Annotated in this window: 52 protein-coding genes (1 of these 52 running past the window's edge); 27 read left to right on the forward strand and 25 right to left on the reverse strand. The window is 42.5% G+C overall.

Annotated elements, in window-relative coordinates:
* Nucleotides 1-149 precede the first annotated feature (149 nt).
* The 3 genes from LZG71_RS23320 to LZG71_RS23330 form a co-directional block, all read right to left on the reverse strand.
* Nucleotides 150-707, reverse strand: a complete 558-nt coding sequence (locus LZG71_RS23320; protein WP_233824494.1) for a DUF2911 domain-containing protein — start codon at nt 705-707, stop codon at nt 150-152.
* A gap of 134 nt (nt 708-841) precedes the next feature.
* The gene (locus LZG71_RS23325) at nt 842-985 is read right to left on the reverse strand and encodes a hypothetical protein (protein WP_233824496.1); all 144 of its coding nucleotides are present in this window, start codon (nt 983-985) and stop codon (nt 842-844) included.
* A 230-nt stretch (nt 986-1,215) separates the two neighbouring features.
* Nucleotides 1,216-2,790: a serine hydrolase gene (locus tag LZG71_RS23330; protein WP_233824498.1), complete on the reverse strand. Its 1,575-nt coding sequence runs from the start codon at nt 2,788-2,790 to the stop codon at nt 1,216-1,218.
* 52 nt (nt 2,791-2,842) lie between these two features.
* On the opposite strand from LZG71_RS23330, the gene LZG71_RS23335 reads away from it, so the two are divergent.
* The 7 genes from LZG71_RS23335 to LZG71_RS23365 all read left to right on the forward strand — a co-directional run bounded on the left by LZG71_RS23335 (nt 2,843) and on the right by LZG71_RS23365 (nt 13,868).
* Entirely contained in the window at nt 2,843-3,985 is a 1,143-nt protein-coding gene (locus LZG71_RS23335; protein WP_233824500.1) for a DEAD/DEAH box helicase, read from the forward strand.
* Nucleotides 3,986-4,213: 228 nt separating this feature from the next.
* Complete coding sequence (locus tag LZG71_RS23340; RefSeq protein ID WP_233824502.1) at nt 4,214-7,357, forward strand: TonB-dependent receptor; 3,144 nt, start codon at nt 4,214-4,216, stop codon at nt 7,355-7,357.
* A 59-nt stretch (nt 7,358-7,416) separates the two neighbouring features.
* Entirely contained in the window at nt 7,417-8,898 is a 1,482-nt protein-coding gene (locus tag LZG71_RS23345; protein WP_233824504.1) for a RagB/SusD family nutrient uptake outer membrane protein, read from the forward strand.
* A 166-nt stretch (nt 8,899-9,064) separates the two neighbouring features.
* Nucleotides 9,065-9,379, forward strand: a complete 315-nt coding sequence (rhaM, locus tag LZG71_RS23350; protein WP_233824506.1) for an L-rhamnose mutarotase — start codon at nt 9,065-9,067, stop codon at nt 9,377-9,379.
* A gap of 341 nt (nt 9,380-9,720) precedes the next feature.
* Nucleotides 9,721-11,580 (forward strand): rhamnogalacturonan lyase, encoded by a 1,860-nt coding sequence (locus tag LZG71_RS23355; RefSeq protein WP_233824508.1) that lies wholly within the window; start codon nt 9,721-9,723, stop codon nt 11,578-11,580.
* A 214-nt stretch (nt 11,581-11,794) separates the two neighbouring features.
* On the forward strand, nt 11,795-12,583 hold the full coding sequence (locus LZG71_RS23360; protein ID WP_233824510.1) for a rhamnogalacturonan acetylesterase: 789 nt from the start codon (nt 11,795-11,797) through the stop codon (nt 12,581-12,583).
* Nucleotides 12,584-12,719: 136 nt separating this feature from the next.
* The gene (locus tag LZG71_RS23365) at nt 12,720-13,868 is read left to right on the forward strand and encodes a glycoside hydrolase family 88 protein (protein WP_233824512.1); all 1,149 of its coding nucleotides are present in this window, start codon (nt 12,720-12,722) and stop codon (nt 13,866-13,868) included.
* Nucleotides 13,869-13,875: 7 nt separating this feature from the next.
* Here the strand turns inward: LZG71_RS23365 and LZG71_RS23370 are convergent, their stop codons facing one another.
* The 4 genes from LZG71_RS23370 to LZG71_RS23385 form a co-directional block, all read right to left on the reverse strand.
* Nucleotides 13,876-14,973 (reverse strand): GntR family transcriptional regulator, encoded by a 1,098-nt coding sequence (locus LZG71_RS23370; RefSeq protein WP_310587779.1) that lies wholly within the window; start codon nt 14,971-14,973, stop codon nt 13,876-13,878.
* Nucleotides 14,974-15,235: 262 nt separating this feature from the next.
* Nucleotides 15,236-16,345, reverse strand: a complete 1,110-nt coding sequence (locus LZG71_RS23375) for an exo-alpha-sialidase (RefSeq protein WP_233824514.1) — start codon at nt 16,343-16,345, stop codon at nt 15,236-15,238.
* A gap of 58 nt (nt 16,346-16,403) precedes the next feature.
* The gene (locus LZG71_RS23380) at nt 16,404-17,411 is read right to left on the reverse strand and encodes an NAD(P)H-dependent glycerol-3-phosphate dehydrogenase (RefSeq protein ID WP_233824516.1); all 1,008 of its coding nucleotides are present in this window, start codon (nt 17,409-17,411) and stop codon (nt 16,404-16,406) included.
* Nucleotides 17,412-17,484: 73 nt separating this feature from the next.
* Entirely contained in the window at nt 17,485-18,081 is a 597-nt protein-coding gene (locus LZG71_RS23385; RefSeq protein WP_233824517.1) for a Crp/Fnr family transcriptional regulator, read from the reverse strand.
* 186 nt (nt 18,082-18,267) lie between these two features.
* Here LZG71_RS23385 and LZG71_RS23390 point away from each other — a divergent pair, with 186 nt between their 5' ends.
* The 5 genes from LZG71_RS23390 to LZG71_RS23410 all read left to right on the forward strand — a co-directional run bounded on the left by LZG71_RS23390 (nt 18,268) and on the right by LZG71_RS23410 (nt 23,049).
* Complete coding sequence (locus tag LZG71_RS23390; RefSeq protein WP_233824519.1) at nt 18,268-19,239, forward strand: hypothetical protein; 972 nt, start codon at nt 18,268-18,270, stop codon at nt 19,237-19,239.
* A gap of 366 nt (nt 19,240-19,605) precedes the next feature.
* The gene (locus LZG71_RS23395; protein ID WP_233824521.1) at nt 19,606-20,364 is read left to right on the forward strand and encodes a hypothetical protein; all 759 of its coding nucleotides are present in this window, start codon (nt 19,606-19,608) and stop codon (nt 20,362-20,364) included.
* A gap of 165 nt (nt 20,365-20,529) precedes the next feature.
* Nucleotides 20,530-21,828 carry a PQQ-binding-like beta-propeller repeat protein gene (locus LZG71_RS23400; RefSeq protein ID WP_233824523.1) on the forward strand — a complete coding sequence of 433 codons (1,299 nt, stop codon included), beginning with the start codon at nt 20,530-20,532 and terminating at the stop codon, nt 21,826-21,828.
* 26 nt (nt 21,829-21,854) lie between these two features.
* Nucleotides 21,855-22,430 (forward strand): hypothetical protein, encoded by a 576-nt coding sequence (locus tag LZG71_RS23405; RefSeq protein ID WP_233824525.1) that lies wholly within the window; start codon nt 21,855-21,857, stop codon nt 22,428-22,430.
* Between the two features lie 40 nt (nt 22,431-22,470).
* Nucleotides 22,471-23,049 carry an outer membrane beta-barrel protein gene (locus LZG71_RS23410; RefSeq protein WP_233824527.1) on the forward strand — a complete coding sequence of 193 codons (579 nt, stop codon included), beginning with the start codon at nt 22,471-22,473 and terminating at the stop codon, nt 23,047-23,049.
* Nucleotides 23,050-23,145: 96 nt separating this feature from the next.
* Here the strand turns inward: LZG71_RS23410 and LZG71_RS23415 are convergent, their stop codons facing one another.
* From LZG71_RS23415 to LZG71_RS23425, 3 genes are all read right to left on the reverse strand, one after another.
* Nucleotides 23,146-24,546 (reverse strand): efflux RND transporter periplasmic adaptor subunit, encoded by a 1,401-nt coding sequence (locus LZG71_RS23415; RefSeq protein WP_233824528.1) that lies wholly within the window; start codon nt 24,544-24,546, stop codon nt 23,146-23,148.
* Nucleotides 24,547-24,606: 60 nt separating this feature from the next.
* Nucleotides 24,607-26,100, reverse strand: coding sequence for a TolC family protein (locus LZG71_RS23420; protein WP_233824530.1), 1,494 nt, complete (start codon nt 26,098-26,100; stop codon nt 24,607-24,609).
* A gap of 106 nt (nt 26,101-26,206) precedes the next feature.
* The gene (locus tag LZG71_RS23425; protein ID WP_233824532.1) at nt 26,207-27,445 is read right to left on the reverse strand and encodes a nucleoside recognition domain-containing protein; all 1,239 of its coding nucleotides are present in this window, start codon (nt 27,443-27,445) and stop codon (nt 26,207-26,209) included.
* A 203-nt stretch (nt 27,446-27,648) separates the two neighbouring features.
* Here LZG71_RS23425 and LZG71_RS23430 point away from each other — a divergent pair, with 203 nt between their 5' ends.
* Nucleotides 27,649-28,119: a hypothetical protein gene (locus LZG71_RS23430; RefSeq protein ID WP_233824534.1), complete on the forward strand. Its 471-nt coding sequence runs from the start codon at nt 27,649-27,651 to the stop codon at nt 28,117-28,119.
* 64 nt (nt 28,120-28,183) lie between these two features.
* Here the strand turns inward: LZG71_RS23430 and LZG71_RS23435 are convergent, their stop codons facing one another.
* From LZG71_RS23435 to LZG71_RS23445, 3 genes are all read right to left on the reverse strand, one after another.
* Nucleotides 28,184-29,131: a TIM barrel protein gene (locus LZG71_RS23435; RefSeq protein WP_233824536.1), complete on the reverse strand. Its 948-nt coding sequence runs from the start codon at nt 29,129-29,131 to the stop codon at nt 28,184-28,186.
* 159 nt (nt 29,132-29,290) lie between these two features.
* Nucleotides 29,291-30,550 (reverse strand): Gfo/Idh/MocA family protein, encoded by a 1,260-nt coding sequence (locus tag LZG71_RS23440; RefSeq protein WP_409013666.1) that lies wholly within the window; start codon nt 30,548-30,550, stop codon nt 29,291-29,293.
* Nucleotides 30,551-30,897: 347 nt separating this feature from the next.
* Nucleotides 30,898-32,424, reverse strand: coding sequence for a S8 family serine peptidase (locus tag LZG71_RS23445; protein WP_233824540.1), 1,527 nt, complete (start codon nt 32,422-32,424; stop codon nt 30,898-30,900).
* 164 nt (nt 32,425-32,588) lie between these two features.
* Here LZG71_RS23445 and LZG71_RS23450 point away from each other — a divergent pair, with 164 nt between their 5' ends.
* A complete protein-coding gene (locus tag LZG71_RS23450; RefSeq protein WP_233824542.1) occupies nt 32,589-33,878 on the forward strand; it encodes an aminopeptidase P family protein in 1,290 nt (429 codons plus the stop codon).
* A 53-nt stretch (nt 33,879-33,931) separates the two neighbouring features.
* A complete protein-coding gene (locus LZG71_RS23455; RefSeq protein ID WP_233824544.1) occupies nt 33,932-34,309 on the forward strand; it encodes a DUF5618 family protein in 378 nt (125 codons plus the stop codon).
* 67 nt (nt 34,310-34,376) lie between these two features.
* Here LZG71_RS23455 and LZG71_RS23460 read toward each other — a convergent pair whose 3' ends face one another.
* Together LZG71_RS23460 and LZG71_RS30730 are read right to left on the reverse strand one after the other, a co-directional pair.
* Complete coding sequence (locus LZG71_RS23460) at nt 34,377-34,772, reverse strand: type II toxin-antitoxin system HicB family antitoxin (RefSeq protein WP_233824546.1); 396 nt, start codon at nt 34,770-34,772, stop codon at nt 34,377-34,379.
* A 39-nt stretch (nt 34,773-34,811) separates the two neighbouring features.
* Complete coding sequence (locus LZG71_RS30730; protein ID WP_409013663.1) at nt 34,812-34,991, reverse strand: type II toxin-antitoxin system HicA family toxin; 180 nt, start codon at nt 34,989-34,991, stop codon at nt 34,812-34,814.
* Between the two features lie 197 nt (nt 34,992-35,188).
* Between LZG71_RS30730 and LZG71_RS23465 the strand changes: the two genes are divergently transcribed.
* The 7 genes from LZG71_RS23465 to LZG71_RS23495 all read left to right on the forward strand — a co-directional run bounded on the left by LZG71_RS23465 (nt 35,189) and on the right by LZG71_RS23495 (nt 42,731).
* A complete protein-coding gene (locus LZG71_RS23465; RefSeq protein ID WP_233824548.1) occupies nt 35,189-35,818 on the forward strand; it encodes an MgtC/SapB family protein in 630 nt (209 codons plus the stop codon).
* 218 nt (nt 35,819-36,036) lie between these two features.
* Nucleotides 36,037-36,915, forward strand: coding sequence for an EboA domain-containing protein (locus LZG71_RS23470; RefSeq protein WP_233824550.1), 879 nt, complete (start codon nt 36,037-36,039; stop codon nt 36,913-36,915).
* On the forward strand, nt 36,899-37,924 hold the full coding sequence (locus LZG71_RS23475; protein ID WP_233824552.1) for a TatD family hydrolase: 1,026 nt from the start codon (nt 36,899-36,901) through the stop codon (nt 37,922-37,924). The genes LZG71_RS23470 and LZG71_RS23475 overlap by 17 nt, the downstream gene beginning before the upstream one ends.
* 1 nt (nt 37,925) lies before the next feature.
* Entirely contained in the window at nt 37,926-38,795 is an 870-nt protein-coding gene (gene eboC / locus LZG71_RS23480) for a UbiA-like protein EboC (protein ID WP_233824554.1), read from the forward strand.
* Between the two features lie 131 nt (nt 38,796-38,926).
* Nucleotides 38,927-40,099 (forward strand): 3-dehydroquinate synthase, encoded by a 1,173-nt coding sequence (locus LZG71_RS23485; RefSeq protein WP_233824556.1) that lies wholly within the window; start codon nt 38,927-38,929, stop codon nt 40,097-40,099.
* Nucleotides 40,100-40,144: 45 nt separating this feature from the next.
* Nucleotides 40,145-41,350: a metabolite traffic protein EboE gene (gene eboE / locus LZG71_RS23490; RefSeq protein WP_233824558.1), complete on the forward strand. Its 1,206-nt coding sequence runs from the start codon at nt 40,145-40,147 to the stop codon at nt 41,348-41,350.
* 16 nt (nt 41,351-41,366) lie between these two features.
* On the forward strand, nt 41,367-42,731 hold the full coding sequence (locus LZG71_RS23495) for an alkaline phosphatase family protein (RefSeq protein WP_233824560.1): 1,365 nt from the start codon (nt 41,367-41,369) through the stop codon (nt 42,729-42,731).
* Nucleotides 42,732-42,927: 196 nt separating this feature from the next.
* Here the strand turns inward: LZG71_RS23495 and LZG71_RS23500 are convergent, their stop codons facing one another.
* The gene (locus LZG71_RS23500) at nt 42,928-43,404 is read right to left on the reverse strand and encodes a DUF456 domain-containing protein (protein ID WP_233824562.1); all 477 of its coding nucleotides are present in this window, start codon (nt 43,402-43,404) and stop codon (nt 42,928-42,930) included.
* A gap of 112 nt (nt 43,405-43,516) precedes the next feature.
* Between LZG71_RS23500 and LZG71_RS23505 the strand changes: the two genes are divergently transcribed.
* Nucleotides 43,517-44,749, forward strand: coding sequence for a saccharopine dehydrogenase family protein (locus LZG71_RS23505; RefSeq protein ID WP_310587782.1), 1,233 nt, complete (start codon nt 43,517-43,519; stop codon nt 44,747-44,749).
* A gap of 61 nt (nt 44,750-44,810) precedes the next feature.
* Here LZG71_RS23505 and miaA read toward each other — a convergent pair whose 3' ends face one another.
* A complete protein-coding gene (gene miaA, locus LZG71_RS23510; protein ID WP_233824566.1) occupies nt 44,811-45,725 on the reverse strand; it encodes a tRNA (adenosine(37)-N6)-dimethylallyltransferase MiaA in 915 nt (304 codons plus the stop codon).
* A 46-nt stretch (nt 45,726-45,771) separates the two neighbouring features.
* Between miaA and LZG71_RS23515 the strand changes: the two genes are divergently transcribed.
* Together LZG71_RS23515 and LZG71_RS23520 are read left to right on the forward strand one after the other, a co-directional pair.
* Nucleotides 45,772-46,440 carry a DUF4230 domain-containing protein gene (locus LZG71_RS23515; RefSeq protein WP_233824567.1) on the forward strand — a complete coding sequence of 223 codons (669 nt, stop codon included), beginning with the start codon at nt 45,772-45,774 and terminating at the stop codon, nt 46,438-46,440.
* Nucleotides 46,441-46,553: 113 nt separating this feature from the next.
* Entirely contained in the window at nt 46,554-47,159 is a 606-nt protein-coding gene (locus LZG71_RS23520) for a hypothetical protein (RefSeq protein ID WP_233824569.1), read from the forward strand.
* 309 nt (nt 47,160-47,468) lie between these two features.
* Here the strand turns inward: LZG71_RS23520 and gldN are convergent, their stop codons facing one another.
* From gldN to sucD, 8 genes are all read right to left on the reverse strand, one after another.
* Nucleotides 47,469-48,518: a gliding motility protein GldN gene (gene gldN, locus LZG71_RS23525; RefSeq protein ID WP_233824571.1), complete on the reverse strand. Its 1,050-nt coding sequence runs from the start codon at nt 48,516-48,518 to the stop codon at nt 47,469-47,471.
* 60 nt (nt 48,519-48,578) lie between these two features.
* A complete protein-coding gene (gene gldM, locus LZG71_RS23530) occupies nt 48,579-50,168 on the reverse strand; it encodes a gliding motility protein GldM (protein WP_233824573.1) in 1,590 nt (529 codons plus the stop codon).
* Nucleotides 50,169-50,252: 84 nt separating this feature from the next.
* Complete coding sequence (gene gldL, locus LZG71_RS23535; protein WP_233824575.1) at nt 50,253-51,068, reverse strand: gliding motility protein GldL; 816 nt, start codon at nt 51,066-51,068, stop codon at nt 50,253-50,255.
* A gap of 117 nt (nt 51,069-51,185) precedes the next feature.
* Nucleotides 51,186-52,256 carry an SUMF1/EgtB/PvdO family nonheme iron enzyme gene (locus LZG71_RS23540; RefSeq protein WP_233824577.1) on the reverse strand — a complete coding sequence of 357 codons (1,071 nt, stop codon included), beginning with the start codon at nt 52,254-52,256 and terminating at the stop codon, nt 51,186-51,188.
* A gap of 337 nt (nt 52,257-52,593) precedes the next feature.
* Nucleotides 52,594-53,574, reverse strand: coding sequence for a type IX secretion system membrane protein PorP/SprF (locus LZG71_RS23545; RefSeq protein WP_233824579.1), 981 nt, complete (start codon nt 53,572-53,574; stop codon nt 52,594-52,596).
* A gap of 132 nt (nt 53,575-53,706) precedes the next feature.
* Complete coding sequence (locus LZG71_RS23550) at nt 53,707-54,489, reverse strand: uroporphyrinogen-III synthase (RefSeq protein WP_233824581.1); 783 nt, start codon at nt 54,487-54,489, stop codon at nt 53,707-53,709.
* A gap of 40 nt (nt 54,490-54,529) precedes the next feature.
* Nucleotides 54,530-55,714, reverse strand: coding sequence for a DUF4271 domain-containing protein (locus LZG71_RS23555; protein WP_233824583.1), 1,185 nt, complete (start codon nt 55,712-55,714; stop codon nt 54,530-54,532).
* Nucleotides 55,715-55,774: 60 nt separating this feature from the next.
* Complete coding sequence (sucD, locus tag LZG71_RS23560) at nt 55,775-56,653, reverse strand: succinate--CoA ligase subunit alpha (protein ID WP_233824585.1); 879 nt, start codon at nt 56,651-56,653, stop codon at nt 55,775-55,777.
* A 265-nt stretch (nt 56,654-56,918) separates the two neighbouring features.
* Between sucD and LZG71_RS23565 the strand changes: the two genes are divergently transcribed.
* Nucleotides 56,919-57,359: a hypothetical protein gene (locus LZG71_RS23565; RefSeq protein WP_233824586.1), complete on the forward strand. Its 441-nt coding sequence runs from the start codon at nt 56,919-56,921 to the stop codon at nt 57,357-57,359.
* Nucleotides 57,360-57,462: 103 nt separating this feature from the next.
* A protein-coding gene (gene azu, locus LZG71_RS23570; RefSeq protein ID WP_233824588.1) for an azurin crosses the window boundary here: on the forward strand, nt 57,463-57,671 show its beginning. The gene runs 277 nt beyond the window's last position; 209 of the gene's 486 nt are visible here — the first part of the coding sequence; the start codon lies at nt 57,463-57,465; the stop codon falls past the right edge of the window.

Genomic DNA, 57,671 nt, shown 5'->3' on the forward strand with positions numbered 1-57,671 from the left:
ATACGCACCTATAAAAGAGAAAACCGTTACAAGAATAACCTTGCAACGGCTTAATTGTAATAACTTAACGAATCTTAAATCCGTATCGCTATTTTAGGACTAGTCAAATGATGCCAACCAGGTAAAGCTGTTACTTGCTTTTCTGATGCTTAGAACGATATTGGCACTTCTACCACTGTATTTTCCCAGCCCAATGCCATTACCGCTTTCGAAGGTGAATCACCCGTAAAAACAATTGAGAAATTTTCGATTAGCGCTGCTGGTTTAGCAGAAACCGGTACGGTTACACGAGCGACGTCATTCGCTTCTTTGTACTTGTAAGCTCCCCAATAATCCACATCTGAATTTAGTATCAAAGTCCATTCTTTTTCCCCGGGAATCGCGAACAGTGAGTAAGTGCCGGCTTTTACTTTTTTGCCACCAAATGTAGCATCAGTAAAAAATTTGATTTCGGTAGACTCATCCGCCCCCAGTCTCCACACTTTACCGTACGCTTCCTGTTTGCCGAAAATCTCTCTTCCTTTCACACCGGGACGGCTGTATGAAACTTTCACCAAAGCCTTTTCTCCATCTTTACGATTATGGGCAAAACCATCCGGATAATAGGCAATGTCACGCGGGCTTTTGTCAAGACCTTTGAATTTTTGCGCCTGTGCACCAAATGCAAGTACAGTCAGCAGCAGAGAAAGGAAAATTGTCTTTTTCATTGTAAAATTATCGTTTAAACGTTTAGGGGTAAAAATAAGCAAAAGTGCCGGTAATTGACCTTGTAGTTACTATTTTGGAGAGAAAGTTTTATACACATCACCTCTCGGCCTGATCGTCATGACATATAAAATTTTTACAATTCCAGATTCCATCCCATTTCTATTTTCAAATCGTCATACGACATGTAATTGCTTTCCTTCTCCAGAGTCCGCATAATTTGTCCCAGTTCATGATCTTCCTTCTCTTCGTTTTCAATCACAGCCAATATTCTTTCCACTTCAATTTTAGCCCAACAACCTCTGTGCTTTTTTATATAAAATAGCACAGCAGGCATTCCTATTTTTTTTGCTATAAACCCAGTTTTATAACTCGACTTATCAATCAAGACATTCACTTGGTTTTTAGAATCTAAAAACCAAGTGAATTATTCATGGTTATTTCACTTTACATTTCACAGAAACTAGTAATACCACTATAATGTATCAAACTTAGAAATTGGTGGGTAAATCACCCCACTCGCTTGCCGATCAATTCAGGTCTTGTATCTTCAACATTGTTAATAATTGCCAGACTTCTCTCAAATCTCACATTGATATTATCTCCATCAAACTTGCATACCACAGTATCGTAGTGAGCTGTCTCCGTAAATCGCCAGATCATCTCAAAAGTGTTGTCATCAACCCAGGTTCCTGCGGCCGCTATCCGCGTTTCCTTCTCTCCCGGAACAGGAGTAGAAACAAGTTTAAGCGGTAAGATTGACAAATCCGTTTTTCCTGTTTTCCATTTTCCGATACCATTGGTGATGGTGTGTTCTCCCCCGCCGTCAGAAAGTTTGAACACACAGCCTTCACTTCCAAAATTAAACGATACCGAATTGATTTTTAGATCATTATTATCAAAAATGTATTTTTGGTTGTTGATTTTCGAAACACCGGCAGCGCTATTCTTTGCGACTGGTACAGGCAGCGCAAGTGAGGAGAGTTTCTGTTTCAACTGAGCTTGTGCACCTTTTTCGCTCAAAGAACTTTCCTGAACGGCCGGCAATACATGTTTCCAAAGCTCATTCATGATGGCGCCCATATCGCCACTTTCGCTGGTTATCGCCACCACCATATCTTTCTCCGGCATTACAATACAGTATTGCCCAAAGGCACCATCACCGCGATAGGCGTTGTGCCGGCATCTCCAAAACTGATATCCGTAACCCTGCTCCCAGTCGCTTTCAGTTCCTTTTGTGGGAACATGTGCAGAAGTTGCCTCATCAATCCACTTTTCAGGAAGCAGTCTCTTACCATCCCAAACCCCTTTCCGGAGATAAAGCTGACCAAACTTCGCGATATCTTCCGTTTTGACACGCAACCCCCAACCGCCCGTATTGACGCCATTCGGATCCACCTCCCAGTCTGCACCTTCTATTCCAAGGGGGACAAACAACCGGGGGGTGAGGTATTCCAGCAGCGTTTGCCCTGTCAGCTTCTGTATAATAGCCGACAGCATGTATGTAGCACCGCTATTGTACACAAAGAAAGTGCCGGGTTCGTGTTCCACAGGGTAAGCCAGGAATGATTTCACCCAGTTTGGATCTGTTCCTTCTCTTAACGCAGGCGTGGAATCCTTTGCATGTCCGGTACGCATGGTTAGCAGATCCTGCACTTTCATATTACCCAAATTTGCACTGATCTCAGCAGGAACCTGATCCGGAAAGAAAGAAATTACTTTATCATTTACCGATAATTTCCCCTCATTTACAGCAAATCCAATCGCACTCGACGTAAAACTTTTGCTTAATGAATAGAGGGTATGTTTAAGGTCGGCCTGGTATGGAGCCCACCATCCTTCCGCCAATATCTTTCCGTGCCGGAGGATCATCAAACTGTGCAGGTTAAGTTTTTTTGTCTCTACTGCAGCAATAAAATCTATAATTCCCGAAGATTTCACTCCCTGCAACTCGGGTAAACTTCGCGGTAACTGACCGGTTTTCAGAACACCAGCAACCGTAGAATTTGCAAAATAACTGACCAATCCAAGCTGCAAGGCACCAAGGCCTGCTTTTTGTAAAAATTCTCTTCTGTTAACGGTCATATTAATAGTGGTATCTTTGTAAAAAATATATCAGCAAGTATCTTTAAAATCTATGTCTTTTCAAGCGCTCGGCCTGTCCGAATCCCTACTTAAAACGATCACCGAACAGAATTATACTCAACCATATCCTATACAGCAAGAGGCAATTCCTGCTATAATGAAGGGTAGCGACATTCTGGGTATAGCAAAAACCGGCTCGGGCAAAACTGCCAGTTTTGTATTACCGATTCTGGAATGGTTTCAAAGTAAGGGCGCACCTAAAAACAGATCGATCCGGGTGCTTGTGCTCGCTCCAACCCGTGAACTTGCATTACAGATCGCGGTGGTTTTTCAGACGTTCGGAGAGAAGTTACCCCGAAAAGTAAAAACAATGGCGGTGTACGGCGGAGTATCCATCAATCCGCAGATGATCGGGCTGCAAAATGTAGAGATACTTGTTGCAACACCGGGGCGGTTACTCGACCTGCTCTCCCATAAAGCGCTGACCATCTCAGACACAGAAATACTGGTATTGGATGAGGCCGACAAAATGCTGAATATGGGTTTTGCCGATGAAATGAAGGATATCTTTTTTCTTTTGCCCAAAAAGAGACAAAATATCCTTTTTTCTGCCACACTGGGTGATGATGTAGAAGCGATCCATAAAAGCATTTTACGGAATCCGCTTAAAATAGAAATTGCCGAAGAGGAGCAAAACCTTGACCTGATCAAGCAAACGGCTTATTTCGTAGATCCTGAAAGAAAGGGACCTTTACTTAGATACATTATTAAAACAGAGGAAATGAAACAGGTTCTGGTATTTGTCTCAGCCACCAGAACGGCAGATAACCTCGTGGAAAAACTCAAAAAAAATGGCATTGAAGCGGCAGCCATGCACAGCGGAAAAAGCCAGGGAGCAAGAACGGAAGCATTGAACAAATTTAAATCGGGGAAGCTTACAGTACTGGTAGCTACTGACCTGGTATCACGTGGAATTGACATTCAGTTTCTTCCCTATGTAATCAACTTTGAACTACCGCGCTCGCCGAAAGATTATGTTCACCGAATTGGCAGAACCGGACGTGCTGAAACTCCGGGCGAGGCCATCTCTCTGATATGTCCCGAAGATGCGCATCATTTTAAGATCATCCAGAAAAAAATGGGAAAACGGGTGGAGATGAAAGAAAGTTTTGAGCTGGATTTGCATGGATATTGATGCTGAAAACAAAGTATTTAGGTTTGAATTTCAATTTACTTCGATAGTTTTTACCATTTAAAACGTATCAACCAATCTTTAAAAAGTGCTTTTCTGGTAAAGAAAGGCACTTTTTTGTTTGCATTAATTGCAAAATCCTTATAATATCTTGGCTTATACAGGAGTCTACATGAAGGTGTGCCCGACGGTTATGTGGAAATTTGGAGTAAATCTAATCGCATACAAACCATGCATATTTACTACTCATCCTCAAACATGTTGAAAAAGGCGTATCGACACCTCGCCTTCCTCATGATTTGCATCTTGCTAACTGTCACGTCCAACGTCGTAATGGCGCAGACAACCATTACCGGAAAGGTTACTGGAGCTCAGGGAAAAGAACCCTTGCCGGGAGTTAACATTGTTATAAAAGGGACAACAACGGGGACATCCACCAATGTGGAGGGAACGTACTCCATCAACGTGCCCAAAGATGCCGTTCTTCAATTTTCTTTCATTGGCTATGAGCCTCAGGAAGTATTGGTAAACGGACGTTCGAAGATCGATATCGCCCTTTCCGACGACTCAAAGGCATTATCAGAAGTGGTTGTAATCGGTTACGGTACTTCAAAAAGAGCTAACCTAACGGGAGCTGCGGCAAGTATCTCTTCAAAAGATATTGAGGAAAGACCTGTTTCAAGACTGGAAAACGCACTTGCGGGCCAACTTCCGGGTGTGGACGTGCAAACTACAACGGGTGAGCCTGGCGCTCCTTTGCAGATACGCGTACGCGGTACAGGTTCTTTGAATGCTTCCAATGACCCACTTTACGTGGTAGATGGTGTCCCGGTTGAGTCGCTGAACGGTATAAACCCTGCTGACGTACAAACGATTGACGTACTTAAAGATGCTTCGTCTGCTGCCATTTATGGTTCACGCGGATCTAACGGGGTTGTGATCATTACCACCAAAAGAGGTGTGAAAGGCAAGCCACGTATTCAGTTTAACATGACACAAGGTGTTTCCAAAGTAGAAGGACGTTTGGATATGATGACACCAGAACAATGGATTCAGCAACGCAAAGAAGGTATTGATGCTTCGTGGGTGAGTCGTGGAGTTAGCCAGGGTAAACCTTACACTGCTAACGACCCGATGTCATTCCGTGCATCTGAACTGGGCATTTCAGAAAATAACCCGAATACTGGCTTGATGTATGATCCAAAGTGGGCTTATGGAAGAGACAGTCTTGATTACGTTGACTGGCAGGACGCGTTTTTTGGAAACACTGGTACGTTATCCAATTACCAGCTGAGTGTAAATGGTGGAAGCGATAACATTACTTTCAACATCAACGGTAGCTACATGGATCAGAAAGGTGTGATTATCAACACCAACTACAAGCGTGCTACGGTAAGAGCTAACATAGATGCAAAAGTTAACAAGTTCATAAAAGTCGGTTTGACGCTATCGCCATCTGTTGAATGGATTAACGGAGGAGGACAGGTTGATGGAAAAGACCGCCAGGGAATGAATGCTGTGCAAATGCCTCCGGTGGCTCCGCTAGGAACAGGACTTTATGTTGGAGCGCAACCAAACGGTACTTATTTATGGTCAGGAAGATATGTGAGCCCTGTTGCTGTATTGGAAAGAACTCAGGCGGACCAGACACGTAACAGACTGAATACCAATCTATACTTGCACGCTACCATCGCAAAAGGACTTCAATTGCAATTGACTGGTGGTATGGATAACACTTCATCGGTATCCAACTCATTTGTACCAACCAATGCAACCCGCGACTGGGCATCAGCGCCAAACGAAGGTTATGCTTCATCTTCGGACAGACAGAATTCAAATTCGTACAGATATTTGTTCCAAAGCACATTGAACTACAACCGTTCTTTCGGCAAACACAATGTCACCGGATTATTGGGTTATTCTGTTGAAACAACAAATGGCTACGGAAACCGTCAGAACCATACACGTTTGCCAAATGACTGGACAAACCTTTTCAACCAGGGATCATCCACCGTTTCAACTTCCAATATCAGTCAGGATAAGACGGCTTTGTTATCATACTTCGCACGTGCCCAGTACGATTTCAACGAGAAGTATCTTTTCTCAGCGAGCATCAGACGTGACGGTTCTTCCAAGTTTGGTTCTGAAAACCGTTGGGGAACATTCCCGGCAGTTTCAGCAGCATGGCGCGTATCCAGCGAAAATTTCATGGCTGGGGTAGATGATATCACAGACCTTAAACTTCGTGCAAGTTTTGGTATCACAGGAAACAACCGCATTCCTAACAACGCACAATTCTCACTACTTGGCAACAGCGACTACGCACTTGGTGGAGTACAGCAAACAGGTTATGCTCCATCTGGTTTCGAAAACACCATGCTTGGTTGGGAACAAACCAGCAGCTACAACTTCGGGGTAGATTTTGGTATACTTAAAAACCGCATCGTTGTTGCGGCAGATTATTACAACAGAAAGACATCCGAACTTCTTTTGCAAGCACCAGTTTCAGCCACAACTGGTTTTGCCCGCAGCTGGCAGAACATTGGTGACATAGAAAACAAGGGATTTGAACTCTCATTGATATCGAAAAACACAGTTGGTGTTTTCAAATGGGGAACAAACTTCAACTTATCATACAACAGAAACCGCGTTTTAAAACTCGGCTACGACAACACACCAATTCCATCAGGATTCTCCGGGCTGACTTCCATGATCGAAGTTGGACAGCCAATTGGTTACTTCAAATTGTATGACGCCATTGGTGTTTACAAAAACCAGGGAGAAGTAGATGCAAATCCGCGTATGTCTAAAACATTGGTTGGAGATTCTCAGTATCGTGATGTAAATGGCGATGGGGTTATTGACGAAAATGACCGTACAAACGTTGGACAGCCACTTCCTGCTTTTGTATACGGACTTACCAATACCTTCACATACCGCAATTTTGACCTAAATATCCTGGCTACTGCACAAACTGGCGGGATGATCTATTCGATGATTGGACGTTCTATCGACCGCCCTGGTATGGGATATCTTTACAACAAACTGGCGATCTGGGAAAATCGTTGGAAATCACCGGAAGACCCGGGTGATGGCATGACGCCGAGCATCAACTCCACCACAGGTTCTTACTACGACACCCGTTGGCTATACAGCTCAGATTACATCCGTGTTAAAAACATCACGTTTGGGTACAATGTACCTAAAATGAAATGGTTCGAACGCGCGAGAGTGTATGTTTCCGTAGAAAATCCTTTCATCTGGCACAAATACTCGGGAGGTTTCACACCTGAGGCCGCTAACAATGAAGGAGGCGATTACGGTGGATATCCTCAGTCTAAGACCTATTCTATCGGTATCAACCTGAATCTTTAACAACACTTTTAACGCAGACGATATACACACGTATTTCTCCTGCATTAATTTTTGAGACTATGAAAATCACAAAAATATTCCCATATCTGCTCACAATTGGCTTGTCGGCAACGTTGAGCTCGTGCAGCGAAAGCATACTGGACATTACCCCGCTGACCAACAATACAGCAAATGATTTTTACAAAACCGAAGATCAGGTAAATCAGGGTGTTCTGGCTGTTTACAATTCATGGTTGCCCATTCCGGCATCGTCCAACTGGTATCTGTCGGAGGTTCGTTCGGACAATACGCATGAGATTGAAGGTGGTGCGCAACGCGACTATAAGGAAGTTGGAAACTTTACAGCGTCTTCACAAACAGCCGCTTTCCAAACTGCCTGGTCACAGCTTTACGCGGTAATTTACCGTTCAAATGTTGTTCTTTCCAAAGTGGAAGGTTTTGAATTTGCGCGTGTAAATCAATTCAAGGCGGAAGCGCGTTTGTTCCGTGCTTTGGCGTATTTCGACCTGGTTCGTTATTGGGGAGATGTTCCTTTGGTAGATAAAGTGCTTAGTATTGCAGAAGGTAAAAATGCGCTGCGTGCACCTGCAACAGATATTTACAAATTCATTGTAGATGACCTGACCTTTGCAGCAGAAAACCTTCCTGAATCTTACGTTGCTGCTCAGAAAGGCCGCGCTACCAAATATGCTGCCAAAGCCTTATTGGGAAGAGTTTACCTCACGATGGCTGGCTATCCGCTGAAACAAACCGACAAACTTGCATTGGCAAAAACGCAACTTGCAGAAGTAATGAAGGCAAGTTCACTTTTCCCCATACCGGCAGTTTATCGTGATCTTTTTACTGTTGCAGCCAAAAATAAACACCACATTTTTGAGGTACAGTACCTTTCCGGTGGAAAAGGACTTGGTTCTTCGCTACCATCCGAAATGGCGTTTCAGTTCCCATCTCAGTGGAGTCCTTTCACTGGTGGTTTTGAGGGACAGGTAGAGCCGGCTCTGCTTGCTTCGTACGCTCCTACGGACGCCAGAAAATTGGCGACTTTGGATTCGGGATATGTAGATACAAAAACAGGCGCAACGTCTGGCCGTGTTCAGTTTACTAAATTCCTCGAAAAAGGAGATGCAACCGTAACAAGTCGTAACGATTACCAACGTAATTTCCCGATTGTGCGCTATGCCGATGTATTGCTTATGTATGCAGAAATCCTGAATGAAGAAGCCGGAACGCCTCCCGCAGAAGCTATTCAGATCCTGAACAAAGTACGCGCAGATGCAAAAGTGGCACCAGTTACACCGGCCACAAAAGCCGAGATGCGACTAGCATTGGAAAATGAGCGCCGCTGGGAATTTGCAGGAGAAGGACTTCGGTGGTTTGACCTTGTTCGCACAGAACGTGCCATTCCGGCAATGACCGAATTCTTCCGCTCTCATGATATTCCTATGGCAAATGGCGTTACAAATCGTGATCTACTGTTCCCTATTCCACTAAATGAGATGCTTATTAACCCGGGTTTCTGGAAACAAAACGACGGATATTGATATTGAATAATGTAGACTAGGGTAGTACAAAACGGAGCCGGAATCATTATCCCGCTCCGTTTTTTTATTTTACTACATTGAGCTTCAAACACAGGAGACCACAGGTAGGAGCCTTATGATACAAACATTAACTTTACTTTTCAGCTAAACCATAACCCGCAAAGTCATGCAAAGAGCCGCCTTTAAAATGAAACTAAATCCCGGTCAGGCCGAGGAATACAAAAAACGCCACGATGAGATCTGGCCCGAATTAAAAAAGCTGTTGAAAGACAACGGCATCAGCGACTATTCCATTTTTCTGGATGAGGAGACCAATATACTTTTCGCCGTGCAAAAACAAGATGGTTCGGGTTCGTCGCAAGATTTAGGAACAACAGAAATCGTAAAGAAATGGTGGGCGTATATGGCCGCGGTGATGGAAACAAACCCCGATAATTCCCCGGTGAGTGTTCCGTTGAAGGAGGTTTTTCACTTGGAGTAAAAGTTTCACGCGAAGCAGAAAAGAAAAAGGCAAAGAACGCAAAAAATAAACTTAGCGCACTTTGCGAGTTTTACTTCGCGTCTTTGCGTGAAATGCTTAAAAAACGACACAGAGAACCACAGAGTCCAGAAGAGATTCACAGAGAAAATTTATTCTCAGTGCTCCTCTTTTTTATCTCTGCGATACTCTGTGTAATAAACACAGTACACCCTTTTCGTGAAATGTCAAAAAATGACACAGAGAGCCACAGAGAAAACATGAGCTTCACAGAGATACTTTCCCCTCCGTGCTCCTCTTTTTAATCTCCGTGAAACTCTGTGTAACCTAAAATTACGATTATAATGAACAGTAAAATATTAACCTCCCTACTCCTCTTTTCCACCATTCTGTCTGCAACAGCACAGCGGCAGATGGAGCATTTGAACCGGGGATTGATTGCCATTAAGGGAGAAAATAATCAGGTGTATATCGGTTGGCGACTTCTGGGCACAGATCCGTCTGATATTGCTTTTAACTTGTACCGGGGCAAAATCAAAATTAATAAAACACCACTTTCGGCTTCTACCAATTATGTTGATACAAATCCTTCCGGTGAAGTATACAGCATTAAAACGGTGATTAAAGGAAAGGAACAAAAAGCCGTAGAATCGGCGAAGGTTAATCCGAATCCTTTCATTTCTATTCCATTAACCCCACCTGCGGGAGGAACAACACCAAAAGGAGATGCTTACACCTACAATGCCAATGATGCAAGTGTTGGTGATCTGGACGGTGACGGTGAATATGAGATTATCCTGAAATGGGATCCTTCCAATGCCAAAGACAACTCGCAACGCGGCTATACCGGCAATGTATATCTGGACGCCTACAAACTGAACGGTACACGTCTTTGGCGGATTGACCTCGGCAGAAACATACGCGCCGGAGCACATTACACGCAGTTTATGGTGTATGATTTTGATGGAGATGGCAAAGCCGAAATTATCTGTAAAACCGCAGATGCAACCATTGATGGAGCCGGTAAAGTAATCGGTGATGCCAACGCAGACTTTCGCAATGAAACAGGTTACATACTTTCCGGTCCCGAGTTCCTTACTGTTTTTGAAGGAATCAGCGGAAAAGCAATTGATACGCAGGATTTTTATCCAAAACGGGATGTAGAAGCCGGAGACAATCCGACTCCTGAACAAATGAAAGCTGGCTGGGGTGACAACTATGGAAACCGCATAGATCGCTATGTATCGGCAGTGGCCTATCTGGATGGTAAAAAGCCGAGTTTTATTGCTGGCCGTGGTTATTATACCAGACTGGTTCGTGTTGCCTGGGATTTTAAAAAGGGAAAATTGCAGCGCCGCTGGATATTTGATAGCAAAGACGCTCCCAACGAAAACTATGCAGGAATGGGAAACCACAGCATGACCGTGGGTGATGTAGACGGAGATGGAAAGGACGAGATCATTAATGGATCGAGCGTGATTGACGCCAACGGCAAAGGTTTGTATTCAACCTGGCTCGGACATGGCGATGCGCTTCACATGACAGATATGGATCCCGCTAATCCGGGTATGGAGCTATGGCAGTCGTACGAAGAGTCGAAAAAGTATGGACAATATGGACTCAGGCTGAATGACGCCAAGACGGGGAAAACGTTGTGGGGAGTAGATGGTGGTGGGAAGGATATTGGCCGCGCGATGGCCTCTGATATTGATCCAACTCATCCTGGTTACGAATATTGGGGATCTGTTGGTGGTTTGTACAACAGCAAGGGAGTTGAGATTTCAACAACACGCCCATCATCCATCAATTTTGCTGTGTGGTGGGACGCCGATCTCACAAGAGAGCTTCTCGATAAAAACAGAATTGACAAATGGGACTATAAAACGCAGACAACAAAAAATCTTTTGACAGCCGAAGGTTTTACTTCAAATAACGGAACAAAAGGAACCCCGGCACTGAGTGCAGATATCCTGGGCGACTGGCGGGAAGAAGTAATCTGGCGGAAGGAAGACAATACGAAACTACGTATCTACACGACAACCATTCCAGCCGACAACCGGATACCAACCCTGATGCACGACGCACAATATCGCGTGGCGATTGCCTGGCAAAACTCTGCTTACAACCAGCCACCGCACCCGTCTTTCTTTCTGGGAGAAGGAATGAAACCTGTTTCACAACCAAACATCAAAACAAATAAGTAAAGCTGCTGTCGTGTCACAATCACTATGTCAATTGAAATAAGTTTCGTAGGAATACAAATGTCACCCTGAGCGGAGTCGAAGAGCAAAATGCTTCGACTCCGCTCAGCAAGACATTCGTAAAAGTATACGTCACACGACATTAGGAGCTATTAACAATCAACTTATAGCTTCATTACACCCAAAAAAGTTATCTAGTAAAAATCATTCTGTAAACATGAAAACCAATTTCATTCGTCTTGCCATATTCTCCCTTTTCTGTGTGGTTGTATTGGCGGCCAGTATCAAACCTAGACCTGTCCAGTTATTTCTGATAGGCGACTCCACCGTAAAAAATGGTTCTGGCAAAGGAGCAGACAACCTCTGGGGCTGGGGCACTGTTTTGCCTGAACTATTTGACACAACAAAAATCAAAATCCACAATCACGCCATCGGAGGCCGTAGCAGCCGTACCTTCCTGACCGAAGGTCGGTGGGAAAAAGTACTGGCACAATTGCAGCCTGGCGACTACGTGATCATGCAGTTCGGACACAACGATGGCGGAGCAATTAATGATACCACCCGAGCAAGAGGTTCCATCAAAGGCATTGGAAATGAAACCGAAGAAATTGATAATCTGATGACCAAAAAGCATGAAGTTGTGTACACTTACGGCTATTATATGCGCAAATACATCGATGAAGCAAAAGCCAAAGGCGCCATCCCAATCGTATGCTCCCCTGTACCCCGAAACATTTTCAAAGAAGGAAAAATTGAAAGGCCGACTACCGGTTACGGTCCCTGGGCAAAACAGGTGGCTCAAACCAACGGGGCCGACTTTATTGACCTATATGATCGTGTGGCAAATCGGTATGGAAAACTAGGGCCTGAAAAAGTGCAGGCTGAGCTTTTCACTGCTAAAGATCACACCCACACCACCGAAGCTGGTGCAAGAATTAATGCGCAGGAAGTGGTGGCTGGGATTAAGAATTTGAAGAAAAATAAGCTAAAGAGGTACATAAGGTAAAAAGGTTTCACGCAAGGGGGCAAAGTTAGATGCAAAGGACGCAAAGGTTTTCTTACCGGTCTTTGCTTAATCTTCCCTGCTTTGCGTGAAACAAAAATATTTGCGCCTTTGCGTGAACCAAAAAACTAAAAACAACATGAACAGACGTAATGCACTTGGGTTATTGCTGGCGGGCGGTGCAGCCATACAAACGACCTGGGCTTTTGGGAAAAACTCAGAAGCATCAAAAATAGATAAGAAGAAAATTCTTGGCACACTTCGGTTGACGAACGATTACTTTGTAGCAAAATGGCCGGATACGGGCAAATCCATTGTTACCAATCGTGAACGTCCAAGCAATATCTGGACCCGCGGAGTTTATTATGAAGGATTGATGGCTTTGTATCAGATAGACAAACAACAGTCCTACATTGATTACGCCGTTTCCTGGGGTGAAAATCACAAATGGGGCTTACGGAACGGAATCAAAACCCGTAATGCGGATGATCAATGCTGCGGGCAAACTTACATTGACCTTTATCTGATGGACAAAAAGCCAGAAAGAATAAAGGACATCAAGGCATCCATAGATCTGATGGTCAACTCTGAACAGAAAGACGACTGGTCGTGGATTGATACGTTGCAAATGGCAATGCCTGTTTTTACCCAGCTGGCCGTGATTTACAACGACAACAGGTATTACGAGAAAATGTTCGACCTCTATAACTTCACGAAAACCGTGCATGGAGGAAGTGGATTGTTCAATCCGCAGGAAGGACTTTGGTGGCGTGATAAGGATTTTGTACCGCCATATAAAACACCGGGAGGCAAAAATTGCTACTGGTCGCGCGGTAATGGTTGGATTGTAGCGGCATTGGTACGTGTACTGGATATCATGCCAAAAAATGCACCACACCGCAATGAATATGAAAAAATGTTGCTTACCATGCTCACCGCTTTGCTACCTCTGCAACGCCCGGATGGCTACTGGAATGTAAGCCTTACCGACGAAACAGATTTTGGAGGAAAAGAAGTGACTGGTACTTCGCTTTTCATTTATGGAATGGCATGGGCGATCCGCAAGGGGTTGGTAAAAAGTAAAGAATACGAACCGGCAATCACCAAGGCATGGAACGCCATGGTATCAGAATGCGTACACGAAAACGGATTTTTGGGGTTTGTACAGGGAACCGGAAAAGAGCCAAAAGACGGGCAGCCTGTAACTTACGACAGCATGCCCGACTTTGAAGATTTTGGTCTTGGTTGCTTTCTGCTCGCAGGAACAGAAATTTACAAAATGAAATAAAGAGGGTTTACAGAGATCCCCTGCGAATCATATAGAATGGATTTTTAACACGTACCTGCTGTTTGTTCATAATCGAAGTTGCAGCAGTACGTCCCATTTTCTCGAAGTCAGTGGTAATCACTGTAATTTCTAAAAGTTCTTTCAGGGTGGTTTCGTTAAAAGAGATCACCCCTATTTCTTCACCCATTTTATAGGATGACAAACGGATCTTTTTCACAAGTTCGCCCAAATCACTTTCCTCCACTACTATATAAGCCGTGTTCGGCAAAAGTTCTTCGTCCGACACATTGCTTCTGATCTCAAAATCCTTTTTGTAATTGATGCAATAGTTTCTGAAACCACGAACGATTTCCTTCGGATAGTTACCATGTTCCGGAAAAAGCAATACCAAACGTTCGTATTTGCTCATCAGATCGTTGGCATCTTCCAATGAAGAAAATATGTCTTTATCAAAATTCTGAAAAACACTTACCGATGTCTGATGCAGTTCCGGAATATCACGGTCCAGAAGAACCAGTTCCGAAGACGGTATACGTTTTAATACCGCCATATAATCCTCTTCGTTGTCTGTATCCGTATTAAAATGAGGCATAACCACGTAACGGTTGTATTTCCCCAGATTTTTTTCAATAATTTCTTTAAACCTCAAAACACTGCAATGATGGATTTCCAGATCAACTGTTGCAGCATCACCCAGCGCCTTGATAAAGGAATAGTATATGATTTTTTTGTAAGAACTCAGCTTGTTAAAAATCAGAAGAATTTTCTCTTTTTTATCCCTCACAGATTGCACATAATAGCCTTTCCCCTGTACAGCTGAAATGTATCTCATATTACGCAGTTCACGATATGCCTTTTCGACGGTATCTCTCGCAAGCTGATATTCTGCACTCAATTCACTGATAGACGGCAACTGAACCCCTTGTGCCAGTACACCCAGTTCGATATCCGTTTTGATGGAATGAACGATCTGCTTGTATTTGGGCATCTGATTTCGCGGATCGAATTGCATGTGAAACAATCCATCGCGTTCAGGAACGTAAACATTTTTAAAAACAAAATCCTTGCTCTCTAAATTTGTCCTGGCAGCCGTATATCCATTCATAAGAATAAAATTAAATTGAATTTTTCTATGAAACTGCGTTCATCCCCTAATTGGTGTCGTGATGATCCACAATGAATATTAGCCAATTAAGAATCAAAAAAATGCAATTACGCTGACTATTTTAATGCACACGTTATCGGGAACGTTGCCAAAAAGCATCGAACCAAAGATAATTTATTATAAAATCGTGGTAATATGATATAAACGGAGGCAGAACGCCTCCGTTTGAGAGGAACTCAATTTAGATTATAGCAAGAGTTACTCACTTTCCCTGCGTGGAAAGCTTCACAATATCTGCTTTACTTCCTTTCCAGAAAGCAATTTTTTGCCGGTTCCAGGTGTAAGTCACCGCCACCGAATCGCCCCAGCTGATGATCGCCGGATACGAAAATTCATCTTCCTTTTTCCCTGAATCCAGGTCAAATTTCTCTTCCCATTTCTGACCATTGTCGTGTGACAACGCTATCGATAACGGAGAACGGGAACCCCAGTTTTCTCTATCAGGATTATAAGCCAGCGCTATCGTTCCGTCCGACAACTGAGCGGCATCTATACCGCTATTTGGATTAGGCAAATCCGTTTTCCGGATCGGCGTCCAGGTTTTACCGTTGTCAAACGAATCACTTCTTCCTACAATCCCACCCGTTGTGCGCACCAGCATATGTACGTTGCCTGGTTTTGATTCCCACAACGTTGGTTGTATAGCACCTTTTCCTTTTATCTCTGTTGTGTCTATTTTGAAATAAGGACTCGCTTTCCAGGTTTTCCCCTTATCCTCACTCCTGTCCACAAATACTTCCCAGCGCCCTACTTCATTGGATGCTCCGGCAAGCCAGGTTCCGTCTTTCAGTTCTATCAATTTATCTTTCACTGGTCCACGTCCACCTTTGTCGCCCTTCACAAGTTCGTAAGCCTTCGACCAGCTATTCCCACCATCTTCCGAAGTTTGTACCCAGGTTTCCCAATGCGATATTTCTTTTCCAACTTTAAAATAAAGAATCACTTTCCCATCTGCCGTTTTTTGAAGAACGGGATTCCAATGTGCATCTTCCCGAATTTTAGCGATTTCTTTGGGAGCACTCCAGTTTCCCGGTTGGCCTTTGGAAAGCCATATACCCACATCCGGATTTTTTTCTTCCGTTCCGCCAAACCACGCCACCAGAAACTGGCCATCATCCAGCCTCACTAGCGTTGAAGCATGACACTGAGCAAAAGGTCTGTCGTCCCCAAAAACGAAATTCTTCTCTACTTTGAGCGTATCCACATTTTCCTTGCCGGCAGACTCATTCGGTTTGGAATTACATGAAAGAAAAACGGCAACAGCAAGGGATGCTGCAATAGCAGATTTGGGAGTAAGATTTAATAAATTCATTCTTATCAAGGGGTTTAGAAATTCCCTGTGAATACGTTGAGATATTGCCAAAAGGCTACTATTTGAGATTTTTTTTCAATTCTTCCATTACTCCTGCCGGAGCCTGTTCATCGTAAAGAATGCTGTAAACAGCGGTCGTTATCGGAATATTAACATGAAAAGTTTTGTTCATTTCCATGATACTCCGTGTGGCATAATAGCCTTCTGCAATCATTTTCATTTCCAGCTGAGCTGCTTTTACGCTATATCCACGGCCGATCATATTGCCAAAAAGACGGTTGCGGCTAAATTGAGAATATGAAGTTACAAGAAGATCACCCAGATAAGCCGACGAGCTGATCTCGCGCTCTCGGGGGTCAAGTGCAGTCACAAACCTGCCAATTTCCTGCATTGCATTGGAAACAAGCACTGCCTGGAAATTATCTCCATAACCCAGTCCGTGTGTGATTCCGCAAGCAAGCGCCACAATGTTTTTCATCACAGCGGCATACTCTACACCGTACAAATCTTCCAGCGGATTGGCCGTAACGAAGCGGCAGGTCATCAGTTTTGCAAATTCCTCAGCTGTGGCATTGTCCGTAGAAGCGATAGTCAGGTAGGATTGTTTTTCCAAAGCCACTTCTTCGGCATGACATGGGCCCGCAATAACGCAGGTATCTTTCAGCGGCACTTTATATTTTTCCGCAACCCAATCGGTTACGAGTATATTCTGATCGGGAATCATGCCCTTAATGGCAGAAACTACACGTTTTCCTTTGAAATGTTTTTCAGAAAGTCCTTGTAAAGATTCCTGCACAAAAGCAGCCGGTACAGCCAGGATTACATAATCCGCACCTTTAACAGCATCGGTTGTTTTCTCAAAAACCTTTATCTTTTTGGGAGAAAGATGTACATCACTCAGGTAGCTGGGATTGTGATGAAACTTACGGATGTGGTTGATATCGTCCTGATTACGCAGCCACCAGCGGATCTGAACATTAGCCTGTTCACTGAGTATTTTGATCAAAGCCGTTGCCCAGCTTCCGCCTCCAATCACCGCAATTTTTGTATTACTTAAAAAACTCATGGTTGATGTTTGTCTGTTACTTCACGGTTTCCATTTTTTTAAAAATGAAAAAGGAAGTTACAAAGTAAACTGCTTAATGTTGAATTTTCTCCAAATTGGCTGTTTTTAAACATCTGCTGAACGTCGCAGGAGTAGTTCCGAGGTATGTTGCAATGTAGTGGTCGGGCACACGGCGGAACAAAGAATAAGGCTGATTGATGTAGTATTCAATCCGCTGCTCTACCGACAAATATTTAAACAGCCGCACCCGTTCGCTAAAACTCACGAGGCGCTGTTCCAGCAACTGAATAATCAATTGTGCTATAAGTATATTTTCCTGCGCCAACTGACGGTATGCCTCGTACGAGATGGAATACACCATTGTGTCTTCCAGTGTTTCCATTACCTCATCAGATACATGCTGAGAAAAGAAGCTTTCGGCCACGCAGGCGATTTCTCCCTCCGCAACCAGTCGGGATGTAATGTCTTCTGAACCTTTGAGGTAGTACGAACGAATTACACCGGTTTCGATAAAATAAATCGCAGAATTTACCTGACCAATATCCACAAGTACCCTTCCTTTTCGGATAAGATTGGGTTTTACCAATTGCATGAAATGCTCCTTGAAAGGTTCGAATGTGGGCGTACTCAGCGCTTGTAGCAATTGATGAAGCGGTCTTTTGTTATCCATAAATGAATTGTTTTGTACACTTATAAAACACAATCGCTTCCACCGATCAACGCAAATCTTGTCGTACGACAAGTTAAAATAATGTCCTGCAACAAGTTGAATTGATGTTGTACGACAAGATATAAATATTAGAAGAATAATTTACTTTGATCGAAGAAAAATTGATCAACTCAAACTTAAAACAACATGAAAAACCAAACATTACCTTCACAACACAAGCCTTGTTTAAGGATGTCGTATTCCTTAAACTGCCTGATCTTGCTAACGATATCACTTGGAGTTTCTTCCTGCGAAAAAAATGTGCTTCGAGAAGGAACATCCTCAATTGATGAAGTTTCTAACTCCGCCAGATTTTCGTCTAATCCACTTTTCTCTTCAACTTATGAAATTGAGGAACTTACAGCTACACAATTTCTCTCAAAAATACCAGAAAACTCTAAGGAGAAGCCATTTCTGGAAATAGCAGCGCAGCCAAGACTTGACAGACAAAAAATTGAATTTAAGCTATTTGCAGACGGAGAATATGAAATTACTACAACTCAATTGGAACCTTCGAAGCTTGAATTATTACCTCCTGTGTTGCGGCAGCAAAATTTCGAAACCGTTCTTTCCAGCAAAACTGTGGTAAAAAATGGTGTTGCTCATTTTTATGATCAAAGTGGTCAAGAAACAGGTAAGTCTCAACTCAAAGTAACACGTTTTTCTCAACTAGCTAATAAAATAATAGAATCGGGGGAAATCAACAAAGATCAAGTAGCAACTGAATTAATGGGGCATCCATTAATCAATGAGGTTCATATACTGGGGATCGCAAGGAGCAAAAATGCAGAAATAAAGGTGGAAAGAGGTATTACAAAAATCAAATACGATTTATCCTTGTTTGCACCTGAGATGAATGAAAGTATGGAAAACCTATCAAAATACGCTATTCAATATTATGATTTTAAAAGCAAGAGAATGCTTGGTGAAACGCTCCATGACAAGAATAGCAACAAACTATTGTATCGTTCTTCCATTTTTTATACTCCAATAGAAAAAGGTAACCAGATTGAAAAAATCTTTTCTGAGTCTTTTACTGAAGATCCTAAAACAGGTTTAAAAACCCGACATATGAAGCAAACATTTTACAGTAATATGAAAGTGGAAATCAACATTTAACATCTACTCTATAAAACTATGAAAACGATATCTCAAATTGTAAGATACATTCTCTTATCCCAACTAATTGTAAACAATCCTTTGCCCATCCTAGGACAAAGCCGCGGCATAGATTGGATACACGGATTAGGAGGAAACCACGAATCCTTAGAATCAGTAGACAACTTCTTTTTTTCCGAAAGACAAATTACTTCCTCAAACAGGGAGTCCTTTACTACAAACATTGGTATTCATGAAATGGCAGTTGAGGTAGACAATAAGACACAAGGAGGAGGAACTCGCCTAGGTATTGGACACAGCCTAGGTGGTGCGGCCGTTAGGCAAGTTTCCCTGTGGAACAGTGCCTACTGGCATGGTGTGATAACAATGGGATCACCACTACGTGGAGCACAAATATCTACATCGGCCTCCGACGGCACCAACACGGCTTTTGTAGGCAGTGGAAGAGACAAGATGATGGCGGGACCGAACGTAGGATCTGCGGTATCTCCACCTATTTGGCCTGGATTAGGTCTTGAATTTTCATTTATTCAACCTCTTGCTACACTATACTCTAATTCAATTGCGGAATGGGCAAACAATCGACTTATGAGCAAATTCGGACTATCAGGCCAGACAGCTGAAGATTTAAAACCCGGGAGTAACTACCAGAACACGAGAGCAGGCCAAACCTCCTATGTACCCAAGATACTCATTTGGGGGAGCGAAAACTATCCAATACTGTGGAAAGTTCTTGGAACTTATGTCATTGGAGACTCTGAAACTAACGGAGTTAACTTAGCATCAGATATCGCTGACCTTTACAACCTTATGGTGAATGGCGAAGAATTTCAGAGTTGGGTTAACTTTCCCTTCCATGGCTTCCACCAATGGAGAAAAGGAAAATGGGAGGAGGGCCGTAATTGGATGAACACGGATTCCAACACAGGATGGCAACAGGTAATTGGTGCAACCTGGGTGGAAACCATCAACGGTACGTATTGGGAGAATACTTGTTCAGAGGAATACTACTACACCTATTGTGATACCCAGCCCGATCCAGCCCAATGTCGCTCATATTGTATCCTCACCTATCCTACAGTTTATTACATTACCATGACAAATCCAGCGATGGGGTTGTTATAGACGAATCACAAAAGAATATCGGAGGTGCATGGCAGGGGTACCATAAAGAGGCACCAGGTCTCAATCATGGAGAATTTAAAAATCCTGGCAGGTTGGAGCCTATTTTAAATTGGGTTTTTGACAATGGAGAGGGTAGTGGTGTATTCAGAATAGACCGACGATGACATGAAAAGGGTACTATACCTTCTCTTTTTCTCCGGCCTGCTGGCCTGCAATCCGGAGAAAATTACCACCCAAATCGACAAGGATGGAGTGGTGACCGAAAAACCTTTCCTGTGGAAATCTTCTATATCAGACGGAGTTCTAGCAACTGGGCTTTACCGTGGCTTCGTTGTTGACAACAGAGGTGTCTTAGCAATGGCGAGACGTAAATCATCTTCGTACACTGGTGATGGTGAAGACTACCTACAACTTAAAGATATTGAAACCGGTAAAAACTTGTGGAGTTGGGATGATTTCCATAACAAAAACGCTGGCAGTTTACACCGAAGTATTGGCTTAGACCGGGGTACTATGTTATTGCATGATGGTAGTACTACTTATTGGATCAATACCCTCACAGGTACAACGATTTGGAAAATACGAAATCCAGAGCTCACTCTGACTCCATATCCTGCATTTTTAGGTGATAAGTACTTTTTTTCTGGAAATAGTATACAATCTACACAAAAACGAAGGATTGAACCGACCATTTTTGTAGGTAATATACATACCGGAAAACTCATTCAGAGCACAAGTCCCAAATTGGGTAATGAATATGCCTATATTAATGTGGATTCTATGTTATACCGAGGCTCCATGCTCCACATAGAGGCATTTAGTCGGGACGGAATAGATTATCTGATCATTCCGCATACAGAACCGGGTCCCAAGGATCAGTACAACCATACCCGAGGTTATTTTGGATTGTTTAATCTTACAGCAAACAAGTGGATTTATGAAAGAATAGCTATTCGCCCAGACATCGGCGGTGCTACGGCATGTCTCAAACCCATAATACACAACGACAAAGTTTATATGACATCACTCACTACGGTGGGATGTTTTGAACTTATGACCGGGAAAGAAATATGGAGACGAAATCTAACAGAGATGTTCACCGGTTTTAATGATTTTATCCTTGCAGAAGGTAAGCTTTTACTTAACGGCGACAATGCTATACTCTATTGTGTGGATGCCAGCACCGGATCGCTATTGTGGACTCAAAAATCCAGTGCACTTACAAGCGATCTGTTCTTTCAAGACGGGGTTGTTTACTATATATATACAAAATATCTACTCGCTGTGGAGGTGCTAACCGGCAAGTTAATCTGGGATATGCCTTCGCCAGACATTAAGGTCGAAAACCGTCATGATTCTTGGTTCAGCGGATTCGTAACTGGCTTACCTAGCAAAGATGGTAGAAAAGGTAAAATATTTGTGTCCACAAACTACAATGTCTATTGCTTTGAGGCAGTAAATTAATACACATCACTAAACCGAAAAGTCCCATGAAAAGTCACATGTTAACATCTCTGCTTTTTCTTGGTTTAACTTGTCAAGCCCAACTTGACACAAATCGTGAAGTTCAGATCGGCTACAGTCCCTGGGCTCGGGAACGTTTTGTCAATGATGCCCTACGCTTACTGTTTTTCAGAACTTTGAACACAACTCCGTCTAGAAAAATGGATTTCTCGGACTCCTTTTCGGCTTCTTACCGCTATCAACTGCGTTCCAAATTCTCGATAGGGCTAACCGGAGCAGTTACGGCTGGTGAAGCATACAGGCAATATCTCTTCGAATCGCCAAGCAATTACCAGGACAGGAGCGTCCTCATAGCCTTTGAAACAAAGTTCATCTATATGAATAAATCCAGATTGTCAATGTATTCACTCGCAGGATTGGGAAGTATGCTGCGTTACGAAAAGGACTTAGAAAAACCTGAAACCAGGCCCAGAACCTTACTCAGACCAACAGGCCAGATTACGCCCTTCGGCATCCGATACGGGAAAAACACAGGTGCTTTTGCAGAACTTGGTTGGGGATACAAAGGCATTTTAAATCTTGGAGTCAGCGCTAAATTCTGACTGGTCAGTGAATCCTTTCACTCTTTAACCAAAAGAAATCATGAGAACGAGACTTCTTGCAACATTAGTGGCTTCTCTCTTAATCTCTTTCCATTCAAAAGCGCAAACTGTGAGCCGCAATGAAATACAAATCGGAGCAGGTATCTACGCCAATGAATACGTGGTGATGGATATGCTGGAAAATTTCGTGAGGTCTCTTTTTGGATCCGAACCCAAAAGGATTGAACCGAAAACGATGGCCAATCTGTCCTACTATTACAGAATCAAACCAAAAGTAGCAGTGGGAATGGGAATCGGGTACAATAGCCATCAATACAGCGGTTTACATGAAAAAGGTAACAAACCCGGTTACCGAACCAAAACGGCTGTGATGGCATTCGAGATGAAACTCTATTATCAGGAAAAAGACAAATTCACTTTATATGGCGGAGCCGGCTTCGGAAATTTTTATCGACAGGATCAGCTAATCAGTTACCCTGACCAGACTTACCAGGATACTGCAATAACTTTTCAGGTGACACCACTTGGTATTCGTTTTGGCAAAAAAGTAGGTGCATTTGCCGAAATAGGCTATGGCTACAAGGGAATTGTCAATCTGGGATTGAGCGGCAGATTCTGAAAATTGATGGGTTAAATAAAAAATCCTTGCAGCAAAGCCGCAAGGATTTCTCTTTTAACCTAAACTAAATCGAACTTATTACGCTTTTACAACGTATCAGTTGGTCTTTTCATTTGATTTTTTATCGTCTTTTTTCTCTTCTTCTTTCTTTTTCTCAACAAGATCCCCCGCATTCAGATTTTTCGACACTACTATATATGGTCCTGAGATAATCTGATCGCCTTCTTTCACACCAGATACGATCTCAATATTTTCGAAATCACTGATACCCGTTTTCACTTCTCTCATCTCCGCTTTTCCTTTCACGTCAACAAAAACGACTTCTTTAATCACCGCTTCTTTTTTAGGTTTCTTGCTATCGTCAGTCCCCGCCTGCTCATCCGTTTTAACTTCCTCAGCAGGTGTATTGTTCCGTGTTGTTACCGCAGCGATAGGTACGGAAACCACGCCGTTTTTACGTTCGGTAATGATCTCTACCGAAGCCGTCATACCCGGCTTAAACGGATATGCTTTCTTGTTACGGGTGCTCATCAAATCACTGAACGATTCATTCAGTATTTTCACCTTCACCTGGAATTCGGTAACCGCATCAGCAGAAACTGTGGTAACCGTACTGGTAGCCGCACCCGCCGCCGTGTTGGCAATTTCTTTTACAATACCTTTAAACTTACGTCCCGAAGCGCTATATGCATCCACATCTATTTCGGCAGTATCGCCAATTGATACTCGCACGATGTCATTTTCATTCACGTTCACACGCACTTCCATGTTGCTCAGGTTAGCAATACGCATCATTTCGGTTCCTGCCATTTGTGAAGTTCCAACCACACGCTCTCCTACTTCCACATTCAGCAAGGAAATGATACCGCTCACTGGCGCAAAAATGGTTGTCTTTCTTAAGTTCTCTGCTGCGTCACGCATCCCTGCTTCCGCATTTTTGATGTTGAACAAAGCAGCTGAAACATTTGCTTTTGCCGATTCCACATCCTGTTGAGCCACGGCATAATTGGAATCAAAAGTTTCGAAATCCGAAGCAGAGATTACTTTGTCGTTATATAGCTTTTTATTTCTTTCGTAATTAGCCTTTGCCTGCACCAAACGTGATTCTGCCTGTAAAACCATCGCTTTGGTTTGCTCATAATTGGCTTTACTCGAATTCACAGAAGCTTGTGCACGCGCCATTAAAGATTCGTAGTTGTCTGGACGTATTTTCAGCAACAACTGACCTTTTACTACAGAATCTCCCTCGGCTACATTGAGGCTAATGATCTCTCCAGACACATCAGGGCTGAGTTTCACTTCCACTTCCGGCTGTACTTTACCCGAAGCAGTAACTCTTTCAATGATGTCGTTCCGTTTCACAGTAGCATATTCCACTTCCGTAGTTTTGGGCTTCCCGATTAATCCGGCCTGTTTGGCTCCGAATAGTCCGGCCACCAGCAGTACCAATACACCTCCGGTGATCCACCATATTCGATTTGAAGATTTACGCGCCATATTTTTATTCGTTTACAGTTAATTCGTAAAGGGTAATAATTATCAGATGTGTTGAATTGACTAGAAATCAGACAAAGGTCTGCTCATGTAAAAATCCAGGATTTTGGTGCGGAACACGTAGTCATATTTTGTCTGGATCAAATTGGAGTTTGCACGATCAAGGTTGGCCTTTGCGATATTGTATTCTACCGAGTTAATCGCACCTACATCAAACCGAACCTGAGCTACCCTGAAAGTTTCGCTAAGCGCCTGCACTTGATTAGCCGTTGCTGAGTAACGTTTTGCAGAATTGTTCATATCAATGTAAGCCTGCTCCACATTTTGACGAATGGATAGTTGCACCTGCTGCGACTGGTATTTGGCATTCATTTCCTGAATCTTCGCATTTGAAACATTGTACTTCACCTGAAACTGGTTGAAGATCGGAATGCGCAAGCTCAAACTAACAGAAGAGTTTCTGTTTCCATCGAGCTGATTGAAATAACCAAAATCCTGAAGTCGCCCATTAGGAGTGGTTACACGCTGGATAACAGGAACCGAAATTCCCTGATAAGATACAAAACTGGTTGCCGAAGGCACTTCTATGGTTGTGCTACCCGTACCATCCGCAATGAAACGCTGGTTTGGCGCTGCACTAGAGAAAGCAGTACCCATCCCGCCACTTAGCGACAACGATGGCATACCAGCTCCTTTTGCAATGTCTATATTCTGTCTTGCGGCTTGCACACGTAATTCAGCAGCTTTCATTTGCGGCAGATTGCCAAGTGCTACATCATATACTTCCTGAATGCTGGCGTCGTAAGGTTGTAAGGTTGGATCTTTGACCGGTATTTTCACAACTTCAATCTGCTCACCTCCGGGCATATTCATCAACTGTTTCAGACTGAGCTTCGCCGTTTCTCTGTTATTTTGTGCATTCACAAGGCTCAGTTCATCATTGGCAAGCTGCGCCTTCAAATCCAGTAAATTACTTTCTGCCAATGTACCGGCAGCTACAAGCTTACCTGTACGTTCCACCTGAAGTTCCGAAGCATCTACCTGGCGTTGTGCAACCTCTATCAGTTCTTCGTTCGTTATTACCTGAAGATACGACAGTGCTACATTCAGCATCAGATCATTACGTGCAGCGTCCAGGTCTTTCTGGCTTGCTTTTAAGTTTGTATCGTTTCTTTTAATGGAATTTTGTAACTGAAATCCGTTGAACACCACCATCGAAGCACCTAATTGGTAGTTGCTTGAATTTACACTTTGCTGTACGTAAGTGTTGGTAAAAGGGTCAATGTTACGACCGGAACTAAAACCCTGTCCTGCGTTAAAGTTGAGGCTTGGCCAACGCTGCCACTTCGATTGCTGAAAGACATTCTCATTTGTCTTCACCTGTAATTCCGAGATTTTCACCTGAGGATTGGTTTCAAGGGCGATCCGGATGCAGTCTTCCAGAGAATATGTATTTGGCGCCTGCTGAACCTTAGCCTGAGCCCAAACATTCTGAAACGAGGCAAATCCGGCTACTATTAAGGCAATAAATACGGATTTTCGTAACGATTTTGTCATTGCTTGTATAAGTTTGATAATCAATATTACGAGATGCAATAAAAAACAACCATCCATTTTGTACGGACGGTTGCATATCTAGGTAAAGGGTGATTTGTGTGTATTATCAAGTGTGAAAAAATAAATATCCGAGCCATATACCAGCCAGTACGCCAATAAGATCGGCAATGAGGCCGGCCACTATCGCATATCGCGTATTTTTTATTCCGACCGACCCGAAATACAGGGCGACGATATATAAGGTGGTGTCTGCCGAGCCCTGAAAAATACAAACCAGCCGTCCCACAAAAGAGTCCGGACCAAACTCTTTCATGGCATCGATCATAAGCGCGCGCGCTCCGCTTCCGCTCAGGGGTTTCATGAGGGCAACGGGTAATGCCTCTGTAAAATCTGTATTAAAACCGGAAAAGGAGAAGATCCATTTCAGGAAATCTATAAGATAATCCATTGCTCCGCAACTACGAAAAGCACTAATGGCAACCAGCAACCCAACCAAATACGGAATAATCGTAACGGTGGTAGTGAAACCAGCTTTTGCACCTTCTATAAATGATTCGAATACATTTACCTTTTTGACCATTCCCCAAAAAAGAAACCCGGCCACGACCATCAATAAAATAGAATTACCGGTAACAATTGAAATGGCCTCGATCTGCTCTTTTGGTAAACCTGAAAGATACCATAGCAACAAACCCATAATGGTTGTAACAGAGCCCAATCCCAACATGACGGACTTGTTGAACAGGTTGGTTCGCTGCCAGGCTGCCGTAATGAGCATGGCCGCCACTGTTGTAACATAAGTACCTACAACACACGGAATGAAAATATCGGAAGGGCTTTTTGCACCTAAAATGGCCCTTTGAGCAATGATAGAAAGCGGGATGATTTGCAGACCTGATGTATGCAATACCAAAAACATAATCTGCGCATTGGAGGCAGTGTCTTTACTGGGATTTAGTTCCTGCAAACTCTGCATGGCTTTCAATCCGAAAGGCGTGGCTGCATTGTCAAGCCCAAGCATATTGGCCGAAAAGTTCATGATCATCTGCCCGTTTGCAGGATGATCGGCAGGTACCTCGGGAAACAACTTATTGAAAAAAGGGCCAATAAAACGTGCAAGTGAATTGATTATTCCGGCTTTTTCGCCCACATTTAGTACACCGAGAAAAAAAGTCATTACACCGGTTAACGGCAAGGCGATGTCCATTACGGCAATTTTTGCCATATCGAGCATGCCTTCGGTGATGGCTTTAAATGTCTGGACGTCTCCTGTTAGGATAAATTTGAGGGTGGCAATTACAAATGCAATTACAAAAAAAGCTACGAAAATGTAGTTTAACGCCATAGACGAATGCTTAGGAAATGTCTGTTTGTTTAGAAATGTTAGTCCTGACTTTTAAAATCGAAAGTTAACATTGACATAAAATGTGATTATGCAATGTATGCTTATCTTTAAAAATCAGGAATCCAATTAAGGCGTAAAATAGCATAAATTGATGAGAGCTTTCTATCTTTATCGCAAGGCCATCTAACTTTTCTTTTTTGTTTATGAAAAAATACTGCACTTTACTGATTTGCCTATCACTGTTTGCCTGCGACAAACAAACCAGCTCTGACACTAAAAAAGAAGGAATGACAATCGTTAATGATACCATTCCGGAAACAAGGAGTAATGTCAAATCAGGACCAGCAGCGAGTTATAGCGAACCTGTTGCAGATAAGGACAAACTGAATAACTGGAAGTTTTCTGTTGACGCCTTCGAAACCGGCCAGACATTTAAATACCTCTTAAAAATACAGTACAAAGAACTGCGGGTAGAAGACACACTCACGGTTCCCAACTTCGGGATTCAACCAACTGTGGAACTTAAAAAAGGGAGCGAAGACCTTTCGTGTATTGTTGGTTTCAAAGGAAAAGAAAACGAATTTAAAGAATATAAAAAAGTCTTTGTCGAGAACGGCCAGCTGAGAATTACAACGATAAAGGCTTATCGACGAGCGCTTCAAAAGAAGAAATAAGGTTTTAAAAACCAGAAAAAGCCCGGTAGTGCCGGGCTTTTTCTTATAAACTATAAAACGATAATTACGCCTTAAATATATCATCCATTTTCTCACGGATGGTTAGCAAACGTTTTCTGTCGCCACCGGCAACTTCGGCTGATGCCCAGCCTGAGTAACCGATTTTTTGCAATGCCTTGTTAACTTCCGGCCAGTTGCAGTCACCTTCAAAAAACTCAACATCAAAGCCTTTCCACAGACCGAGGTCATTTTGTTTTTTGAAACTAAATTCTTTCAAATCAAGCTTTAGAATGCGCTTATTGAGTGCCTCAATCCAGGAATTTGGCCAGCTGTAACGAAGCACATTCCCTACATCAAAATACCAGCCGACCAAAGGATGATTGAACTCATCGACATATCGTGCAGCTTCCAGCGGACTCACCAAAAACTGATTCCAGACGTTTTCGAAAGCAATTTTCACGCCTGTTTCTTCCGCAACCGGCAACACTTTCCGGATTTCCGCCTGAGAGCGCTCATATGCCTCAGCATAAGTAACATTTGCATTCACCACACCCGGAACCACAAGTACAGTCGTACCGCCATATTGTTTGGTATCGCGAAGTGCCTTTTCAATTGACTTGACACATTCTTCCCGTTTCTTAGGATCCGGATCAGATAAAGGTAATTTCCAGTGCATGGAGTTAACCGTCCCCGGAAGTTCCAGACCAGTTTTATCCCGGGCTGCCAGCACTTCTTTCATTTCCAGTTTGTCAGGAGAATCAAGCTCAACGCCATCATATCCAAGGTCTTTCAGAAGTTTGAATTTGTCCATGATAGACAATTCCTCTTTTACCATTCCCCATTTCAAACTTTTCTTCACCATCGGTCTCGCCAATGGATTGATGATTTCTGAAACCGTTGGTTTTATATAAATGCCGGAATTAGATGCAGCAACAGTGGAAGCGACACCAGTTCCAACCACAGCAGCGGTGGTTACCAATGCGCTATTTTTAAGAAAATCTCTTCTTTGCATAATAATGGAATAGTATCCTTGTGGAAGAAAACAATCTGAGCAGTATAGACATAGTGAGCATATTTAGGATGGTTTGACGGCGCTCCGTTTACTTTCGTAATTGAGCGTCATCAAACCATCCATAAAACGTATCAACAGTCTACAAAAAACAGATTTATTTTATGAGAAAGAAGTGATTCCCGGACGTGCTACCTCTACAACAGGTGGTGTCATATCGAAGCTGTAAGTATCAGGACCCAGCTTTTCAGTTGAATTCATAGCCTCATCCCACGTTACACGCTTACCTGTATAGGCAGCCATTCTACCCATAATTGCCAGAAGCGTACTTTGTGCCATATACTCACCGTCGTTAATCAGTTTTCCACTGCGGATGGAAGCAAAAAGTTCGTTGTGTTCAGTCTGGTACATGTCGTTTTGTACGCCTTCATATTTCCATGGATTTTGTCCATAGATTTCATGAACATTTCTTGCGCAGTTAACCATTGCACGTCCTTTTGTACCTAATGTTTCCACCAGGTAACTGTTTTCGCAATTGGCTTGCTGACGAGAGTGATGGAATCCTTTTGCACCATTTTCGTATTCATAAGTAATGGCGAAGTGGTCAAAGATATTACCAAATAGTGCATCGGTACGTACTTGTCGTCCGCCTGTTCCGGTTGCTGAAATTGGTAATTTGCCACCCATTGCCCACGACATCATGTCGATACTATGCACAGCCTGTTCCACAATGTGATCGCCCGCCAACCATGTATAGTAAGTCCAGTTACGGAGCACGTATTCAGCATCAGACCAACCCGCTACGCGAGGGAAAGACCACAATGTACCTGTATCATATGTATTGTAGATGGCCGAGATATCCCCTACCGCACCGTCAAGAATTTTTGCGAAACTGGCGCGTTTTGGTTCATGGTATCTCCAGCAGAAACCCGACATCAACGACACATTCTTTTGTTTCGCAAGTTTCGCTGCATCCAGAACTTTTCTTACACCAGGAGCATCCACAGCTACCGGTTTCTCGCAGAACACATGTTTTCCTGCATTGATGGCAGCCGTAAGGTGCTCAGGACGGAAATGAGGAGGCGTTGCCAGAAGAACTACGTCAACACCCGAATCCAATACTTTTTTGAAAGCATCAAAACCTACAAATTTACGACCTTCGTCAACCTGTACTTTGTTGCCGTGAACTTTGGTAAGGTTCGCAAAAGATGAATCCAGTTTATCTTTAAAAATATCTCCCATGGCATGTAAAACCACATTCGGATCTGCTTTCAGAGCCTGATTGGCAGCTCCGGAGCCACGTCCACCACAGCCAATAAGGCCCACCTTAAGTGTTTCGGCATTTACGCCGGCAAAAGCACGATTCGGGTTCAAAATGGCGATCGTTGGAAGTGCGCTGCCTGCCAGCGCAACACCAGCCATTTTTAGAACATCTCTGCGAGAAGTATTCATTATAGTAGGTATTAGGTGATTAGATTAAGGAATATTGCTTTGGACAACCGAACTGTTAAGTTAATGGATAACATAACATTCAGCGCAATAAAGATAGAAAAATCTATTGTGATTTTTCAAAAATTCGGCTAAAAATTCGGCTATGTGCTCGTTAACACTATCATAAAATTGGTTTCTGAATGAAATTTCGGGCATTTTGATAAAAAGAAAATTAACCTCTGTAATAAGCGAAATGTGCAAGAAAAAACCGGAACAGTTACTTTTTGTTCCGGTTTTTCAGCATGATTAATATCTCGGTGCTTTAAATTACGCAGTTATCAGTTCCACTCTACTTCAATAACCGAATCTTTAAGATCAATGGTGGTAAAGCGCTCCCCATTCTGGCGTTTCAGTGAAACCCTGCCATTCTGCACTTTACCGATCTGCTGAGACAATACATCTTTCTGATTTTTCTTTCTGTAAATCGCCACCAATGAATCGGCACTGGTCACATCGACATCGCAACTACGCCCTTTTGCAATGATGTGTTTGGAGTTATTCGGCAAATAAGGCGCTTTCACCAAAGCCAGTGCGCGTGAAGCAAGAGGCACTCCGTAGCCCACATAGTTATTGCCGTATGGATACAAGTGTGCCGATTTTTCAATCACATCAATAAGCTCTTTATTGGTCAGCTTGGGGTTCGCTTGTAACAGGCAAGCTGCAAAACCTGTAATTACCGGTGCTGACAAGGAAGTACCGTACAGCGAAAAGCAGGAAACATTGGGTTTCACATACGACAGAAATTCCGGCCCTACGCTACTATACCCAATCCGATTCCATAATTTGGCGTTGGTGGCACCGATAGACAAAACACCTTTGGCATCTGCCGGAGCCGATACAATTCCCCAGCCTTTGTCATCACCTTCATTTCCGGCGGAAACAATCAGCATCAATCCTTTTTTGTCAGAAGCAATTTGAGCTGCCCTTGTAATGGCGCTGGTTTTGCCATCCATTTGTGAGGGCGTATAATTTTCTTTTGGGTCAGAAAACCCTTTGGCATAACCCAATGACGTATTGATCAAACGAACACCCAGGCTATCCATCCATTCCATGGCCGCGATCCAGTTGTCTTCTTCGCCACGGTACTCACGCAAGGAATAATCCGTACGAGCCAGATAAAACTTTGCGTTGGTTGCCATGCCATATTGCATCTCATCATGGTTATCAATTCCGCTGATGGCAGCCATTACTTCAGTTCCGTGCATGTCGGAAAAAGACTCTGCCGTACTGAAAAGCAAATCACCTGGTCTACCCGGTTTTACATAGTCACGGATGCCAAGAATTCTTTTATTTGAAAAAATATGAGATAACGAGAGAGAAGAATCCGCACCGTAAAAACCAGCATCAATAACACCAATCGTTACGTTATTGGCTGTAATTCCTTCTTTGAGAAATGCCGTTGCCTGTACCTGTGACATTACGGGCGCCATTTGCGCTTTTTCAATTGGTTGGGTACGCGCGATATAGAATCCGGGATCTATCATAACAACGTCTTGTACAAAATCCAGCTGACGAACCCGCTCCACTTGTTCGCCCGTCATCACTGCAGACACTGCATTAAGCCATTTCGAACGATTCACCACATTCACGGAATTGTCACGCAAAGTAGTTTCGAAAGCTACATTTACAGGAAGATCGGTTTCATCGAAAAGGGGCATTCCCAGCTTTTGTCTATTTTCCAGGGTAAGCGGTGAAACTGCCGGAGCTGCGCTTTTATCTTTTGTTTTAAGGTAAATCCAATATTTTGGGCTTGCAGATACAAAGAAGGGAGCAAGCACGAATGCCAGTAAAAGGTACTTTTTCATGAAAACTTTATCAGTTAGGAGCCAAAAGGCTGTAATTCTTATCTTCTCAAGTATTGATACAGTATAAAGCAGGCACGATTACCGATTTAATACTTATCAAAATAAATAAACAAGATAAACGTAATTTTACGGAATAAATTACCGGCTACAAAATTAACAACCAGATGCGTTACGATCCTATTGACAAATCCTTATTTACAGAAAACCGCCGTCGCCTTTCAGAAATACTAAAACCACAATCGCTGGTAATCCTGAATGCGAACGACTTCATGCCGACCAACGCAGACGGTACGATGGGTTTCAAACAAAACAGTGATTTGTTCTATCTGTCGGGCATTGACCAAGAAGAAACAATACTGCTACTTTCACCTCATCATCCGGATGAAAAATACCGGGAGGTTCTTTTTTTGAGAGAAACCAACGAACTTATAGCTGTTTGGGAAGGTGAAAAACTGAGCAAAGATCAGGCAAGAGAAGTTTCGGGAATTAAAACGATATACTGGACGCATCAGTTTGACAGGATTTTTAGCGATATCATTTTTGTAGCTGAAACTGTCTACCTGAATACCAATGAGCATACGCGTAACAGTTCGCTTGTACAAACGCGGGAGTCGAGATATATCACTGACTTCAAGGAGAATTATCCTTTACACAATCTTTCACGACTTGCTCCTTTGATGCACCAGCTACGGGCAATAAAGCAACCTGTGGAAATAGAATTGATGCAAAAAGCCTGTGACATTACAAAGCTGGGCTTTGACCGGCTATTGAAGTTTGTAAAACCTGGTGTTCAGGAATTTGAGATTGAAGCTGAATTACTTCATGAATTTGTAAGAAACCGATCGAAAGGATTTGCCTATCAGCCCATTGTCGCTTCCGGTGCCAATGCCTGTGTTTTGCATTACATTCAAAACGAAAAAACATGCAAAGACGGCGATGTGTTGTTATTGGACGTTGCAGCCGAATATGCCAACTACGCCTCTGACCTAACCAGAAGCATCCCTGTAAATGGCAGATTTACCAAGCGGCAACGCGAAGTATACGATGCCGTTCTACGTGTTTTCAAACATGCCAAAAGTATGTTGGTAACTGGAAATATATGGGACGAATACCATACGGAAGTAGGCAAAATAATGGAGAGCGAACTGATAGGTCTCGGACTGATCACTAAGGACGACATTACTAAACAGGATCCGGAATGGCCTGCTTACAAAAAATACTTTCCTCACGGAACATCTCATTTCCTTGGCCTCGACGTGCATGACGTAGGTAATAAGTACCAACGCTTTGAGCCGGGAATGGTATTCACTTGCGAACCTGGCATCTACATACGTGAAGAAGGATTAGGTATAAGGCTTGAAAACAATATCCTCATTACCTCAAATGGCAACATTGATTTAATGGAACACATTGCAATTGAGGCAGAAGAGATCGAGGACTTAATGAATAGGTAAAAGCAATCATCATTTTTTGTAAATTTAAGGCTCATAACAAACTACTTAAATCAATGGATTCAATCCTCGAAGCAAAAAGATACCTGGCTAACGCAAAGGATATTCTTCGTGAAAAGGCTCTTAAAGATGATGGCTATTATCAGGACGCCAAATACGTAAAAATGGCTGGACATACAGCTTACACTGGTATTTTGCTTGCTTTGGATGATCTTTTAGGAAAGAAAAGTAAAGGCAGAAAAGACGTTGACTGGTATAAGTCGCACTTGTCTAAAATGGATAAGAAAGTTCTCAATGCCTTTAACAATGCTTATCAGGTTTTACACCTGGACATGGCTTATGATGGGGCAAATGGTGCGGATTTGATTAGCACAGGTTTTTCAGAAGCCGAAAAAATAATATCGTGGATTGAAGCTCGTACAGCAGCAGCGTAATGCTGCGACCATTATAATTCAACAAAGCCGGGAGATTCCATATCTTTCCGGCTTTAATTTTGACGACTCATAGCTCAACGGCCAGTAACTCCTTCCCCAACTGATGCAAAGCCACTTCAATTTTTTTCACCTGTGCTGCTCCTGGCTTTTTTTCACCCGTGGCATAATGATTCAGCAACTTTTCATTTATACCCGCAACCTTGGCAAGCCCTGACTGATTGAATACAGGTTTATAGTAATTCAAAAGACTTGCTACATCCAGCTTCCATTCAATCTGATATTCCGTTTTAAGTATTGACGGTATCTGCCTGGCGTCGAAACCCTTTATTATTTCAATCGAATTTAATACAGATTCTTTCACCTCCTGCAAAGAATCACCCATACCATTGATCTGTGGAAAATTCTCGGAATAGGCACTATACGAATCTTTACTTTTCTCAATAATTACTTTAAGTGTTTTCATCGTTGTTCATTTAATGTAAGGCAATTTTCCGGTTTGCTACTATTTCAATCTCATTAATTTAACCAGAGATTTTCTCAACCCCTCCCCCATTTCCTTTGATCCATGAAATGGCACAGGAATAGTTTGACCATCCTTTTCATAGATATAATGACTTCCACCGGTCCTGATGTGAACCCATCCATTTTTCTTGACCAATCTGTGAAACTCTGATGATTTCATGTTTTCAAAAAAAGCAATTAAAGGTATACAATAATATACTTTCAGGCAATCCAAAAACAGTAAAAAGAGATAATAAATCAGCTCAAATGCTAATAAAACAATCTAAACAGTACTTTTTATCTCCCAACTTTTAAACAAAGCCGGGAGATTCCATATCTTTCCGGCTTTTATTAAAATAGCATTTCTGAATAGAATAGATGGATTTTGAATTAGAAGATATTATTAAGCTGTTGATATCATTCGTACTAGGTGGGGTGATTGGGACGGAAAGAGAGTACCGCAGTAAATCGGCCGGGCTCAGAACCCTTATTCTCATCTCCGTGGGCTCAACACTTTTTACGATCATTTCAACCAAAACAGGCCCTGACGCTGGAAGAATTGCCGCCAACATTGTAACAGGGATTGGCTTTTTGGGCGCGGGAATCATTTTCCGGGAAGACAATCGCGTGGTTGGACTAACCACAGCCGCTATTGTGTGGGTAACGGCTGCGCTCGGAATGGGTATCGGAGCTGGGCTGTATGCATTATCACTTGTAAGTTTCCTCATAGCCGGATTGTCTCTGGTTATCCTGACGCCGGTTCAGAAGTTTATAAGAAAAAAGAGCCAGATCAGGAATTACAGGTTGATGTCTGTTTATCAAAAAAAGACACTAAAAAATTATGAGGACCTTTTCAGTAGTTATGATTTAAAAATCCTGCGTGGTGAACAAAACCGGTCAGGAAACCATATCAATGGTAGCTGGTCACTTCAGGGATCAGCAAAGAAACACGAACAGCTCACCAAATACCTCTTGGATGACCAGAACATACTGGAACTAGACTTTTAAAAAACAGTTTGCTAGAGAAACTTAAAGGCCTCAAATTAGATTTTAATTAAATCTGTCAGAAACACTACACACAACGGGACTTCCCGATACATTATACCGTTAATAATAACAACCGGGAAACTTTATCTTTCCGATAAGACTTTCTATAAGATTGATATAGGTCATAGAAAATCGACAACGGTTCGATGATCTTTGCAATACAGAATGAACTTAATTTTATGTCAGCTTTCATACAAAAAATACTCTGGGAAATAATTAACCAGAATGCCTCAGAGACTGAAACATCGTGGCTAACGCAAAAAAGTAATTCTGAGCCTTTGGAATTAATGACAGCTTTTGTTGCCTGTCCGCGATTTCTGTCCAAAAAATTGATTATTGTGAAGCCGGAAACTGCCTCACAACTGAACGAGGCAATCGCCGGGTTTTCAGTAGAAGGATGGTCACTCGTAAGACTTGCCCGCGTGTGGCTACTTACACATCTGGATGCTTCGGACAAAGAAACTTACATCAAACACATCAATACCTTGTTTGATACAGCGGAAATGAACGAACTGGTGGCACTGTACTCAGCTCTTCCTATTTTAACTTATCCTGAACAATGGCTTTTCAGGGCAACAGATGCAGTTCGTTCCAATATGGGTTTCGTCTTTGATGCCATTGCGTTACGGAACCCTTATCCTGCCAAATATTTCAATGAAGCAGCCTGGAATCAACTGGTGATGAAAACCATTTTTAATGATAAACCCATTCATTTCATTGATGGGTTAAACGAACGACAGAATAAAAATCTGGCGCTTATTCTATCCGATTTTGCGCATGAAAGATGGGCTGCCGGAAGGTCGGTTGCTCCACAGGTATGGCGACTTACTAGTTCGTTTTTAGATGAAACGCTACTCTCTGATATACAGCATCTGCTTAAATCAGGCAATATTGAAAACCAGCAGGTAGCTGCTATTGCAAGTGTCGAATCCGGATATCAACCTGCTATTGACCTTTTGGCCCAATATCCTGAACTTAAAAAGGCAGTCGCTTCCAACGAGCTGACCTGGGCTGATTTTGAAACCAAAGACCTGAATACCTATGTGCCTAAACCATAATGAAAATACCCCAAATCCATCGCATTTTGAAGAAAGCGAAGGAAACAATGCACCAGCTCACCGTGATATAGCCTGGAACGAATACAGCGAACTGATCAAAGGAATGCGCTTTTTCGATCCGCATATCCACATGGTTTCACGTACCACGGACGATTACCAGGCGATGTATCAGGCGGGGATTGTTGCACTGATTGAACCCGCTTTTTGGGTAGGACAACCACGTACAGGGCTGGCAAGTTTTAAGGATTATTACAGTAGTCTGGTTGGTTGGGAAAGATTCCGTTCTTCTCAATTTGGCATAAAACATTATTGCACCATGGGGCTCAATTCCCGTGAAGCAAATAACGAACCGCTGGCTGAGCAGGTAATGGAAATTTTACCTTTATATGCTTATAAAGAAGGTGTAGTTGGAATCGGAGAAATCGGTTTCGATGACCAGACTCCGGCAGAGGAAAAATATTATCGCCTGCAACTGGAACTTGCGAAAAAAGCCAATTTGCCCGTTCAGATCCACACACCACATCGTGACAAAAAGAAAGGAACGGAACGCAGCATGGCTATTGCACTGGAACACGGACTGGATCCATCCTGGGTGATTGTCGACCACAACAATGAGGAAACCGTAAAAAGCGTGCTTGATCAGGGCTTTTACGCTGCATTTACAATTTATCCTTTTACCAAAATGGGCAATGAACGTATGGTGAAAGTGGTGGAGCAATACGGACCTGAACGCATCATGGTAAATTCGGCAGCGGACTGGGGCATATCCGATCCATTGGCCATACCAAAAACTGCTGCGCTCATGAAAATGAGAGGCATTTCTGATGAAACAATCAAAAAAGTAACATATCAGAACGCCATTGATGCTTTCGGGAAAAGTGGTCAGATTGACGTAAGCGATTTTGAACAACCAACAGAAAGTGATCACACTGCCAAGTTTCATGGCAATTCGATACTCAGAGGAGGACAGCAGCCGGTTGCGAATAAAAATTCATTATTAATCCAATAAAGTGAGTAGCCTAAAACCATATTTACAGCTAACCCGCCCCGCCAATCTGGTAACTGCCGTTGCAGATATCCTGGCAGGAATGGCTATCGCTCAGTTTACTTTTGCTGATTTTTCTCCCGCTCCGCTGGTTATTTCCACCATTGGTTTGTACGGAGGAGGTGTGGTAATGAACGATGTTTTTGACGCAAAACTGGATAGTATAGAAAGGCCCGAACGCCCTATTCCGAGTGGAAAAGTTCCTTTGCAATCAGCTACGATGATGGGAATTTCACTTCTGTTTCTCGGGATACTTTCGGCAGCAATGTATAGTTTCCAAAGCGGTATCATCGCCATTGTGATTGCGTTGCTTACGGTGGTTTACAATCGTTTTGCCAAACATCATACCGTGCTTGGTCCCGTTACGATGGGCATGTGCCGTGGCGGTAATCTCATTCTCGGCATGAGCGTTTTACCTGAATCCATCCAAAGATGGGGGCTTATCGCACTGCTTCCAATTGCTTATATCGGCGCCATTACACTAATAAGTCAGGACGAAGTGCACGGCGGAAAACGCAGAACGTTGTATATCGCAGCTATCCTGTACGCTGTTGTGTTAACTGCACAGCTTGTTATTTCACAAAAACACGGAAACATTCTATATACCCTTCCATTTGTGTTGCTGCATATCTGGCTGATCGGGCGTCCGTTATGGAACGCTATTCAAAATCCGGTAGGTCCGTTGATTGGGAAAGCAGTGAAGGCAGGCGTGATATCGCTCATCGTGATGAACGCTTCCTGGTGTATGGCGTTTGGTCTCTGGCCACTGGCACTTGCAGTGCTTGCTCTCCTTCCGCTTTCTATCTTATTAGCAAAAGCATTTGCCGTTACCTGACCCGCAGTATTATCTTTACAAAAGCAGTCTTTATTAAAAAGAGATTAGAATAAAGATAAATTTGATCTCCGAAGGTAAAAACAAGCTGTTTTAACGTTTATCTGTAGTACCTATTTCCCAAGACCTTTTTAATGCAAACGATTCAACAACGTTTTCAGATTGAATATCAATATTCTGTATTTTTCACTGAAAACTTATTTCATCAAAATAATCCGTTACTGAAAGACTTTTTCAGCAATTATACCGAACAAGGATTTCAGCGTAAAGCTCTGGTCATTGTAGACGAAGGCTTTGCAAGTCATCATCCTTCGCTGACTTCGGATATCCAAACTTATTTCTCAGAGTCTGTTTCTCATATTTCTCTGGCAAAGGACGTAATTCTTGTCCCTGGTGGAGAAGCTTCTAAAAATGATCCGGCACTTTTTGAAAAATTATGTCTGGCAGTTGACACTTATGGTATTGACCGCCATTCATTCGTGATCGGAATCGGTGGTGGAGCCGTTCTGGATCTGGTAGGTTATGCTGCTGCTGTTTCTCACAGAGGCATCAAACTGATCCGTATTCCTACAACCGTGCTTTCTCAGAACGATTCGGGTGTTGGTGTTAAAAATGGCATCAATTTCCATGGCAAGAAGAATTTCCTTGGCACATTTGCACCTCCTGTTGCCGTTTTTAATGACCTGACTTTCCTGCGTACGCTGGACGACCGTGACTGGCGTGGAGGAATCGCGGAGGCTATTAAGGTGGCGTTGATCAAAGACGTTTCTTTTTTCGAATGGATGGAGAAAAATGCCGACAATCTTGTGAATCGGGATGAACCTGCAATGTCTTATCTTATTCATCGTTGTGCAGAAATGCATACCGATCACATTGCAGGCGGCGACCCGTTTGAATTTGGCTCATCACGCCCGCTTGATTTCGGTCACTGGGCAGCACACAAGCTCGAATATCTCACCGGATTTGAAGTACGACATGGCGAGGCGGTGGCTATTGGAATTGCACTTGACTGCGTGTATGCAACGCAAATTGGTATGCTGGCAGAATCAGATCTTTACCGGATTCTGGATTTGCTAAGTAAACTTGGCTTCGACCTTTACCATTCCAAACTGGCTGAAAACGATAAGATCAACCTTCGGAACGGATTACAGGAGTTCAGAGAACATCTTGGCGGCAGACTGACTATTATGTTGTTGGAAAAAATTGGTAAGGGTGTTGAGGTTCATGAACTGGATGCAGATATCATTGCAAAAGCGGTAGATTATCTGGAAACAGCCACATTGACCACAACCGAGAAAAATTCGTAGCCCTTAAAGCCTACGCCCTATTCCCCATGCCCAAACCCCTAAACCATGCTAACTCCATACGGACATTTAACCTATTGCAGCAATATTCATCCCGGCGAAAAGTGGGACGAGCATTTTAAAACCCTGCAGGATAATTTACCATATATAAAGCAACAGCTTTCTCCGGACCAACCGTTTGGATTAGGCTTAAGAGTTGCCAATGAAGCATCCCTCGAACTGAGCAAGCCCGAGAAACTTGCCGAATTCAAAGCATGGCTTCAACAGCATGACATTTATGTATTTGTCATCAATGGATTTCCTTATGGCGGCTTTCACAATACCGTCGTAAAAGGCGAAGTTCATACGCCGGACTGGACTACCAACGATCGACTGAATTACACGATCAGACTTTTTAATATTCTTTCTCAACTACTTCCCGAAGGAATGGAAGGCGGTGTTTCCACACCTCCTCTATCCTACCGTTTGTGGTGGAAAAATGATGACGAAAAGCAAAATGTGCTGGAAACAGGAACACAGAATATTCTGATTTTGCTGGATGAACTCATCAGAATAAAAAAGGAGACCGGTACAACTTTACATTTGGATATCGAACCGGAACCAGATGGCATTCTTGATAATACCGTAGATTTCGTCAACTGGTACAGAGATTCACTTTTGCCAACCGGAATAGAATATCTTACAGGAAAATATCAGCTTTCTCAGGAGGATGCCAGAGAAGCCATATTGACCCATATCCAGCTTTGCTATGACATCTGCCATGCGGCGGTTGCGTACGAAGAGCCTGAAAACATTTTGCAGTCTTTGAGTGAAATTGGGATTCGTGTGGGTCGTATCCAAATCAGCTCTGCACTTAAAATTGATTTTTCGACCAATGCTCTAATAAAACGCAAAGCGATTGAGACCTTCAATGAGCCAGTTTATCTGCATCAGGTGGTAACTAAAAATAAGGATCAGTCTCAAACACATTATCCCGACCTGCCGGAAGCTTTGGCCGACTGGAACGAAAACCAGGAAGAATGGCGGATACATTTCCATGTCCCGCTGTTCATCTCGTCTTACGGTGTTCTGGATTCTACACAAAATAAGATTGTTAAAACACTGGCTCTTCACAAAAAACAACCTTTCTCAACATTCCTGGAAGTGGAAACCTATACATGGGGAGTATTGCCGGAGGATATACAAAAGCCTATTGGTGAGTCTATTGTGAGAGAAATGGAATGGGTCACAAAAACATTGAATGATCCTTCCTGAACCGAAAATTACCGTTATGAATAAAACAGTTGTCATTGATATTGTGGGCCTGAGTGCCAATCTGATCGGAGAACATACGCCATTTCTTCAATCTTATTTAAAGAAAAAGCATTTAACATCGATTAAGCCAATCCTACCTGCCGTAACCACAACCGCGCAAAGCACTTATGTGACAGGTAAATGGCCGGCGGAACATGGCATTGTGGGAAATGGCTGGTACGATCGGGAAGATTCAGAAATAAAATTCTGGAAACAATCCAACAAACTTGTTCAGGGTGATAAGATATGGGATGCCGCAAAAAAGCTTGACCCTTCTTTCACCTGCTCAAAAATGTTCTGGTGGTACAACATGTATTCCACGGCAGATTTTTCAGTAACTCCGCGTCCGCAATACCATGCAGATGGTGTGAAAGCACCGGATTGTTATGCTTATCCTCCAGAACTGCGCGACGAATTACAAAAGGATCTCGGTCAGTTTCCACTTTTTAATTTTTGGGGACCGAATGCCAATGTGAAATCATCCAAGTGGATTGCAGATGCGTCCATCTGGGTGGACAACAAGCATAATCCAACGCTGACATTGATTTACCTTCCTCATCTGGATTATTGTTTACAAAAATTCGGACCTGATTTTTCAAAAATAGCCGTTGAACTTGGCGAAATTGACAAAATCGTTGAAGAGCTGGTAAATTTCTATGAGGCAAAAAAAGCCAAAATCATCTTATTGTCGGAGTACGGAATTAACCCGGTAAACAACCCGATTCATATCAATCGTATTCTTCGCAATGAAGGATTGATCTCAGTGAGAAACGAGCGTTGGTATGAGTTACTCGACGCAGGCGCATCCAAGGCGTTTGCTTCTTCCGATCACCAAATCGCGCATGTTTACCTGAACGATCCAACAGTAAAGGAAAAAGTAAAAAAACTATTATTACAAACTCCCGGAATTGAGCTAGTACTCGATAAAGAAGAACAAAAGGCGTATCATATCGACCACGCCCGCTCAGGTGATCTGGTTGCTGTGGCGAATGCGGATAGCTGGTTTACCTATTATTACTGGAATGACGACGCCAAAGCACCGGATTACGCGCATCTGGTTGACATTCATCGTAAGCCAGGTTATGATCCTGTTGAAATGTTCATGGATCCAAAAAATCCATTGATTAAACTTAGAGCCGGATACAAACTAGCCCGCAAGTTGCTCGGTTTCCGTTATCTGATGGATGTAATTCCGCTGGATGCTACTTTGGTGAAAGGTTCTCATGGCGGTATAAGTGCATCCAAAGAGTACCACCCCATTTGTATCACTGACCAGCCGTTAAATCAAACTGAATTGGAAGGTACTGATGTTTATGACGTCATCTGGAAACATCTGGTATAAAGGCCAATAACAAGATAACTTTCTTTTCATGTCGTTGTTTCCAAAAACACAACGTCACGGAAGTTTAGGTTTATTAAGCAGATTATAGTGAGCGCAAACTGATGAAGTTTGTCTCAAAACAGGCGGTTTTGTGTGAGAAGTAAAAGGTGAGATAGGCGCCATACTTTTACTTCTCACTTTTTACTCCTTTAGTCCTCTACTTCCAGAATTCAGCCACTGCAAAACCAATCATTATCAGGCACAAAATTACCTTCATGACAATGCCTGTGATGAAACCAACGAAAGATCCGAAAGCCGATTTTAAGGCACTTTTTGCATTGGTGCCACCGATAAGTTCACCCACAAAAGCCCCAAGAAAAGTACCGATAAAAATACCTATCGCCGGGATTACAAAGAAACCAACAAGGAGGCCAAGCGTTGCTCCAATTGCTCCATATTTGGTACCACCAAATTTTTTCGTCCCCCAAATCGGAATGTAATAGTCAAGCACTGCAATAACTAAAGTAATAAATCCCAGGCTAATCAGAACAGTATTACTGAACTCGGCATAGGTACTGATGTGCAGTAAAATAAGCCCCACAAAACTTAGTGGTGGGCCCGGTAGCGGTAATACTGCACCGGCAAGTCCGGTGAGCAAACAAGCGATACCGGCGATCAGCAATAAAATGTCCATTGTCCTTCTGTTAAATTACTTTTGAAATAACAAAAAAACCTATAGTCGTCCTATCTTTGCCGAAAATATCAATGCGAACACAGTTTACTGGTAAAGGTTCTGTCATTCAATCATTCAAAATTATAAAATGTCTAAAGTTCTTATCATTGGTGCCGGAGGTGTTGGAAGTGTTGTTGCACACAAGTGCGCACTGAACAGCAATGTGTTCACCGAAATTATGCTTGCAAGCCGTACCAAGGCCAAGTGTGATAAAATAGCTGCCGAAATTAAAGAAATGCACGGTGTAAGCATCCAAACTGCACAGGTTGATGCCGACATTGTAGCAGAAACCGTTTTGCTGATCAAAAGATTTCAGCCAAAGTTATTGATAAATGTAGCTTTGCCATATCAGGATTTAACACTGATGGAAGCCTGCCTTGCAACTGGTGTTCATTACCTCGATACAGCCAACTACGAACCAAAAGACGTTGCCAAATTTGAATACAGCTGGCAATGGGCTTATCAGGAGCGTTTCAAAGAAGCGGGATTGATGGCATTGCTTGGTTGCGGATTTGACCCGGGTGTTACCCAGGTTTACACTGCTTATGCCAACAAGCACCATTTTGATGAGATGCATTACCTCGATATTATCGACTGTAACGCGGGTGATCATGGTAAAGCCTTTGCGACCAACTTCAATCCTGAAATTAACATCCGTGAAATTACTCAGCCTGGCCGCTATTGGGAAAATGGAGAATGGGTTGAAATTCCGGCTATGTCTATCCACAAGCCGATCGACTATCCGGGAATCGGACCGAAGGAAAGTTATGTGTTATATCACGAAGAACTTGAATCCCTTGTTAAAAACTTCCCTACCCTGAAACGTGCTCGTTTCTGGATGACGTTCGGGCAGGCATACATCACGCATTTGAATGTACTTGAAAATGTAGGTATGACCAGCATCAAACCTATCAAATTCCAGGGAATGGATGTTGTACCACTAGAATTCCTGAAAGCTGTATTGCCAGCTCCGGATTCATTGGGTGAAAACTATTCAGGCCAGACTTCCATCGGATGCCAGATCAAGGGGATTAAGGATGGCAAGGAAAAAACCTATTACGTTTGGAATAACTGTGACCATGCGGAATGTTACCGTGAAGTAAAAGCACAGGCTGTGAGTTATACCACTGGTGTGCCTGCCATGATTGGTGCCATGCTGATGTTAACAAGCGAAGAATGGCTGAAACCGGGTGTTTTCAATGTTGAAGAATTGAATCCTGATCCATTTATGGATTTGTTAAACCAACATGGTTTGCCCTGGAACGAACTTGTCAATATTGAGTTGCCGCACGAATATCCTGCGTGATCACTGAGATAATAAGATATATAAAAGCCTGTTATGCAATCGCTGCTAACAGGCTTTTGTATTATACAGACATGGCATTAATGTAATTGAGAATGGCATCCATCTCACCCGGATTAAACCACTTAAAATCTCCCTGATGCCTGAACCAGGTCAGCTGGCGCTTGGCATAACGTCTTGAATTTTGCTTCAACAAACGGACCATTTCTGTTTCGCTATACAGCCCATCCAAAAATCCGTAAACTTCTTTATAACCCACGGTTTGCAGCGCATGATGATTTCTAAACGGTTCGAGCTGCCTGGCTTCCTCCACAAGTCCCTCTTGTAACATCATATCCATCCGTTTATCAATACGGTCATAAAGTTCTGAGCGCTCCCTATCCAGAGCAAGCAAAATTTGGTTAAAAGGACGTTGATTGAGGCTTTTTTGCTGATAGCTGGAAATTGGTTGACCAGTGGTTTGAAAAACCTCAAGGGCACGCACAACCCGTTGCGGATTCACAAATTCCTTGGAACCCGCAAAAACGGGATCAACCGCCTCAATTTCTCTTTGCAAAACAGGCAAACCTTCGTCTTCAAGTCTCTTAGTGAGCAATTCACGCAAACCCGGTGAAGGTTGCGGCAGCGAATCCAAGCCCTCTGTTACTGCTTTAATATAAAATCCCGAACCGCCTGTGAGAATAACCTGATCATACTTTTCGTAGAGTTCATTCAATAATTTAAGCACATCCCGTTCAAAATCGCCGGCGCTGTAAACCTCTGAAATCGAATGAGAATTGATAAAAAAATGCTCAGCACCGGCAAGTTCTTCCTGGCTGGGTTTTGCAGTTCCAATGTTTAGTTCCCGGAAGAACTGCCGGGAATCAGCAGAGATAATTACAGTTTTTAACGCCTGAGCCAACTGTATTGAAAGTTCCGTTTTGCCAACCGCAGTGGGCCCAGCCAGCACGATCAGGTATTTTTCTTTACTATTTGGCATTCTCCGCTTTTTATATGAATTTTAATAGAATGCAAAAGTAAAAATCATGGACTCCAACACACTATTTTTTTTCATTTTATCACTCTTCATCGGCGCCATTCTTGGTGCTGGAATGTACTTTTTTCTTTCCAGACGAAATTCAGGAAAATCAAACAACAAAGTTGAAGCCACAGTATTGGTAGAGCGTATTGAGAAGGTTTTCAAAGTGGTAATGGCTGAGGGTTATTTTACGGAGATATACAATTACCAAAATGACAAAAGCATCTGGAATCTGATCAATGATAAAAAGAAGGCTTTGGTGATTGCCAAAGCAAAGGTACTGGTAGGTTACGATTTTGGTAAAATGAAATTCCACATATCAGAAACTGATAAACGGATCATAATCGATTTTTTCCCTGAGCCGGAAGTATTGTCAATGGATACCGATTATAAGTTTTATGATATCGAACAAGGCTGGCTTAACCGTTTTCAGAGCGACGATTATACAAGTATTCTGAACGAAGCCAAGCAAACGATGAATGAGAAAGCCCTGCAAAGTGATCTTCCACGTATCGCAACCAACCAGGTTCAGCTCATGATGTTTCAGCTTGCCGCTACCATGAACTGGAAGATAGATTTACAGCTTCCTGAGACGAACCGGAAGGAACTCGAAGAATTCTCTACTTACAAGCCAACAGATGCCGGAATTGATTCTTTAGACTGGAAGAAGGAATAAAAGATATTTTATGTATTTTGTGCAGTATTGCCGTCTGACCTCGTCATTCTTCAAGTCAACTGCGTATAAGCTTTTGTGGGTATTTCTTTTCATTTACTAAACGTTTAACAATTATGTTCAAAAAACTATTAATTATTGCTTGGGTTGGGCTTGTAGCTGTTTCAGTAGGCTGTAAAGGAGATCAGGGTGACGTAGGACCACAAGGTGCAAAAGGTGATGCAGGTGCCGCAGGACCGGCCGGACCAGCAGGACCTGCGGGGGAAGATGGTGAGGGAAGCGGTTCAGGAGCATTTGTGTTCACCAATGGTGCGGACACTTCTGACGTTGACGGTAGTTTCTATTCAGGGTTTACCTTCACCAATGCGGCAGATGCAGAAGTATACGAAAATGCCGCTGTAATGGTGTATATCAAGGCACAGGGTGTATATTGGCCTGTTCCAGGAGTGGTGAGCTTTGGTGGCGATAAAGTATCCAACTACACCTTTGTTCACGGGGTCGAAGGAACCACATTTTTTCTGGAAATCATTACCACCGGATGGGCTGAGGATGTTGAGACTCCACCTGTTAGAATAGCACAGGATATCAAGGTTATCGTTCTTCCGGCAGCACTTGAAGGCAGAATTAATGGAGAATTAAAAAACAAAAGTTACGAAGAAGCTATGTCTGCACTCGGGCTCACAGAAAGTAATGTCAAAACAGCCAGCGTAAGGTCAAAATAGCGTTAGATCATTAATGCCAATAAGAAATCCAGGTATCTAACTGTTGCAAATATGTGGCGTTAGATCCTGGTTTTTTTGTATTTCAATCCATATACTCTCACCCAATGCTAATCATAGTTACAGCAGGGCTTTTTAAACAGGCACGAATAAGATGTGTCAACAGCCCGGTCCTTGCAACGTTGACAAACAAGGGTTAATTAGAAGCGAATCCATTTCTACGAAATCGGCAATTCATAAAACCATCTTATCGTAAAAAAGCGACCATCCTTTCGGACAGTCGCTCTCAATATTTTTAATACAAAACACTTCTTAGTATTCCCAAAGACCGTGTTCAAGCTCCATAAGCTCTTGTTCGTAGTTAAGGGATTTCAAAAGAGCTTCTTTCTCTCCACCGTAGATGTCCAAAAATGCTCTGTCGTTGGCATTAGAAAATTTTGTAATCCTTCCCCAGAAAAGACGTAAATCGAAGGCGTCAGCAAGATTTTTATTCTGAGCAGTGTTTTCTGTATTGTACCAGATATATTTTTTAGGATCACTACGGAACAACCGCTCTACATCTTTGTATCTGAATGAAGCAACTGGCAATTCAAGACCGCTTGCAGTTTGTTCAGATGGCAAAATGATGGACAAAGTCTGGATATCGTTGTATAAACGTGAACGCTTTTTATCAAATGTCCAATCTTCTTTAATCTCAAGAATAGAAAGTTGCTCAGGGAAATATTCTTCCTCGCTAGCAATCACCTGTTGTGTCTGAAATGTGTCAACTGGCGCGGCTTCTACAACTGGTGGTTCTACTTTCGCCACTTCTGTTTTAGCACCTTTCTTGGTTGTCTTTTTCTTAGGAGGTCCCCAACCATCGTCTACGTCGGCAGGCTCTTCTTTTTTAAGCTCCTTTTTAGCTCCCCAGCCATCGTCAGCAGTGGTTGCCTGTTTAGCAGGATCAGCTTTTGGCTTATTACCCCAGCCATCATCAGCCGCCGCAGCAGGTGTTCCAAAACCCGCAGCAATTTCATCAGCAGACAATCCTGCAACCTGATTTGGTATTAACAATTTCGTATGAATATCCGCAGACGTAACTTTTACAGTACAGGAGTCATTGGTGTAAGCATCAATTAAGCCAGCCTTTGCTGCCTCTAACAAATACCTTGTGATCTCGTTATTTTTGGAGAACATGGATACATTCTGTTTTTCTTTCAGATCCACCCTTCTCCAAAGTGTACGTTTCATCATTATATCTCCGTCACTGATCGGACGGGCGGAAAACCGATTTTCGGTTGAGTCCACCTTTTCCTGAGCAAAAGCAGCCGTGGAGCTTACCGACAAAGCGAGCAAAGACCACGCAATTGTTTTTCCGTTCATTCTTATCATAACTCTTGTGTTCTTGTATGCTTAGCAACAAATATTAGCTACTACTACTTATTAATTCAAAGGAACAGTACGGAATTGATTTCCCATTTCCACTTCACTTACGCTTCCTTTGAAGTTCTGACGCTCTACTTTCAGAACTGTAATTACATAACGATCACCTGGCTGCGCTTGTTGTGCCAGACTGGAAATTGATCCGCCACCGTTCAAGGTAACACCATTAATACGTCTTGTGCCCCTTGCTAGTGAAACCTCGATTTGAGAAACACGGAAACGAGCATCCTGAGGAGAGAAGTTCTTGAAGCTTTCATCAGGTACAGCAATGACCTGAATACTCCTTGCCGCAGATGCAGCAATTCCTCTTCTTTCATCAAACACAGCACCGTTCACTCTCACTTCCAGAGAAGGCTTAGGTACACGGTTCACCCTGAAAGGATCCGATCCTAAAACGTTACCTCCATTGCTCACTGTGATATTCAGAGATGCTTTGTTCGGTACAATGGTGAACTTTCCTTTTTCTCCACTAGGGATAATCTCTCCACCATCTGTCGAGAAAGAAGGAGCCCAAAGTGCACCCAAAGCAGGACTTTGAATACTTAGTTTATTTGCGCAACCAAAGTAAAGAGGAGGTAAAGTTCCTGTTTCAATCTGGTACGAAGGCTTCACAACAAAGTACTCCTGAGTCATGTTGTATGTAGTATCACGGCCCGAAGGAGTTGGGATCGTTATTTTTCCTGACAACTCACGTTTCGCAATACCTTCTGCATTATATCCACCACCTTGTGCAGTGAATTCGACAAGGCCTACACCGTTTTCAACTTTAACAGGCGCACCGTTCAAACTCATACGTGGCGTCAAGCCGGAAGCAGATGCTGCAATGAACATTTGCCCTTTGAATTTGGTACCTGCTACAACCGTTTTAGCATCCGCACTGATCATCGCAAGAATACGGTCGAACTTGATATCCGCTGCACCTACTTTGCTCGCAAGATAATTCAGCACTTCACCTTCCATACGACGAATATCCGTTTGTTTCTGACTCAAAACAGCCAAAGCAGCTGCAACAGGAGTCTGAGCAAAGTTCAATTCAGCAAAGTCCTTATTTCTTTGGTCTTTGTTATCCTTTGCAACCGGATCATCCTTACCATCCATGGCAAGTGGCATAAATTTGTTCTGAGCAATAGCGTTCAACTGAGTAGTAAAACCGTTCAGGCTTTGTTTCAGCTTATAGGCTTTACCATTTTTTTGTCCGCCAACCATAAGTTCGGCAACTTTGCCCTCTTCCTGTGGATTTTTAATACCACCTTCTTCATTTAAACCACTACCTGCCTCAGTAATGATCTGTTGTTTAAGTGCATTCAACTCATTTATAATGTCGGTCGAAGCCTTCCGTACATCATCAGCTTGTTTCATAACCGCAACATCCGAAGAACGGTTACCCGATTTTTCAACAGCTGCTTTAATTTTAAGTACCGTTTCCTGGTTAATTTTATTGGCTGCTCCGGAAGAAAGTTCCAGAGAATTATTCAGGAGGATGAATTTCTCTATGATGGCTGAACTTACCTGTAATGCAAGCATTGCAGTCAGTACCAGATACATCATTCCAATCATCTTTTGACGGGGTGTTTCTTTTCCACCTGCCATATAGTTCAGTAATCAGTTATCAGTGATAGAATAATTTTGAAGCACAAACAATTTGTTAATTGATCGTCTGTACGTTATTAGATATTATGCATTACCACGCATAGCGGTCAGCATATTACCGTAAATACCATTCAGAGAAGAAATGTTTGTTGTTAACTTATTCATCTCATTCTTGAAGACCTGTGATTCTTTGGTAGCATCTGCCATATTCTCCATAGCGGTTGTCAGGTTACCATAAAAAGCATTCATTGCTTTCAGGTGCTTGGTTGTATCCTGCAATTCTAATTCATAAACTGCGTTTAACGCGCCCATGTTTTTAGTGATCTGCTGGAACTGCTCACGGTAAGACTGTGCATCTTTCGTAGCATCCGCCATTGAAGTCATTGCATTAATAGCAACACCATAAGACTTATTCATATCACTGATCGCAACAGAAGCAGATTTTACATTTTTAGCATAATCGTTTGTTGCAACAGTCGCATCCGTAAGGTCAGTTATTTTACCAACGGTGTCAGATAACGTTCTGAAATTTTTACCCAGACTATCGAACACATCAGGTGATATTTTCGCATTGTCCAACATATTGTCAAGCTTGGCAGTAATTCCACTTGAAGAACCCGAAGATGCACGGTTAATAGCAGGTCCGCTATAATCGTCTGCAAGCTCAGGATATACGCGTGTCCAATCCGGGTCACGGTCTGATGATTGTGTTAATGTTTGTAGTGCATATAATAAAAAGATGACAACTTCAGTACCCAAACCGATGGTAAGCATTTCGCTACCTCCATCCCAGTGTTGAATTTTAAATAAAGCTCCTAAAATAACGACAGCAGCACCTGCGCTGTAAATCGTTGGTACCAGTTTATCCCAAACAAAACTAGGTCCGCTATTCTTAGCCATACGAATGAAAATCGGTTACAGTGAAAAATTAGTTATTATGATAAAATAAAATGAGGCGAAAAGGCCGTAAAAAAGAAGCAGTGTTATTACGCTGCTTCTTTTTAAGGAAAAATATTGTTAGCGACGACCACGCGCTCCACCACGATCATTGACATTGTCCATTACACAACGGAAGCCAATAAAAGCGCGTCTTTCTGTTTCATACTCGAAACTACGTGTACCCGTCTGAAGGAAGTAAGCAATGTCTTTCCATGAACCACCCTTGATAACTTTGCGGGGTTCGTCCGGATTGTCATATCTTGGGTTCATATCCCAAACAATTGCAGTAGCATTGTCCGTGTAAGCATCAAGTGTCCACTCAGCAACATTACCAGCCATGTTATAAAGACCGAAGTCATTTGGATTGTAAGCATTTGCAGGAGCTGTGTAAGGATATCCATCCGCGTCGTAGTTACCACGTTGTGGTTTGAAGTTCGCAAGGAAACATCCCTTAGCATTCATTGTATACGGGTTACCCCAAGGATATTTGGCTACGGCACGTCCGCCTCTTGCAGCCCATTCCCACTCGGCTTCTGTTGGCAATCTGAATCCAGTCGAATTAAACTGTCCTTCCTGATTTTGGAAATCATGCAGCAGATTGGTTCTCCATTTTGAGAAGTATTGTGCAGCCTGCCAACTAACACCTACAACAGGATAAGTATCAAATCCAGGATGGCGATAATAGTACTCAACAAAAGGATCTCCATTAGAATATGCAAAATCCTTCTTCCATGAAGTGGTGTCAGGATAGTATTTGGTCATAATTTCTTCTTCACCCAATACAGAAATTGAATCTCGTTGTAAAGCATCAATAAATTGGCGATACTCATTGTTTGTGATTTCAGTATCATCCATGTAGAAAGAACTGATTGTAACCCTGCGATTCATATTTGACATAGAAGCGGCAATGTCTTCATCAGCTTGTCCCATGATGAAAGATCCGGAAGGAACAACGACCATACCGGCCGGAGTTGTTTGCTTAAATCCTTTACGGGCTGTGGCTACGATTTCCCCGTTCTGGGTGCCAACATCTTCTTTTCCTCCCTTTCCAAACTTACTTTTGATAAATCCGCAACTCTGCATGAGCATAAGAGCGGCTACCAAAAGCAGGCTTTTGACTCCATCCCGATAGAACACTTTCACATTCATAGTGGTTTTGTAAAATTTGAGTAATAAATGATAGCCTAAAAACGCAGGCAGTTATTATATAGTATACTTAAAATAAAAACAAAAGTAACAATTGGTACTCGGGAGCTGAATCCGTCGAAACAATGCAGTTTTAGTTTTAAACTTTCCGATTATTCGTCTTAACGAATGAATGCCGCTGAGTGGTATAACCTTGGAAAATTTTACAAATATAAATTAAAGTTTCGCAAACTGAGTGCCGCTAACTACGAACAAGCCAACAAAAAAACATCAATTTAAGATTAATGAGGATGTTTATAATAATATTTCCAGATGATATGGTACTGTATCGTGAAGCAAATTAGAATCTGAATCGCGGAGTTCTGATAATTGTTTTCTTTCCGAATTTGGGAGAAGGAAGATCATAAGAAAGTAGTACTTCAAAAGATGAAGGCGCTTTGGTTTTATTACCACCTATAACCATATCATAAGCCCCCGACAACCTTAATGACTGATCAGGAAGTAAATAAAGACCACCCATGATGATGACAAACGCATCCTGCTGACGATACGTACCACCAACCCAGAATCTCTTGTTGTAGGTAACAGTCGCTCCCCCTTCTACGGAATAGGTCGAAATATCAGATTTAACCAATACAATAGGCTGCACATCCAATAGGTATCCAACTTCTAAATTGACACCTGCATTCAGATATATTGTTCTGGCAAGGGGATTGGTTGCAGCATCTGATCCCAATTTATATTTTGGCTGCAATAAATGATTCAAAGAAAGTCCAACGTGGAAGGTTTCATTTTCAAACCTTGCTCCCACAGCCACATCAGGATGCATTTCACTTATTGTTACATCCCCAAGAATAAGCGGATCATCCGGATCAATGGCTCTTAGTTTTCCATGATCCAGTGCCTGCCTGAATATTCCTGCACTTGCCCCTAGTTGCAAGTTGCCTCCCATTACGGGTAAGCGATAAGCGGCAGACAGTTTAAAATCCTGATAGGAAAGTGGTCCCGTACGGTCATTCACAGCATAAAACCCGATTCCGAAGTTCTTTATCGGCATGCTGAAGGAGAATAGTTGGGTAGAAAGTGCACCTCCCTGATCCTTGGTATTAATTCCCTGATAGCCCGCGTATTGTGTACGGTGCATAAGCTGAAAACGGGTTGCCTGCCCTGCTCCCGCTGCGGCTGGATTGAGATACAGCTGATTCAGAGAAAATAAACTAAACTGTGCATCTTTCTGAGCAACAGCACCTGATGAGATGAGTACCAATAATGCAAGTAGCCGGTTCCATTTAAAATGTCGTAAGATAAACGTCAATGTCATGCCGGTAGATTGGGTTTTAAGAATCGCTCGATATTCATAATCTGTTTCAATAACGCATATTGCTGAAAAAAATTGATAAAATCACAAAAAAGGCCGGGAAAATTTCCCGGCCTTTTTTGTCCTGTGTAAATATCAATTATTCATCGCTTCTTTGATATATAATTCCAGCGCGCCGGTCATGGATGGGGCATTTGGCAAAGGCGCCTGAATGTCAAGAATCAATCCTGCATTCTCCACAGCTTTGGCGGTTGTAGGACCAAAAGCAGCAATACGGGTAGCATTTTGTTTAAAATCAGGAAAGTTGTCGAATAGGGACTTGATACCTGAAGGACTAAAAAATGCAATAATATCGTAGAACACTTCTGTCAGGTCAGAAAGATCAGCAGATACAGTCTGATACATGGTGGCCTCAGTGAAGTTGAACTCTTCTGTATCAGCAAATTCCGGAATGTCATTTTTTCGAACATCGGAACATGGATACAAAAATTTCTCCTTTTTGTGCTTCCGCATTAACTCAATGAGTTCGGCTGCTGTTTTCGTTCCCGCAAATATTTTACGTTTGCGTATTACTATGTATTTCTGAAGGTAGTTAGCAGTCTGCTCCGAAATGCAGAAATACTTCATAGTTGCCGGCACTTCGATTCTTCCTTCGTTACATATCCTGAAAAAATGATCAATAGCATTTCTGCTTGTGAAAATCACAGCTGTGTGATCCAGAATATTTACTTTTTGTTTGCGGAACTCCTTGTACGATACTCCGTCAATTTGGATGAAGGGTCGAAAATCCACTTTGATATTATACTTTCGTGCTAATTCAAAATAAGGTGAATTTTCGTCTGCTGGTCTGGATTGGCTAACCAAAAGACTTGTGACTTTTGTTAATCGATCCTGATCAAATTTGATAGTCTCACTCATGTATAAGCCTCATTAGTTTGTTCCCGCAAATCTTTGAAATCTATAAAGCAAACTTTATGCCAATGATCAGCGGGATTATTTCTATGACGCAAAGGTACGAAAATAAATACAGATTAATAAAAGTGCCTTGTGGTAAGGTAACGATATAGAGAGCTAGAAACCGAATGGTGTAGAAGAGCAGGAAAGGAAACAAAACATACGGACGAACCGAATCAAGCCAAACAGGTCCGTTGAAAGTTAGCATAAAAACAAGAAGAAAAACCGCTACATAAAACAGATAAGATGATTGTACTATTTTAATAAAAATAACATCAACCACCTTGTCGAGATTTAGCATGTTTCCTACCATAACCATCAATACGTACTTACCGTAAAACAGTAAAAAAAATATTGTAGATAGCAGAAAAAAGTCACCCATCAATTGCAACGTATTCCCTCTTTCGGAAAGAATAGTGCTCACAGAAAAAATATTGATCTTATTGGCTGCCAGAAAAACAAGCACGAAGCTCGTTAGCATGGAGACAATCACGACGAAGAAAATAATACTGTTGCTATAAGGTTTGTTGAGTTTGGAAAGCAAATCCCGGGGATCATTCCTTATAAATTCAACAGGGTTTATTAATCTGGTGAAGGCAAGTGGATTCGCATTGAAGGTCCAAGCATTGAGTATAAGAATCAGTAAAAGTGCCAAAACAGCAAAATTTCCAAAGGAAGAAAATGCTATTGGTTTGATATTGATAAAGCTGGATGCACCTGCTTCAATACCCAAGGCTTCGTTTTTCTTTCGCTCATTGCAAAGCAACAGATTTTTATCTCCTATTCCCGGGCCTCCATAAATGGTGAGCAGCAACTCATCCTTTTTGTAAATCTTATACAGGCTGTCGATACTCATAACAAGCCATTGCTGTTCGGGCACTTCCTTTTGTAGGGCGCCTTCGAGGAACAGGTAACTTTTTGCCTCCGATTTGAGCAAAAGATAATAGTTCCGATTCTTGATCAGATCTACGTAGGTACTTACATACCTGGATCCCTCATTAATATCCTGAGAAAAAGGCACGTAATTTTTGTACTGGCTACTGTAAACCAGCCAATCATTCTGATAATTGTAAATCGGGTAAAATTGATCGGGATGCGTTATTCTTGTAACAGCCTGCGACTGAAAGCCAGTCAAAAGCAGTGCAGTGGTAAAAGCCCAAAAAAGAAATGAAAAAATGGACTTCGTCATATATTAAAAAGGGCGGGGTTTCCCCAGCCCTCTAAATGTATCATTGATATAGCTAAACTATTATTTTCTACCCAAAGCAATCAGCATTGTTTCTCCAATCAATGCAGGAGACTCAGCAACAAAAATACCTGATTCCTTCATAATACGAATTTTAGCCTCAGCGGTGTCGTCTGCTCCACCAATAATTGCACCAGCGTGACCCATACGACGTCCCTTAGGTGCTGTTTGACCTGCAATAAAACCTACAACGGGCTTCTTATTTCCTGTTGATTTGATATAGTGGGCTGCATCAGCTTCCATGCTACCACCAATCTCGCCAATCATAACGATTGCCTCAGTTTCAGGGTCATTCATTAAAAGTTCAACAGCTTCTTTTGTAGTTGTTCCGATGATCGGGTCACCACCAATACCGATTGCAGTAGTTTGTCCAAGTCCTGCACGAGTCAACTGATCTACCGCTTCGTAGGTAAGTGTTCCTGATTTTGATACAATTCCAATCGTTCCTTTTTTGAAGATGAAGCCTGGCATAATACCTACTTTACATTCTTCTGCAGTGATTATACCTGGGCAGTTAGGGCCAATAAGCCGACAGTTTTTGCCTTTGATGTACTCCTTCGCCTGCATCATATCTTTGGTTGGAATTCCCTCAGTGATACAAACAATAACACCAATACCAGCATCAGCGGCTTCCATAATAGCATCAGCAGCAAAAGCTGGCGGAACAAATATGATAGATACATCTGCACCGGTTGCACGTACTGCTAGATCAACGGTATTGAAGACAGGCCTTTCAAGATGAGACAGTCCGCCTTTGCCAGGTGTAACACCACCCACAACATTGGTACCGTACTCAATCATTTGCTGGGCATGAAAAGAACCCTCAGAACCCGTAAATCCCTGAACTATAATCTTAGAATTTTTATTAACTAAAACGCTCATGTTGGTAAATCTGTTTTTTTGGTAAAAGTAGGACGAAAAGCACGAAGTAGCAAAATGTAACCAGAATTTGTAAATTGCTTTTTTGAGATTATTACGCCACTTTTAAGTTATGCCTATAAATTCACATGTATTTTCCAATCTGATACTTTGTCTCACCGGCATATTTATCTTTTATAAATATTATAATCTACAGCCTCATTTCAACCGGATGTTATGGGGCCTGTTTTTGTTAAGCATCTCCCTGACAGCCTTAACCGAGCTAATTATGCTCTTTGGCTTAAACCTTCCTGACAAAGCAACGGAAATCGCCTTGTCACTGGAACGTACACTGGGTGCAGTCGCAGTGGTGAGCGCAACCTGGTGCCTCATTATGCGGTACAAATCCGGAAGTTTTTTATTTTACTCTACACTTTCAATTGGCTTGCTCCTGTTCTACTGTATCGTTTGGTATCGTATAGCATTTATGGGGCTGATCATTGAGCCGTTTTGTATCATCATCACCTTGCTGATATGTTGCCTCGGCTTGGCCAATAAACAAAAAAGTGCCCTGTGGATTATCTTTTCCATGATGTCTATTGCACTGGCGACAAAATCAAGAGAGATTCCAATCCCTATGGACCCGATTGATATTAATCGTTATCTGATGGTTCTGGCCGTCATTTGTTCGGGCTATGCGTTACGGGATCAATACAAAATCCTTTTTTAGTTTTGTTTTTTTCAAACAATTGTTAATGAATTATTTTTTTACTCCACCATCTATTAAATTGCACCAGTTATTTTAAACAAAACAAGTTTACTATTATTTAAATATGAAAAGGATCAGTTTTAGCGTATTGTTTCTTGCCTCTGTTATTGCGTTTGGTGCTGTTGCAACAACTGTGAATGCGAAATCCAGCGTTGAAGTAAGTGATACAAAGCAAGAAAAAGCGATTGTTATAAAAGGAAGTGATGCAATGCAGTTCGACCTTAAAGAAATTAAAGTAAAGGCCGGACAAAAAATTAAACTGACATTGACGCA

The sequence above is a fragment of the Dyadobacter sp. CY312 genome (assembly GCF_021390535.1).
In the GTDB taxonomy this organism is placed as follows: Bacteria; Bacteroidota; Bacteroidia; order Cytophagales; family Spirosomataceae; genus Dyadobacter.

Bases quoted from the DNA above. Each gene is read 5' to 3' on its own strand.
- LZG71_RS23320 (WP_233824494.1), bottom strand. From the start codon at position 707: ATGAAAAAGACAATTTTCCTTTCTCTGCTGCTGACTGTACTTGCATTT.
- LZG71_RS23330 (WP_233824498.1), bottom strand. From the start codon at position 2,790: ATGACCGTTAACAGAAGAGAATTTTTACAAAAAGCAGGCCTTGGTGCC.
- LZG71_RS23335 (WP_233824500.1), top strand. From the start codon at position 2,843: ATGTCTTTTCAAGCGCTCGGCCTGTCCGAATCCCTACTTAAAACGATC.
- LZG71_RS23340 (WP_233824502.1), top strand. From the start codon at position 4,214: ATGCATATTTACTACTCATCCTCAAACATGTTGAAAAAGGCGTATCGA.
- LZG71_RS23345 (WP_233824504.1), top strand. From the start codon at position 7,417: ATGAAAATCACAAAAATATTCCCATATCTGCTCACAATTGGCTTGTCG.
- rhaM (WP_233824506.1), top strand. From the start codon at position 9,065: ATGCAAAGAGCCGCCTTTAAAATGAAACTAAATCCCGGTCAGGCCGAG.
- LZG71_RS23355 (WP_233824508.1), top strand. From the start codon at position 9,721: ATGAACAGTAAAATATTAACCTCCCTACTCCTCTTTTCCACCATTCTG.
- LZG71_RS23360 (WP_233824510.1), top strand. From the start codon at position 11,795: ATGAAAACCAATTTCATTCGTCTTGCCATATTCTCCCTTTTCTGTGTG.
- LZG71_RS23365 (WP_233824512.1), top strand. From the start codon at position 12,720: ATGAACAGACGTAATGCACTTGGGTTATTGCTGGCGGGCGGTGCAGCC.
- LZG71_RS23370 (WP_310587779.1), bottom strand. From the start codon at position 14,973: ATGAATGGATATACGGCTGCCAGGACAAATTTAGAGAGCAAGGATTTT.
- LZG71_RS23375 (WP_233824514.1), bottom strand. From the start codon at position 16,345: ATGAATTTATTAAATCTTACTCCCAAATCTGCTATTGCAGCATCCCTT.
- LZG71_RS23380 (WP_233824516.1), bottom strand. From the start codon at position 17,411: ATGAGTTTTTTAAGTAATACAAAAATTGCGGTGATTGGAGGCGGAAGC.
- LZG71_RS23385 (WP_233824517.1), bottom strand. From the start codon at position 18,081: ATGGATAACAAAAGACCGCTTCATCAATTGCTACAAGCGCTGAGTACG.
- LZG71_RS23390 (WP_233824519.1), top strand. From the start codon at position 18,268: ATGAAAAACCAAACATTACCTTCACAACACAAGCCTTGTTTAAGGATG.
- LZG71_RS23395 (WP_233824521.1), top strand. From the start codon at position 19,606: ATGGGATCACCACTACGTGGAGCACAAATATCTACATCGGCCTCCGAC.
- LZG71_RS23400 (WP_233824523.1), top strand. From the start codon at position 20,530: ATGAAAAGGGTACTATACCTTCTCTTTTTCTCCGGCCTGCTGGCCTGC.
- LZG71_RS23405 (WP_233824525.1), top strand. From the start codon at position 21,855: ATGAAAAGTCACATGTTAACATCTCTGCTTTTTCTTGGTTTAACTTGT.
- LZG71_RS23410 (WP_233824527.1), top strand. From the start codon at position 22,471: ATGAGAACGAGACTTCTTGCAACATTAGTGGCTTCTCTCTTAATCTCT.
- LZG71_RS23415 (WP_233824528.1), bottom strand. From the start codon at position 24,546: ATGGCGCGTAAATCTTCAAATCGAATATGGTGGATCACCGGAGGTGTA.
- LZG71_RS23420 (WP_233824530.1), bottom strand. From the start codon at position 26,100: ATGACAAAATCGTTACGAAAATCCGTATTTATTGCCTTAATAGTAGCC.
- LZG71_RS23425 (WP_233824532.1), bottom strand. From the start codon at position 27,445: ATGGCGTTAAACTACATTTTCGTAGCTTTTTTTGTAATTGCATTTGTA.
- LZG71_RS23430 (WP_233824534.1), top strand. From the start codon at position 27,649: ATGAAAAAATACTGCACTTTACTGATTTGCCTATCACTGTTTGCCTGC.
- LZG71_RS23435 (WP_233824536.1), bottom strand. From the start codon at position 29,131: ATGCAAAGAAGAGATTTTCTTAAAAATAGCGCATTGGTAACCACCGCT.
- LZG71_RS23440 (WP_409013666.1), bottom strand. From the start codon at position 30,550: ATGGCTGGTGTTGCGCTGGCAGGCAGCGCACTTCCAACGATCGCCATT.
- LZG71_RS23445 (WP_233824540.1), bottom strand. From the start codon at position 32,424: ATGAAAAAGTACCTTTTACTGGCATTCGTGCTTGCTCCCTTCTTTGTA.
- LZG71_RS23450 (WP_233824542.1), top strand. From the start codon at position 32,589: ATGCGTTACGATCCTATTGACAAATCCTTATTTACAGAAAACCGCCGT.
- LZG71_RS23455 (WP_233824544.1), top strand. From the start codon at position 33,932: ATGGATTCAATCCTCGAAGCAAAAAGATACCTGGCTAACGCAAAGGAT.
- LZG71_RS23460 (WP_233824546.1), bottom strand. From the start codon at position 34,772: ATGAAAACACTTAAAGTAATTATTGAGAAAAGTAAAGATTCGTATAGT.
- LZG71_RS30730 (WP_409013663.1), bottom strand. From the start codon at position 34,991: ATGAAATCATCAGAGTTTCACAGATTGGTCAAGAAAAATGGATGGGTT.
- LZG71_RS23465 (WP_233824548.1), top strand. From the start codon at position 35,189: ATGGATTTTGAATTAGAAGATATTATTAAGCTGTTGATATCATTCGTA.
- LZG71_RS23470 (WP_233824550.1), top strand. From the start codon at position 36,037: ATGTCAGCTTTCATACAAAAAATACTCTGGGAAATAATTAACCAGAAT.
- LZG71_RS23475 (WP_233824552.1), top strand. From the start codon at position 36,899: ATGTGCCTAAACCATAATGAAAATACCCCAAATCCATCGCATTTTGAA.
- LZG71_RS23485 (WP_233824556.1), top strand. From the start codon at position 38,927: ATGCAAACGATTCAACAACGTTTTCAGATTGAATATCAATATTCTGTA.
- eboE (WP_233824558.1), top strand. From the start codon at position 40,145: ATGCTAACTCCATACGGACATTTAACCTATTGCAGCAATATTCATCCC.
- LZG71_RS23495 (WP_233824560.1), top strand. From the start codon at position 41,367: ATGAATAAAACAGTTGTCATTGATATTGTGGGCCTGAGTGCCAATCTG.
- LZG71_RS23500 (WP_233824562.1), bottom strand. From the start codon at position 43,404: ATGGACATTTTATTGCTGATCGCCGGTATCGCTTGTTTGCTCACCGGA.
- miaA (WP_233824566.1), bottom strand. From the start codon at position 45,725: ATGCCAAATAGTAAAGAAAAATACCTGATCGTGCTGGCTGGGCCCACT.
- LZG71_RS23515 (WP_233824567.1), top strand. From the start codon at position 45,772: ATGGACTCCAACACACTATTTTTTTTCATTTTATCACTCTTCATCGGC.
- LZG71_RS23520 (WP_233824569.1), top strand. From the start codon at position 46,554: ATGTTCAAAAAACTATTAATTATTGCTTGGGTTGGGCTTGTAGCTGTT.
- gldN (WP_233824571.1), bottom strand. From the start codon at position 48,518: ATGAACGGAAAAACAATTGCGTGGTCTTTGCTCGCTTTGTCGGTAAGC.
- gldM (WP_233824573.1), bottom strand. From the start codon at position 50,168: ATGGCAGGTGGAAAAGAAACACCCCGTCAAAAGATGATTGGAATGATG.
- gldL (WP_233824575.1), bottom strand. From the start codon at position 51,068: ATGGCTAAGAATAGCGGACCTAGTTTTGTTTGGGATAAACTGGTACCA.
- LZG71_RS23540 (WP_233824577.1), bottom strand. From the start codon at position 52,256: ATGAATGTGAAAGTGTTCTATCGGGATGGAGTCAAAAGCCTGCTTTTG.
- LZG71_RS23545 (WP_233824579.1), bottom strand. From the start codon at position 53,574: ATGACATTGACGTTTATCTTACGACATTTTAAATGGAACCGGCTACTT.
- LZG71_RS23550 (WP_233824581.1), bottom strand. From the start codon at position 54,489: ATGAGTGAGACTATCAAATTTGATCAGGATCGATTAACAAAAGTCACA.
- LZG71_RS23555 (WP_233824583.1), bottom strand. From the start codon at position 55,714: ATGACGAAGTCCATTTTTTCATTTCTTTTTTGGGCTTTTACCACTGCA.
- sucD (WP_233824585.1), bottom strand. From the start codon at position 56,653: ATGAGCGTTTTAGTTAATAAAAATTCTAAGATTATAGTTCAGGGATTT.
- LZG71_RS23565 (WP_233824586.1), top strand. From the start codon at position 56,919: ATGCTCTTTGGCTTAAACCTTCCTGACAAAGCAACGGAAATCGCCTTG.